Annotated in this window: 58 protein-coding genes and 1 pseudogene (2 of these 59 cut by a window edge); 30 read left to right on the top strand and 29 right to left on the bottom strand. The window is 70.4% G+C overall.

What is annotated here, in order from left to right:
- The 3 genes in view from H0B56_RS23040 to H0B56_RS18665 are tightly spaced (at most 8 nt apart) and all read left to right on the top strand, a layout consistent with a single transcriptional unit that may run on beyond the window.
- Positions 1-218: the final stretch of a cupin domain-containing protein gene (locus H0B56_RS23040; RefSeq protein ID WP_180894385.1), read on the top strand. Its footprint begins 325 nt before the window's first position; 218 of the gene's 543 nt are visible here — the last part of the coding sequence; its start codon lies off the left edge, out of view; the stop codon is at positions 216-218.
- 8 nt (positions 219-226) lie between these two features.
- Complete coding sequence (locus H0B56_RS18670; RefSeq protein ID WP_180894384.1) at positions 227-637, top strand: RidA family protein; 411 nt, start codon at positions 227-229, stop codon at positions 635-637.
- Entirely contained in the window at positions 634-1,530 is an 897-nt protein-coding gene (locus tag H0B56_RS18665) for a fumarylacetoacetate hydrolase family protein (RefSeq protein ID WP_180894383.1), read from the top strand. Before H0B56_RS18670 ends, H0B56_RS18665 begins: the two co-directional genes overlap by 4 nt.
- A gap of 22 nt (positions 1,531-1,552) precedes the next feature.
- Here the strand turns inward: H0B56_RS18665 and H0B56_RS18660 are convergent, their stop codons facing one another.
- Together H0B56_RS18660 and H0B56_RS18655 are read right to left on the bottom strand one after the other, a co-directional pair.
- On the bottom strand, positions 1,553-3,697 hold the full coding sequence (locus tag H0B56_RS18660) for a molybdopterin-dependent oxidoreductase (protein WP_180894382.1): 2,145 nt from the start codon (positions 3,695-3,697) through the stop codon (positions 1,553-1,555).
- 62 nt (positions 3,698-3,759) lie between these two features.
- Positions 3,760-4,449 (bottom strand): DedA family protein, encoded by a 690-nt coding sequence (locus tag H0B56_RS18655; protein WP_343063951.1) that lies wholly within the window; start codon positions 4,447-4,449, stop codon positions 3,760-3,762.
- A 461-nt stretch (positions 4,450-4,910) separates the two neighbouring features.
- On the opposite strand from H0B56_RS18655, the gene H0B56_RS18650 reads away from it, so the two are divergent.
- Positions 4,911-5,402 carry a hypothetical protein gene (locus H0B56_RS18650; protein WP_180894381.1) on the top strand — a complete coding sequence of 164 codons (492 nt, stop codon included), beginning with the start codon at positions 4,911-4,913 and terminating at the stop codon, positions 5,400-5,402.
- A gap of 8 nt (positions 5,403-5,410) precedes the next feature.
- Here the strand turns inward: H0B56_RS18650 and H0B56_RS18645 are convergent, their stop codons facing one another.
- Positions 5,411-7,027: an MDR family MFS transporter gene (locus H0B56_RS18645; protein WP_180894380.1), complete on the bottom strand. Its 1,617-nt coding sequence runs from the start codon at positions 7,025-7,027 to the stop codon at positions 5,411-5,413.
- On the bottom strand, positions 7,024-7,557 hold the full coding sequence (locus tag H0B56_RS18640; protein ID WP_180894379.1) for a MarR family winged helix-turn-helix transcriptional regulator: 534 nt from the start codon (positions 7,555-7,557) through the stop codon (positions 7,024-7,026). The genes H0B56_RS18645 and H0B56_RS18640 overlap by 4 nt, the downstream gene beginning before the upstream one ends.
- Before the next feature lie 197 nt (positions 7,558-7,754).
- Between H0B56_RS18640 and H0B56_RS18635 the strand changes: the two genes are divergently transcribed.
- Both H0B56_RS18635 and H0B56_RS18630 read left to right on the top strand, forming a co-directional pair.
- Entirely contained in the window at positions 7,755-8,681 is a 927-nt protein-coding gene (locus H0B56_RS18635) for an undecaprenyl phosphate translocase family protein (RefSeq protein WP_180894378.1), read from the top strand.
- 129 nt (positions 8,682-8,810) lie between these two features.
- Positions 8,811-10,238, top strand: coding sequence for an FAD-binding oxidoreductase (locus H0B56_RS18630; RefSeq protein WP_180894377.1), 1,428 nt, complete (start codon positions 8,811-8,813; stop codon positions 10,236-10,238).
- A gap of 23 nt (positions 10,239-10,261) precedes the next feature.
- Here H0B56_RS18630 and H0B56_RS18625 read toward each other — a convergent pair whose 3' ends face one another.
- Together H0B56_RS18625 and H0B56_RS18620 are read right to left on the bottom strand one after the other, a co-directional pair.
- The gene (locus H0B56_RS18625; RefSeq protein WP_180894376.1) at positions 10,262-10,465 is read right to left on the bottom strand and encodes a hypothetical protein; all 204 of its coding nucleotides are present in this window, start codon (positions 10,463-10,465) and stop codon (positions 10,262-10,264) included.
- A gap of 17 nt (positions 10,466-10,482) precedes the next feature.
- Positions 10,483-11,049 (bottom strand): SigE family RNA polymerase sigma factor, encoded by a 567-nt coding sequence (locus H0B56_RS18620; protein WP_180894458.1) that lies wholly within the window; start codon positions 11,047-11,049, stop codon positions 10,483-10,485.
- A 146-nt stretch (positions 11,050-11,195) separates the two neighbouring features.
- Here H0B56_RS18620 and H0B56_RS18615 point away from each other — a divergent pair, with 146 nt between their 5' ends.
- Entirely contained in the window at positions 11,196-11,471 is a 276-nt protein-coding gene (locus H0B56_RS18615) for a YciI family protein (RefSeq protein ID WP_180894375.1), read from the top strand.
- A gap of 10 nt (positions 11,472-11,481) precedes the next feature.
- Here H0B56_RS18615 and H0B56_RS18610 read toward each other — a convergent pair whose 3' ends face one another.
- Both H0B56_RS18610 and H0B56_RS18605 read right to left on the bottom strand, forming a co-directional pair.
- Entirely contained in the window at positions 11,482-11,973 is a 492-nt protein-coding gene (locus H0B56_RS18610) for a pyridoxamine 5'-phosphate oxidase family protein (RefSeq protein WP_180894374.1), read from the bottom strand.
- A 59-nt stretch (positions 11,974-12,032) separates the two neighbouring features.
- Positions 12,033-12,962, bottom strand: coding sequence for an SDR family oxidoreductase (locus H0B56_RS18605; protein WP_180894373.1), 930 nt, complete (start codon positions 12,960-12,962; stop codon positions 12,033-12,035).
- Positions 12,963-13,208: 246 nt separating this feature from the next.
- Between H0B56_RS18605 and fbaA the strand changes: the two genes are divergently transcribed.
- Positions 13,209-14,240 carry a class II fructose-bisphosphate aldolase gene (gene fbaA / locus H0B56_RS18600; protein WP_180894372.1) on the top strand — a complete coding sequence of 344 codons (1,032 nt, stop codon included), beginning with the start codon at positions 13,209-13,211 and terminating at the stop codon, positions 14,238-14,240.
- A gap of 81 nt (positions 14,241-14,321) precedes the next feature.
- Here fbaA and H0B56_RS18595 read toward each other — a convergent pair whose 3' ends face one another.
- Positions 14,322-14,510: a hypothetical protein gene (locus H0B56_RS18595; RefSeq protein WP_180894371.1), complete on the bottom strand. Its 189-nt coding sequence runs from the start codon at positions 14,508-14,510 to the stop codon at positions 14,322-14,324.
- On the opposite strand from H0B56_RS18595, the gene H0B56_RS18590 reads away from it, so the two are divergent.
- On the top strand, positions 14,500-14,922 hold the full coding sequence (locus H0B56_RS18590; protein WP_180894370.1) for a DUF3151 domain-containing protein: 423 nt from the start codon (positions 14,500-14,502) through the stop codon (positions 14,920-14,922). The two genes, H0B56_RS18595 and H0B56_RS18590, sit on opposite strands and share 11 nt — an antisense overlap.
- Positions 14,923-14,953: 31 nt before the next feature.
- Here the strand turns inward: H0B56_RS18590 and H0B56_RS18585 are convergent, their stop codons facing one another.
- Entirely contained in the window at positions 14,954-15,655 is a 702-nt protein-coding gene (locus H0B56_RS18585) for a hypothetical protein (RefSeq protein ID WP_180894369.1), read from the bottom strand.
- A gap of 98 nt (positions 15,656-15,753) precedes the next feature.
- Here H0B56_RS18585 and H0B56_RS18580 point away from each other — a divergent pair, with 98 nt between their 5' ends.
- Positions 15,754-17,040, top strand: a complete 1,287-nt coding sequence (locus H0B56_RS18580; protein ID WP_180894368.1) for an adenylosuccinate synthase — start codon at positions 15,754-15,756, stop codon at positions 17,038-17,040.
- A gap of 113 nt (positions 17,041-17,153) precedes the next feature.
- On the opposite strand, the gene H0B56_RS18575 is transcribed toward H0B56_RS18580, so the two are convergent.
- Entirely contained in the window at positions 17,154-18,188 is a 1,035-nt protein-coding gene (locus H0B56_RS18575; RefSeq protein WP_180894367.1) for a glycerophosphodiester phosphodiesterase, read from the bottom strand.
- A 394-nt stretch (positions 18,189-18,582) separates the two neighbouring features.
- Here H0B56_RS18575 and H0B56_RS18570 point away from each other — a divergent pair, with 394 nt between their 5' ends.
- Positions 18,583-19,491 carry an oxygenase MpaB family protein gene (locus H0B56_RS18570; protein ID WP_180894366.1) on the top strand — a complete coding sequence of 303 codons (909 nt, stop codon included), beginning with the start codon at positions 18,583-18,585 and terminating at the stop codon, positions 19,489-19,491.
- Positions 19,492-19,569: 78 nt separating this feature from the next.
- Here the strand turns inward: H0B56_RS18570 and H0B56_RS18565 are convergent, their stop codons facing one another.
- Entirely contained in the window at positions 19,570-20,088 is a 519-nt protein-coding gene (locus H0B56_RS18565) for a hypothetical protein (RefSeq protein WP_180894365.1), read from the bottom strand.
- Positions 20,089-20,205: 117 nt separating this feature from the next.
- Between H0B56_RS18565 and purD the strand changes: the two genes are divergently transcribed.
- The 5 genes from purD (at position 20,206) to H0B56_RS18540 (ending at position 25,439) form a co-directional block, all read left to right on the top strand.
- Complete coding sequence (gene purD / locus H0B56_RS18560) at positions 20,206-21,468, top strand: phosphoribosylamine--glycine ligase (protein ID WP_180894364.1); 1,263 nt, start codon at positions 20,206-20,208, stop codon at positions 21,466-21,468.
- A gap of 158 nt (positions 21,469-21,626) precedes the next feature.
- A complete protein-coding gene (locus H0B56_RS18555; RefSeq protein ID WP_180894363.1) occupies positions 21,627-22,001 on the top strand; it encodes a type VII secretion target in 375 nt (124 codons plus the stop codon).
- A gap of 99 nt (positions 22,002-22,100) precedes the next feature.
- Positions 22,101-23,891 (top strand): PPE domain-containing protein, encoded by a 1,791-nt coding sequence (locus H0B56_RS23315; protein ID WP_180894362.1) that lies wholly within the window; start codon positions 22,101-22,103, stop codon positions 23,889-23,891.
- Positions 23,888-24,667 (top strand): ESX secretion-associated protein EspG, encoded by a 780-nt coding sequence (locus H0B56_RS18545; protein WP_343063949.1) that lies wholly within the window; start codon positions 23,888-23,890, stop codon positions 24,665-24,667. Before H0B56_RS23315 ends, H0B56_RS18545 begins: the two co-directional genes overlap by 4 nt.
- Before the next feature lie 49 nt (positions 24,668-24,716).
- The gene (locus tag H0B56_RS18540; protein ID WP_180894361.1) at positions 24,717-25,439 is read left to right on the top strand and encodes a hypothetical protein; all 723 of its coding nucleotides are present in this window, start codon (positions 24,717-24,719) and stop codon (positions 25,437-25,439) included.
- A gap of 11 nt (positions 25,440-25,450) precedes the next feature.
- Here the strand turns inward: H0B56_RS18540 and H0B56_RS18535 are convergent, their stop codons facing one another.
- Positions 25,451-26,200, bottom strand: coding sequence for a hypothetical protein (locus tag H0B56_RS18535; RefSeq protein ID WP_180894360.1), 750 nt, complete (start codon positions 26,198-26,200; stop codon positions 25,451-25,453).
- A gap of 64 nt (positions 26,201-26,264) precedes the next feature.
- On the opposite strand from H0B56_RS18535, the gene H0B56_RS23030 reads away from it, so the two are divergent.
- The gene (locus tag H0B56_RS23030; protein WP_246361311.1) at positions 26,265-26,711 is read left to right on the top strand and encodes a hypothetical protein; all 447 of its coding nucleotides are present in this window, start codon (positions 26,265-26,267) and stop codon (positions 26,709-26,711) included.
- Between the two features lie 12 nt (positions 26,712-26,723).
- On the opposite strand, the pseudogene H0B56_RS23025 reads toward H0B56_RS23030, so the two are convergent.
- Positions 26,724-27,218, bottom strand: a pseudogene (locus H0B56_RS23025) (ABC transporter ATP-binding protein); the annotation flags it as partial.
- An 83-nt stretch (positions 27,219-27,301) separates the two neighbouring features.
- Between H0B56_RS23025 and H0B56_RS18525 the strand changes: the two are divergent.
- Positions 27,302-28,480 carry an aminotransferase class I/II-fold pyridoxal phosphate-dependent enzyme gene (locus H0B56_RS18525; RefSeq protein ID WP_180894359.1) on the top strand — a complete coding sequence of 393 codons (1,179 nt, stop codon included), beginning with the start codon at positions 27,302-27,304 and terminating at the stop codon, positions 28,478-28,480.
- Positions 28,481-28,709: 229 nt separating this feature from the next.
- On the top strand, positions 28,710-28,895 hold the full coding sequence (locus H0B56_RS18520) for a hypothetical protein (protein ID WP_180894358.1): 186 nt from the start codon (positions 28,710-28,712) through the stop codon (positions 28,893-28,895).
- Positions 28,896-28,979: 84 nt separating this feature from the next.
- Here the strand turns inward: H0B56_RS18520 and H0B56_RS18515 are convergent, their stop codons facing one another.
- Entirely contained in the window at positions 28,980-30,062 is a 1,083-nt protein-coding gene (locus H0B56_RS18515) for a GntG family PLP-dependent aldolase (RefSeq protein ID WP_180894357.1), read from the bottom strand.
- A 476-nt stretch (positions 30,063-30,538) separates the two neighbouring features.
- On the opposite strand from H0B56_RS18515, the gene H0B56_RS18510 reads away from it, so the two are divergent.
- The 3 genes from H0B56_RS18510 (at position 30,539) to H0B56_RS18500 (ending at position 33,582) form a co-directional block, all read left to right on the top strand.
- Entirely contained in the window at positions 30,539-31,144 is a 606-nt protein-coding gene (locus H0B56_RS18510; RefSeq protein WP_180894356.1) for a TetR/AcrR family transcriptional regulator, read from the top strand.
- A 74-nt stretch (positions 31,145-31,218) separates the two neighbouring features.
- A complete protein-coding gene (gene purB, locus H0B56_RS18505) occupies positions 31,219-32,655 on the top strand; it encodes an adenylosuccinate lyase (RefSeq protein ID WP_180894355.1) in 1,437 nt (478 codons plus the stop codon).
- An 81-nt stretch (positions 32,656-32,736) separates the two neighbouring features.
- On the top strand, positions 32,737-33,582 hold the full coding sequence (locus H0B56_RS18500) for an MOSC domain-containing protein (RefSeq protein WP_180894354.1): 846 nt from the start codon (positions 32,737-32,739) through the stop codon (positions 33,580-33,582).
- On the opposite strand, the gene H0B56_RS18495 is transcribed toward H0B56_RS18500, so the two are convergent.
- Positions 33,492-34,340 (bottom strand): SAM hydrolase/SAM-dependent halogenase family protein, encoded by an 849-nt coding sequence (locus H0B56_RS18495; protein ID WP_180894353.1) that lies wholly within the window; start codon positions 34,338-34,340, stop codon positions 33,492-33,494. The genes H0B56_RS18500 and H0B56_RS18495 overlap by 91 nt on opposite strands.
- A gap of 157 nt (positions 34,341-34,497) precedes the next feature.
- Between H0B56_RS18495 and H0B56_RS23310 the strand changes: the two genes are divergently transcribed.
- From H0B56_RS23310 to H0B56_RS18485, 3 genes are all read left to right on the top strand, one after another.
- Entirely contained in the window at positions 34,498-34,626 is a 129-nt protein-coding gene (locus H0B56_RS23310; protein ID WP_281373692.1) for a putative leader peptide, read from the top strand.
- Between the two features lie 108 nt (positions 34,627-34,734).
- On the top strand, positions 34,735-35,697 hold the full coding sequence (locus H0B56_RS18490; RefSeq protein ID WP_180894352.1) for a sulfite exporter TauE/SafE family protein: 963 nt from the start codon (positions 34,735-34,737) through the stop codon (positions 35,695-35,697).
- Positions 35,698-35,769: 72 nt separating this feature from the next.
- A complete protein-coding gene (locus H0B56_RS18485; protein WP_180894351.1) occupies positions 35,770-36,654 on the top strand; it encodes a phosphoribosylaminoimidazolesuccinocarboxamide synthase in 885 nt (294 codons plus the stop codon).
- Positions 36,655-36,695: 41 nt separating this feature from the next.
- Here the strand turns inward: H0B56_RS18485 and H0B56_RS18480 are convergent, their stop codons facing one another.
- Complete coding sequence (locus H0B56_RS18480; protein ID WP_180894350.1) at positions 36,696-37,331, bottom strand: MBL fold metallo-hydrolase; 636 nt, start codon at positions 37,329-37,331, stop codon at positions 36,696-36,698.
- Positions 37,332-37,543: 212 nt separating this feature from the next.
- On the opposite strand from H0B56_RS18480, the gene H0B56_RS18475 reads away from it, so the two are divergent.
- Positions 37,544-39,040 carry an aldehyde dehydrogenase family protein gene (locus tag H0B56_RS18475; protein ID WP_180894349.1) on the top strand — a complete coding sequence of 499 codons (1,497 nt, stop codon included), beginning with the start codon at positions 37,544-37,546 and terminating at the stop codon, positions 39,038-39,040.
- Between the two features lie 188 nt (positions 39,041-39,228).
- On the opposite strand, the gene H0B56_RS18470 is transcribed toward H0B56_RS18475, so the two are convergent.
- The 6 genes from H0B56_RS18470 to H0B56_RS18445 all read right to left on the bottom strand — a co-directional run bounded on the left by H0B56_RS18470 (position 39,229) and on the right by H0B56_RS18445 (position 46,120).
- Positions 39,229-40,821, bottom strand: coding sequence for a GMC family oxidoreductase N-terminal domain-containing protein (locus H0B56_RS18470; RefSeq protein ID WP_180894348.1), 1,593 nt, complete (start codon positions 40,819-40,821; stop codon positions 39,229-39,231).
- Complete coding sequence (locus tag H0B56_RS18465) at positions 40,808-42,640, bottom strand: ABC transporter ATP-binding protein (protein WP_180894347.1); 1,833 nt, start codon at positions 42,638-42,640, stop codon at positions 40,808-40,810. Before H0B56_RS18465 ends, H0B56_RS18470 begins: the two co-directional genes overlap by 14 nt.
- Positions 42,637-44,214 (bottom strand): ABC transporter transmembrane domain-containing protein, encoded by a 1,578-nt coding sequence (locus H0B56_RS18460; RefSeq protein ID WP_219632890.1) that lies wholly within the window; start codon positions 44,212-44,214, stop codon positions 42,637-42,639. Before H0B56_RS18460 ends, H0B56_RS18465 begins: the two co-directional genes overlap by 4 nt.
- 131 nt (positions 44,215-44,345) lie before the next feature.
- Positions 44,346-44,594, bottom strand: coding sequence for a DUF397 domain-containing protein (locus tag H0B56_RS23710; RefSeq protein ID WP_180894346.1), 249 nt, complete (start codon positions 44,592-44,594; stop codon positions 44,346-44,348).
- Positions 44,595-44,606: 12 nt separating this feature from the next.
- Positions 44,607-45,092, bottom strand: coding sequence for an NUDIX domain-containing protein (locus H0B56_RS18450; protein WP_180894345.1), 486 nt, complete (start codon positions 45,090-45,092; stop codon positions 44,607-44,609).
- A 26-nt stretch (positions 45,093-45,118) separates the two neighbouring features.
- Entirely contained in the window at positions 45,119-46,120 is a 1,002-nt protein-coding gene (locus H0B56_RS18445) for an NAD-dependent epimerase/dehydratase family protein (protein ID WP_180894344.1), read from the bottom strand.
- 131 nt (positions 46,121-46,251) lie between these two features.
- On the opposite strand from H0B56_RS18445, the gene purS reads away from it, so the two are divergent.
- Genes purS through purL form a run of 3 tightly spaced genes read left to right on the top strand, consistent with a single transcriptional unit; the run spans position 46,252 to position 49,468 of the window.
- On the top strand, positions 46,252-46,491 hold the full coding sequence (purS, locus tag H0B56_RS18440) for a phosphoribosylformylglycinamidine synthase subunit PurS (RefSeq protein ID WP_089302185.1): 240 nt from the start codon (positions 46,252-46,254) through the stop codon (positions 46,489-46,491).
- Positions 46,488-47,165 carry a phosphoribosylformylglycinamidine synthase subunit PurQ gene (gene purQ / locus H0B56_RS18435; RefSeq protein ID WP_180894343.1) on the top strand — a complete coding sequence of 226 codons (678 nt, stop codon included), beginning with the start codon at positions 46,488-46,490 and terminating at the stop codon, positions 47,163-47,165. The genes purS and purQ overlap by 4 nt, the downstream gene beginning before the upstream one ends.
- Positions 47,162-49,468 (top strand): phosphoribosylformylglycinamidine synthase subunit PurL, encoded by a 2,307-nt coding sequence (purL, locus tag H0B56_RS18430; RefSeq protein WP_180894342.1) that lies wholly within the window; start codon positions 47,162-47,164, stop codon positions 49,466-49,468. Before purQ ends, purL begins: the two co-directional genes overlap by 4 nt.
- A 22-nt stretch (positions 49,469-49,490) precedes the next feature.
- Here purL and mgtE read toward each other — a convergent pair whose 3' ends face one another.
- The 5 genes from mgtE to H0B56_RS18405 all read right to left on the bottom strand — a co-directional run bounded on the left by mgtE (position 49,491) and on the right by H0B56_RS18405 (position 54,858).
- Positions 49,491-50,828, bottom strand: a complete 1,338-nt coding sequence (gene mgtE, locus H0B56_RS18425) for a magnesium transporter (protein WP_180894341.1) — start codon at positions 50,826-50,828, stop codon at positions 49,491-49,493.
- A gap of 132 nt (positions 50,829-50,960) precedes the next feature.
- Positions 50,961-51,668 (bottom strand): hypothetical protein, encoded by a 708-nt coding sequence (locus tag H0B56_RS18420; RefSeq protein WP_180894340.1) that lies wholly within the window; start codon positions 51,666-51,668, stop codon positions 50,961-50,963.
- A 73-nt stretch (positions 51,669-51,741) separates the two neighbouring features.
- Positions 51,742-52,965, bottom strand: a complete 1,224-nt coding sequence (locus H0B56_RS18415; protein WP_180894339.1) for a hypothetical protein — start codon at positions 52,963-52,965, stop codon at positions 51,742-51,744.
- Between the two features lie 203 nt (positions 52,966-53,168).
- Positions 53,169-53,996, bottom strand: coding sequence for a lysozyme (locus H0B56_RS18410; protein ID WP_425484549.1), 828 nt, complete (start codon positions 53,994-53,996; stop codon positions 53,169-53,171).
- 259 nt (positions 53,997-54,255) lie between these two features.
- Positions 54,256-54,858, bottom strand: coding sequence for a type VII secretion system-associated protein (locus tag H0B56_RS18405; RefSeq protein ID WP_246361310.1), 603 nt, complete (start codon positions 54,856-54,858; stop codon positions 54,256-54,258).
- A gap of 228 nt (positions 54,859-55,086) precedes the next feature.
- On the opposite strand from H0B56_RS18405, the gene H0B56_RS18400 reads away from it, so the two are divergent.
- The gene (locus H0B56_RS18400; RefSeq protein WP_180894453.1) at positions 55,087-55,413 is read left to right on the top strand and encodes a sterol carrier family protein; all 327 of its coding nucleotides are present in this window, start codon (positions 55,087-55,089) and stop codon (positions 55,411-55,413) included.
- A gap of 16 nt (positions 55,414-55,429) precedes the next feature.
- On the opposite strand, the gene H0B56_RS18395 is transcribed toward H0B56_RS18400, so the two are convergent.
- Positions 55,430-55,872 carry the 3' portion of an SAM-dependent methyltransferase gene (locus H0B56_RS18395; RefSeq protein ID WP_180894338.1) on the bottom strand. 394 nt of this gene lie beyond the right edge of the window, so only the last 443 of its 837 coding nucleotides appear in the window; the start codon falls outside the window, past its right edge; it ends in the stop codon at positions 55,430-55,432.

Genomic DNA, 55,872 nt, shown 5'->3' with positions numbered 1-55,872 from the left:
CGCACGCCTCGAACCAGTTCATGTTCTGCATGAAAGGCCGTTACACCTACGTCCCCACCGGCCTCACGCTCACCGAAGGCAGCTTCTACTGGAACCCCAAGGGCAGCATGCACGGACCGACTCTCGCCGAGGAGGAGTCGATCCTGCTCGAGGTCTACGACGGCCCGCACTACCCGACCCAGCCCGACTGGTACTCCAGTCCTGAAGACGCCCGATAGGAGGACGCATGCCCAAGCACGAGGTCATCTCGCCCGACCTGGCCGTCCCGAACGGACACTTCGCGCAGGCCACTACCGTGCCCGCACAGGGGCGCCTGCTGTTCATCTCCGGAATGACTGCCCGCGACGCCACCGGTGATGTCACAGGCGTCGGTGACATCACCGCACAGACACACCAGGTCTGCCAGAATCTCGAAGCGGCCGTGAAAGCCGCCGGTGGCACGGTGGACGATATCGCTCGTGTCGACGTCTACGTGCGCAACATGGCGGACTTCGCCGCCATCCACGCCGTGCGCAGGCAGTACTTCACGGGCGTCGCGCCTGCCTCGACGATGGTCGAGGTGTCCGGGTTCGTGCACGAGGACTACCTGATCGAGATCAACGCGATCGCCCTGCTGCCAGAGGAGGAGCGGACGTGAAGCTCGCTACTGTCCGCGTCGGCGGCAAGGATCGGCTCGCCGCGGTGGCGGAGGACGATACCGTCGCCGTGCTATCAGCCGCCACACCCACGCTCGACGACATTGTCCGAGGCGGAGCAACGGTGCTCGACTCACTCCGGAAGGATCTCGCGTACGCGGAGCGCCACTCCCTCGACGCGGTGCGCTTGAGCGCACCCCTTCGCTGGTTCAACCGAGACATCCTGTGTACCGGCTGGAACTACTGGGATCATTTCGAGGAGTCCAGTGGCAGGCGGGAGGGACAGGACCCGGCGGAGCGACCGCAGCACCCCACGTTCTTCACCAAAGGACCGGGTACCGTCGTCGGCCCTGAGGGTGACCTCGCGCACGACCCGGAGATCTCGACAAAATGGGACTACGAAGCCGAGGTCGCGCTCGTGATCGGCAGGACCGGCCGCTCCATCCCCGAGAAGCGCGCGTGGGAGCACGTTTTCGGGCTATGTGTAGCCAACGACGTGTCCCAACGCGACCTGCAACGCAGGCACGGTGGTCAGTGGCTCAAGGGCAAGAGCGTCGACGGCACCATGCCGCTCGGCCCATGGATCACCACGACCGACGAGATCGCGGACCCGTACGACCTGACCGTTCGTTGCGCGGTCAACGGCGTCACGTTACAGGAGGCCTCGACCCGGCAGGTCGCGTTCGGATTCGAGCGCATCATCGCCGAGCTGAGCTGGGGGATGACCCTGCACGCCGGCGACGTGGTCCTCACTGGCACGCCGAGCGGGGTCGGCAATGCCCGCGATCCGCAGGTATTCCTGCGTCAGGGTGATGAGGTGGTTACCGAGATCAGCGGGCTCGGCAGGCTGCGTAACCGCGTCGTGCCCCGCGACCTCAGCAGCTATCACGGGTAGGGCGTGACTGTCCTGCGCGTCCTCACCCGGCGGGGGCCACCTCGATCGGGATGCCGTTGAGCACCGCCGTGCCGGACAGCGCGTCGAGTAGCTGCTCGTCGGTGAGGAAGTTGGAGTTCACCCCGGGGTGCTCGGTTGCCACCGAGGCGCGCACGCCGTCCACGTCGTGCCCCCAGCCATGCGGGATGCTGACCACCCCCGGCGAGAGCTCCGTGGCGACCTCCACGCGGACGTCGACCGTCCCCGCGCGGGAGCTGATCGTCGCCAGCCCGCCGTCCCGCAGGCCCAGCCTGCCCGCGTCGTCCGGGTGCACCTGCGCCGTGCACCGGTTGCTGCCGCGCACCAGCGGTTCCAGGTTGTGCATCCACGAGTTGTTCGAGCTCAGGTGCCGCCTGCCGATCAGCACCATCTCCCCGTTGCGCGGCCGGGTCAGCTCGGCGGCCAGCCGGGGGACATCGCTGGTGATCTCCTCCGGAGCGAGCTCGATGCGCCCCGAGGCCGTGTTCAGCACCCCGGGGACGCGGGGCCGCAGCGGACCCAGATCGACACCGTGCGGGGCGGCTTCCAGATCGGCCAGCGTCAGGTCGTACGGGCCCGATCGCAGCATGATGTCCAGCATCCGTTCCGGACCCGTCCGGTCGGCGACGGCTGACGGGTCCACGCCCTTGCGCTTGGCCGTGTCGCCTGCCACGAACTCGTCCAGGGCGTCCACGTCGGCGTCCGGTCCCTGCCCGGTAACGATGCCCGTCAGCCGCAGCATGGTGCGCCACTCCTGCGGCAGGTCCGACTCGAGCGCGGCAGGCGTCCAGTTGGCCACGTTGCGCACCGCGAGCTGGTACAGCGCGATGTCGTAGTGCGGGCGCTCCAGTGGCGTCGGGCCCGGCAGGATCACGTCGGCGTGCCGGGAGGTCTCGTTGACGTAGATGTCCAGCGACACCATGAAGTCCAGCTCACCGAGCGCCTCGGTGAGCTTGCCGGCGTTCGGGCTGCTCACGGCCGGGTTGCCGCAGACGGTCAGCAGGGCGCGCACCTGCCCCTCGCCGGGGGTGCGGATCTCGTCAGCCAGCGTGGCCACCGGCGCCTCGCCGAACACCTCCGGCAAGCCGCGCACCCGGGTGTGCCAGCGGCCGTGCCGGAACGGGCGGCTGCTCGCCGGGGGTGCCGCCGCCGGCTGCGGGAACATCGCCCCGCCAGGGCGGTCCAGGTTGCCGGTGAGCACGTTGAGCACGTCCACAAGCCAGCTGGCCAGGGTCCCGAACGACTGGGTGGTGGTGCCGATCCTGCCGTAGACGGCAGCGCACTCGGCCCCGGCGAGCTCGACGGCCATCCTGCGGATCTCCCCGGCGGCGATGCCGGTCGGCCCGGCGACCGCCTCCGGGGTGAACGGCTGGGCCAGCTCGCGCACGTCGGTGACCCCGTTGACGTGTTCAGCGAGCCCGCCCGGGTCGGCGAGCCCTTCGGCGAACAGCACGTTGACCATCGCGAACAGCAGCAGCGCGTCGGTTCCCGGCCGGATGGCGTGGTGCTCGTCGGCGATCTCGGTGGTGCGGGTGTGCCGCGGATCGACCACGACGAGCTTGCCGCCCCGCTTGCCGAGCGCGCGGAGACGCTTGCGGATGTTCGGTGCCGTCATCAGGCTGCCGTTGGACACGAGCGGGTTCGCGCCGAGCACGAGCAGGTGCTGGGTACGGTCCACATCGGGCACCGGGATGCTGAACGGGTGGCCGAAGAGGTAGCCGGAGGAGAAGTGCTTCGGGATCTGGTCCACAGTGCCCGCGGTGTAGAAGTTCTTCGTCCCGATCGCCCTGTACAGCGCAGGCCCGTACAGCGCCGTGGACAGGTTGTGCACGGCGGGGTTCCCGGCGTACACGGCCACCGAGTCCGGTCCGTGCTCGGCGAGGATCGGGCGCAGCCGTGCGTCGATCTCGGCGAACGCCTCCTCCCAGCTGGCCTCGACGAGGGAACCGCCGCGGCGGACCAGGGGTGTGCGCAGCCGGTCCGGGTCGTGGTGCAGCGCCGGCAGGGACGCGCCCTTCGGGCACACGTAGCCGTGCGAGAACACGTCCTCGGGATCGCCCCGCGCCTCGGTGACCCGGTCGCCCTCGACCGTGACCCGCAGTCCGCAGGTCGCTTCGCACAAGGGGCAGGTGACGGTGGCGGAAGGCATGGCTCACCTCGAGGGCTCGGCGGCAGGGTGAAACCAGGGTATGTGGCCCTACTGACAATCCGTCAAGAATGCTGCTGGCTTACCTGCTCGGGACCGGGCGTGGGGTCGATCGGTTTGCGTATCTCGCCGACGTAGCGCCAGACGCCGTAGACGGTGCTCGCGACGACCAGCCCGATCAGGACCCACACGACCGTTGTTTCCAGCCACTGGGGAACCAGGGTGAGCAGCCCCGCCGCGTAGAAACCCGCGAACAGCACCACCGGCACCCACAGGATCGCGCCGAGCGTGCTGCCCCACGCGTATCGCCTGCGATCCATCCCTGCCGCGCCCGCGATGAGCGGCGTGAGCGTGCCTGCCCACGGGATCCACCGGGCCGCGACGACCGCGAGGACCCCGTGCCTGTTCAGGAACGTCCGTGCACGGTCCACCTTCTCCCTGCTCAGCAGCGTCCCGCCCTTCCTGGCAGCCACGACGGTCCCCGCCTTGTGGCCGATCACGTAACCGGTGAGGTTGCCCGCGATGGCGGCGATGGTGGCCGCGACCGCCATCAGCCATACCTGCAGGTCGGCGCCCTGCTGGGCGAGCATGATCCCGACAGGGAAGAGCAGGGTTCCACCGGGCAGTACCAGTCCGATGATCAGACCGCACTGGGCGAAGATGAAGCTCAGCACGACCAGCCAGAGCATCACCGGGCCCGCGCCGGTGAGCAGATCGAGACCGACGTCAGCTGCGCCGGCATATTCGGTGACCACTATCAAGAGCCTAACTGGATTCGCGCGGCACTCGCTCGCTGCCGGAGTCGGCGAGCAGGGACCTTACGCATGGCGTCTGCTTCGCAGTTGGCGAGTCGGCCGGGACCGATGCGGTGGACACGCCTGTGTCGCGGCGCGCACCCGCGTTCTGTGCCGTGCTGATCAAGGCTTGTATGCACCCCCGTCGCCGGAACTTATCACCGTCATCGCCGTCAGCGGGTACCACGGCGGGCCGCCCAAGGACACTCGCGCGAGCGGCAACGCGAGTGCGGGGCCGCGCGGTGAATCACGCCGGGGAGCTCGGGCGGTAACACGAATTCACGAGAACTCCGGTCGCTACCCACGTTGGTTGCTAGGCTGCGCGCGATGAGTCGCAGATGGGGATCCGTAGCGTCCGGTGACGGCGAGTCGCAGCGGGACCCTCGATGACGGCGGCTCGTGCGGGAAACGCATCGTGCTGGGTGCCGGCTCCCCAGCCGGCGACCGAGAAGATCACCCGTAGGTGCACGTGGCTCGGCCTCGGCGTGGTCGTACCCGCACCGATCGGATTGGTCGCGGCCATCGTGTCGCGACAGGTGGTGGTCGCCGACGGCGAACGCCTCCGGGTCTGGCTGATCTATCCCGCATCCATTCCGTTCATGTGCGCCTTCGTGGCCGGTGGGGTTGCGCTCGCGGTGCGAACCTGGGTCCAGCCGGGCCGTGTTGATGTGGCTTCCGTTCGGTCCCTGCGTAACGTGTGCACCGGAGCGTGCGTGATCGCCTCGCTGAGTGCGGCGGTGGCGATCGGACTGCTTGCCGGTATGTCCCCGGCGATCGAGTCCGGCGCGGCCGCCGTGCTGTACGGGGCGATGATCCTGCTCGGCGTCGCGCTGACCGTCACGTGCCTCGTCGTGCAGCGACCTCTGCTGTGGCGGTCGCCCTACTGCGATCCGGATAGTGCTCGTCACGATTGATGCGCGGGTCAGCGTTCGTGGGGCGCCTCGGACCGGTGATCGTCACTACTCCCGCTGCCGGAGTCGGCGAGAGGGAGCTCCCGCATGAACAGCAGCAGTACGAACGCGGTGACGGCGACACCTGCGGCGACGTAGAACACCAGGCTCACCGACTCGGAGAAGCCCATCAGGAATGGCTGGGCTTGTTCGACCGGCAGGTCCTTGAGGAAGGACGAGTCCCGCATGATGTCCACATCGCCGTTGGCGAGTTCGCCGGGGCCCATGCCCAGGCGGGCGGCGGCGTTGTGGATGTTGTGGGTCAGCGTGCTGAACAGGATGGACAGGAACACGGCGACGCCGAGTGTCCCGCCGATCTGGCGGAAGAACGTGGCCGATGCGGTGGATACGCCCATGTCGCGGCGCGGTCCGGCGTTCTGTGCGGTGATGACCAACGTCTGCATGCATCCACCGAGGCCGAAACCTATCACCGCCATCGCCGTCAGCGGGTGCCACAGCGGGCTGTCCCAGGACACCTGCGCGAACAGCAACGACCCGAGCGCGATGCAGGCCGTGCCGGTCACCGGCAGGATCTTGTAGCGCCCCGTCGCGGCGATCACGCGGCCGGTGATGGTCGTCCCGGTCATGATCCCCAGCATCATCGGCACGGTGAGCAGGCCGGCCTGGGTGGGTGAGTACCCGTGCACGATCTGCAGGTACTGCGGGATCAGCGTCACCGAGCCGAACAAGCCCACACCGATGAGGATGCTCGCCGCGATGGCCACGCTGAACGTGGAGCTGCGGAACAGCCGCATGGGGATCAGCGCGGCATCACCCATCCGGTGCTCCACCCAGAGGAACAGGGTGATCCCGATGGCGACCATCGCGTAGCAGGCCAGCGCGGGGATCGAACCCCACCCCCACTCGCGGCCCTGCTCGGCGACGAGCAGCAGCGGGAACACGCTGCAGGCCAGGAACACCGCACCGCGCCAGTCGATGCGGTGCCGCTGCCGCTCGTGCGGCACGTTGAGCACCTTGAACACGACGAACAGCGCCGCGATGCCGATGGGCACGTTGATGCCGAAGACCCAGCGCCAGCCCGCGATGCCGGCGAAGGTGTCCATGCCGGCGAACAGCCCGCCTATGACCGGGCCGAGCACGCTGGCCAGCGCGAACATGGCCACGATGTAGCCCTGGTACTTGGCTCGCTTGCGGGGCGCGACGATGTCGCCGATGATCGTGATCGCCAGCGACATCAGGCCGCCACCGCCGAGCCCCTGCAACGCGCGGAACGCCGCAAGGCTGTACATCGACTGGGCGAGCGTGCAGGCCAGCGACCCCACCAGGAAGACCGTGATCGCGGTCAGGAAGAGCGGTTTGCGCCCGTAGATGTCGGAGAGCTTGCCGTAGATGGGCGTGGCGATGGTCGCCGTGATCAGGTAGGCGGTCGTCGCCCACGCCTGCATGCTCAGGCCCTGGAGATCGTCGGCGATGGTGCGGATCGCGGTGGACAGGATGGTGTTGTCCAGCGCCGCGAGGAACATTCCCATCAGCAGTCCGGACAGGATGGACAGGATCTGCTTGTGGGTCAGCGGCGAGTACCACTCGTCCTGCGGGGCCGGCTGGGTGCGAGGGGGTGTTGTTGTCACTGGCCGTCGCTCCCGCCACTCGGGTGCTCATCGGTCCCGACCAGCGGCACGGCGGCGAGGTCGTTGTCGAGCAGGTCGGAGTTCAGCCGCCCGAGCAGTGTGATCAGGTGCTCGACGTCCTCCGGGTCCCAGTCGCGCACGGTCGCGGCGAGCCACCTGTTGCGGGCGGCTCGGGCACCTTCGTACACCCGCATCCCTTCCTCGGTGGGCGCGAGCAGGCAGGCGCGGCCGTCATCGGGGTCGGCCTGGCGTTCGAGCAGGCCGTGATGCACCAGCGTGCTGGTCTGCCTGCTGACCGTGGAGATCTCGGTGTGCAGCAGCTCCGCCAGGGCGGAGGTGCGCAGGGGCCCGCCGTGGACCAGGTTGCCGAGGATCGCGAAGGTGCCCTGCTCGATGCCGTGCGGCTGGGCCTTGGCCAGCCGTGCGGTTGCCTTGTTGAGCAACCGGACGAACCGGATGAGCTCGGTGCCGAGTGCGTCGGCCGAGTCGACGACGTCGCCGGGGGCGGCGTGCTGCGCTGAAGGCGGCATGCGGTGATCGGGCTCCTTGATCGCTTCTTGTGCTCACCAACTAGTTGCTCGATACAAATATATTGGCACACCCCGCCGCGAATCCATCGTGTGTGGGCTACGCCGCTCTGTGCCGTGCGCTGAACGACGCTTTCAGCCCGTCTCGTGGACGGAAAGCGTCATTCAGCGTCCGGATCGGGGGGTCGTAGGGTGGGCGCGTGGCGAAGTCAGCGGGTACTCACCTGTTCAACGCGTTCCGTGGCGGGCTGATCGGCACCGCCGAGGTCATTCCCGGCATCAGCGGCGGCACCGTGGCCCTGATCGTCGGCATCTACGACCGGTTGATCATCTCGGCGGGACACGTCGTCGGCGGGCTCAGGCGCGGCGTGACGGATCCGCCACGTGGCAGGGGGCTCGGGGAGGCGCGAGCCGAGTTCCGCAAGGCGGACTGGCCGCTGGTGCTGGCGGCCGTAGCCGGGATGGTGGTGACGATCGTGCTCGCCGCCAAACTGGTCGCCCCCCTCGTGGAGGACCACCCGCAGCGCACCCACGCGCTGTTCTTCGGGCTCGTCCTCGCGGGGCTGTGGGTGCCGTACCGCGCTTCCGGCAAGCGGTGGAGCCCTGCGCACTACGTGCTCGCCCTTGCCGCGGCAGCCGTCGCGTTCGTGCTGACCGGGCTGCCGCCGACCGAGGTCACGCCGCACCCGCTGGTCGTGCTGCTCGCGGCCGGTGTCGCGATCTGCGCGCTGGTGCTACCCGGGCTGTCCGGCTCGTTCCTGCTGCTGACGTTCGGGCTGTACACGGTCACCTTGGATGCGGTCAACGAGCGCGACCTCGGCTACCTGGCCACGTTCGCGCTCGGCGCTTTCGCGGGCCTCGCCCTGTTCGTGAAGCTGCTGCAGTGGCTGCTCGTGCACCATCACCACCTCACGATGGTGGTGATGACCGGGCTGATGGCCGGAGCGCTGCGCGCCCTGTGGCCGTGGCAGCCCTGGGAGGACGAGCAACGCACCCTGCTCGCCCCGAGCTGCGACATCGCCGTCACGACCGGCCTGATCGCGCTCGGCGTGGCCGTGGTCGCGGGCGCGCTGCTCATCGAGCGGCGCGTGGCGTCCCGTTCACGGCACGGGTACGCCTACCGGTGACCGGGTGGACGCCCGTAGGCCCGTAGCCCTGTCCGCCCGGGACGGCGTCCGGGCCGGTTCGCCGCCCGGCACGACCGGCGACGGTGCCGACCATCGCCCGATACCCGGGATTCGCACTACCGTGGGGACATGAGCTCCGAGCTGTTGAACCGCCTGCGCGCCGAGGTCGGCGGCGACGCCGTGGTCACCGACGAGGACATCATGGGCAGCTACTCGCGGGACATGATGCCGATCGCGCCCTACGGCAAACCGCTGGCCGTGGTGATGCCCGGCGACGTCGACGGAGTCCAGGCGTGCGTGCGGGCGTGTGCGGATGCGGGGGTACCGATCGTGCCGCGTGGCGCCGGTAGCGGCCTGACCGGCGCCGCCAACGCCATCGACGGCTGTGTCGTGCTGGTGACCACGAAACTCGACGAGATCGTGGAGATCGACGCGGCGAACCGCCTCGCTGTGGTGCAGCCGGGTGTGGTGAACCTGGACTTCCGGGACGCGGTCAGCAAACACGGCCTGTTCTATCCCCCGGACCCCTCCAGCTACGACTGGTGCACGATCGGCGGCAACCTCGCCACCAACGCGGGCGGCCTGTGCTGCGTGAAGTACGGCGTGACCACCGACTCGGTGCTCGGCCTCGAGGTGGTGCTCGCAGACGGGTCGCTGCTGCGGACCGGCCGCCGTACGGTCAAGGGCGTCGCGGGGTACGACCTGGCCAAGCTGTTCATCGGCAGCGAGGGCACGCTCGGCGTGATCACCCAGGCGACGGTGAGCCTGCGCCCGCTGCCGCAGGCGCCGGCCACGCTCGTCGCCGGGTTCCCCACCACGGCCGCCGCGGGTGACGCGGTGGCCAGGATCGTCGGCGAGGGCCTCGTGCCCTCGCTGATGGAGATCATGGACGCCAGCTCGATCCGGGCCTCGGAGGACTACCTGCGTACCGATCTCGGCACCGGGGACGACACGCAGGCACTGCTGCTGTGCCAGTCGGACTCCGGCGGTGAGGTCGCGCGCCGCGAGATGGACGCGCTCGAGCAGATGTGCCGCGACGCGGGCGCGGGCATGACCTACTCGACCGACGATCTCGCCGAGGGCAACATGCTGCTGCAGGCGCGCAGGGTGGTGCTGACCGCGCTGGAGCTCTACGGCACCTGGCTCACCGATGACGTCGCCGTGCCCCGCACCAGGATCGCGGAGCTGATGACCGGCTGCGCGCGCATCGGCGAGGAGGTCGGCCTGCGCGTCGCGGTCGTCGGGCACGCAGGGGACGGCAACATGCACCCGACCATCGTGTACGACCCCTCGTCGGAGGACGAGACCGCGCGGGCGCACCGCGCGTTCGACGACATCCTGTCCGTCGGCCTGTCCCTCGGTGGCACCGTCACCGGTGAGCACGGCATCGGCAAGATCAAGCAGGCCTGGCTGGAGCGCGAGATCGGCCCGGTCGGCATGCGGGTGCACCGGCAGATCAAAGGGGCGCTCGACCCGCACAACCTGTTCAACCCGAACTCCATGTTCGCCGTGCACGGCGAACCCGACGCCGCAGGGGGCAGCACAGCCGAGCAGTGACCCGGCCGGTGCTGCCGTGACGCTCACAGCAGCGTGAGCACCCCGAGCCCGATCCCCGTGACGAGGCCGAGCGCGCAGGACAGCAGTAGTACGCGCCGCGCCCTGATTCCGCGTGGGCGGCGCTCGCTCGCCCCGGATCCCGTCGCGGCGGCCTCCACGCCGCGCTCGGCGTGCGCCTGCAGTGCCCGGGCGAGCTCGTGCTCGTGCTGGACAGGTGGTTCGTGCATGGTCTTGGCAGCGGAGCCTACTGCTGCATGGCACGGTGCAGCGACTCGAGCGCGCGGCTCGCCGTGGATTTGACGGTGCCTTTGGAGATCCCGGTCGCGTCCGAGATCTCCGCCTCGCTGAGCCCGCCGTAGTAGCGCAGCACGAGCACTTCCCGCTGCCGGTGCGGCAGGGTGCTCAGGGCGTCCACGACCGCCTGGTGCTCGCTGCTGAGCATGGCGACGCTCTCCGCGGACCGTGCGTTGACCCCGTGCGGCGGGACGTAGTCGCGGGCGGTCTTGCGGCGGCGCAGCACGCTGCGGGCGCGGTTGACGACGGCGGCGCGGAGGTAACCGAGTGCGGCCGAGGAGTCCCGCAGCTCAGCCCACTTGCGGTACAGCCCCGCGAAGGAATCCTGCACCACGTCCTCCGCGGTGGCGGCGTCGTCCACAAGCAGCACGGCGAGCCTGATCAGCTGCATCCGGTGTCGCCGGTACAGGTCCTCCAGGGTGAGCGGCTCGTCCTGCTCGTGCGGTTCGGGGGCATCGATGGTGCGCAGATGGCCGAGCGTGCGCTCGACCGTTCGCTCAGCACTGGAATCGGACACGGACACGGACCAAGCGTATCTGTGTGCGTGGTCATTCGCCTACGCGCCGTGAACCCCGGCGACCGGGCGCCGCCCCGGTACCCGCATCGCCGCCGGTGCCGTGACGGTACGGTCACAGCGCACACCGATTCGGTTGGGAGACGTTCGTGGCCTGGTTCCTGGTAGAGATCGAGTACGTGCAGGACAAGCTCGCCGAGGTGCGCCCGAGGCACCGCGAGTTCCTCAGCGACCTGGCCGAGCGCGGCCGGGTCGCCGTAGCGGGCCCGCTCGCCGACGACACCGGCGGCATCATGCTGGTGCAGGCCGAGGATCTCGACGACCTGCACACGGTGATCGACGCCGACCCCTACCACGTGGAGGGCGCGATCGCGCGGCGCTCGGTGCGCGAGTACAAGCCGGTGCTGGGTGCCTGGGTGCCGTGACGGCGCCGGTTCAGTACGTCCCGCCCAGCTTGCTGTGATCCCAGGTGACGATCTTCGTCGGGGTGAAGACCAGCCCGACGCGCTTGGTCGCCTGGGCGCGTAGCGCGTCGACGGCCTCGTCGGGGATCTCGGCGCCGTCGAAGGTGTACCGGCGCATCAGGTCCGTGCCGATGGCAAGCGTCCGCTCGGTGTCGTCGATGATCTCGACGTCGGTCTCCATCGAGACCCCGCGCAGCTCCTCGTAGGCCTCGCCGGACTCGACGAGCAGCGTCGCCTGCGCGAGCCTGCGCAGGTTGGCGACCTTCTGCGAGCGCCCGTACGTCCACGTCTCCAGACGCAGCGTCCCGCCGTCCGTGTCACCACCCCCGTGCGGGACGTACCACAGTGGCGCCAGATGCGGCCTGCCGTTCGGCCCCATCGTGGCGACGTTGATCACGCGCTGCTCGGCAAGGTAATCGCGGATCTCGCGGTCGGTCATCTTGATCTGGTCGCGCCGGGACATGCGGCCTCCTGCGTCATCGACGAACCGATGTTGATCTCGCCGGCCAGCTTAGCCGTAGCCTACGTGTCCGCGTCGCGCTGCGTCGCCGCACGCCCGCCGTGCCCGGTGACCGCGGACTCCCGCGCGCCGCGCCGTTCGATGTCGGCCAGCGCGTCGCGGTCGGCCTCGGGCACGCCGGTCATCCGCCCGCCGATCTCGATGACCGGTGGGAGGAATGCCCTGAGCAGCTTCAACCCACCCACCCAGCGGGGCACGTGGATGGTGCGGGCCCTGCGCACGATGCCTTGCTCGAGGCAGTCGAGCGCGACGGGCAGCGGGTAGGTCTTGCCGAGCAGCCCGGGCATGCCGGTACGCAGCTTGCCGAAGACGGGGTGCGCGTCGGCGGACTCCACCAGGTCGGTCCTGATCCACGTGGGGTGGGCTACCCCGACGCGGACGCCGAGGTGCTTCAGCTCGGCACGCATGCTGTTGGACAGCGCCTCGACACCTGCCTTCGCTGCCGTGTAGCTCGCCATGCCCGGCGCGTGGCAGATCGCGGCCAGCGAGGACACGGTCAGCAGGTACCCCTTGCGTTCGAGCACGTGCGGCAGGGTGACCCGGAAGGTGCGCCATACCCCGAGGAGGTCCACCTCGATCACCTTCTCGAAGGCGTGTATGTCGACCGAGCGGGTGAAGCCGGTGGAGGCGATGCCCGCGTTGGCCACGACGATGTCGATCCCGCCGAAGTGCTCGACGACACCCGCCGTGGCCTGCTCCAGGTCGTCCCAGCTCGTGACGTCGGCGGTCCAGGAGCGCGCGTTCGGCCCGATGCGGTCGGCGACCGCGCGCTGCTCGTCGGGCTCGAGTCCCACGAGCGCGACCTTGGCCCCGCGGGCGGCCAGCCGCTCCGCGAGGCCCGCGCCGATGCCTCTGGCGGCTCCGGTGATCAGCACGACCTTGCCCTCGACGGTCTCCGTCCTCGTCAGGGCTGACAGCGGGTTGAGCGGCATGGGTGCCTCCAGGTCCTGAGCGGTGTGATGAGTAGCAGGATAACTTACTCGTAGTAAGATAATCACGGGTAACCGTTACCGGCATCCGCGCCGTCTTGTCCTCGGGTGCGGCCGCGTCGGACGCTGCGCGGTGTTCGTACGATGAGGGTGAGCCCGTCGGTAGTCGAACCCGACAACGTCTGGCGCACCCAACCACCGTTCCAGCCGGTGCCGCAATCAGGACGGCAGCTGCGAGGAGGAGCAACGATGCCCATCGCCACACCCGAGGTTTACAACGAGATGCTCGACCGCGCGAAGGCGGGCGAGTTCGCGTATCCGGCCATCAACGTGACCTCGTCGGAAACGCTGAACGCGGCGATCAGAGGCTTCGCCGAGGCGGAGAGCGACGGGATCATCCAGTTCTCCACCGGCGGCTCGGAGTTCGCCTCCGGGCAGAAGGTCAAGGACATGGTCACGGGAGCGACGGCCCTGGCCGAGTACGCCCACGTCGTCGCGGACAAGTACCCGGTGAACATCGCGCTGCACACCGACCACTGCCCGGAGGACAAGCTGGACCGGTTCGTCCGCCCGCTGCTCGACATCAGCCAGGAGCGGGTCAGCCGGGGGCAGAACCCGCTGTTCCAGTCGCACATGTGGGACGGCTCGGCCATCGACCTCGAGGAGAACCTGCGGATCGGTGCCGAGCTGCTGGAGCGTGCCAAGGCAGCGAAGATCGTCCTCGAGGTCGAGATCGGTGTCGTCGGCGGGGAGGAAGACGGCGTCTCCAACGACATCAACGAGAAGCTGTACACGGCCGAGGGTGACTTCGTCCGCACCGTCGAGGAGCTGGGCGCCGGCGAGAAGGGCCGCTACATGCTGGCGGCCACGTTCGGCAACGTGCACGGTGTCTACAAGCCGGGCAACGTCAAGCTCCGGCCCGAGATCCTCAAGCGCGGCCAGGATGTGGCCGCCGAGAAGCTCGGCCAGCCCGCCGGTTCCCGCCCGTTCGACCTGGTCTTCCACGGTGGCTCCGGCTCGCTGGACTCGGAGATCCACGAGGCCGTCTCCTACGGCGTGGTGAAGATGAACGTGGACACCGACACGCAGTACGCGTTCACCCGTGCCGTGGCCGACCACTTCTTCCGCAACTACGACGGGGTGCTCAAGATCGACGGCGAGGTGGGCGACAAGAAGGCCTACGACCCGCGCAGCTACCTCAAGCAGGCCGAGGGGGCGATGGCCGAGCGAGTCGTGCGTGCGACCGAGGACCTCAAGTCCGCGGGTAAGAAGCTCGGCTGAGCACCGTGGGGTGCTCGCGTGCCCGGCGGTGCGTGTGCCCTGTGGTCCGGGTGCACGGAGTACGCACGGGTACGCGAGCCCTCACCGGCCCGATGGGAGAATCTTCACGATGATGCCGAAGCGACTGATCGCGACAGTGCTGGCCGCCGCGCTGGTGCTTTCCACGGCCAGCGTGGCTGTGACCTTGCTCTTGTGAGCGAGCGGCAGCTTGCGCAGCAGCGTCGCTTTCGTATCCACCTGCCTCGACAAGGAAGGCACCATGAACAGCACCGACTTGCTCGGCCCCGAACCCACCCTGCTTCCCGACCGCACCGACGCGCAGGCCGCGATGGACGCCGAGACCACACCGTCCGAGGTCGCCGCCGAACACCCGGACTTCAGCGAGGCCTGGGCGGCACTGGCGGAGAAGGCGCTGGCCGCGGGCGAGCCCGTCGCCGCGTACGCCTACGCCCGGACCGGCTACCACCGGGGGCTCGACCAGCTCCGCAAGTCCGGCTGGAAGGGCTACGGCCCCGTACCGTGGCGGCACCGGCCGAACCAGGGCTTCCTGCGTTCCGTCGCGGCACTGGCGAGCGCGGCGCAACGGATCGGCGAGACCCCCGAGTACGAGCGCTGCGTGCAGCTGCTGAACGACTCCGACCCGGAAGCCGTCGCCGCGACCGGCCTGCAGGACGGCTCCTGAGCCGTCGCCCCGGTGGGGTGGTCTGCGACGCTCAGCCGACCACTCCCCGGGCCAGGCGCAGGTCCTCGGTGTGCCGGTACCAGCTCAGCCGGGTGACCTCGCGCGGGTGCGCGACCCCGTCGACCACGGGCACCGTCGGGTCGCAGCCCAGCTGGAAGGCCCGGCCGGTGAAGGTCTTCCGGCGCCTGCCGAGCAGGCCACCGATCACGTGCAGCACCAGGCCGGGACCACCGGTGTTGTCCGGCTCGGCGTGGATGCGGCGCGCGGGGCCGCGCAGCGCCGTGGTGTCGTCGCAGTAGCCGACCCCGCGCACCTTCGTCAGCACGCCACTACCGACAAGTACCCCTCCGGCGTCGTCCCGGATCAACGGGACCCGGTCGATCTCGGCCCGCGTGGCGACGTCGAACGCGCGGGCGGGGTCGGTCGGCAGTCGCCATACCGCCGCGACGGCGGATTCCCGCTCGACCGGCACGTACCCCACCGACAGCGTGGCCAGGCGGTCGGTGCGCAGCAGGCGGAGGACGACGGCGGCCAGGTCGCCGTCGGTTCCGGCGACGACGACATCCGCGCCGCTCGCCGCCCCGGCGGGGTCGCCGGTCAGCTCGGCTGCCCTGGCGAGCACGGGGTCGATCTCGTCCTTGCCGGGCCGGTGGCCGACGTGCGCGACGTGATCATCGGTTACGCCCGGTAGTGGTGGGATCCGTCTCCCGCATGCGATCACTGCTCCCCGCACGGCACCTACCTCCGTTACCCTCGTGCATCGGCCGTGGCTGGCCCCGCGTGCCATATGCTCGTCCGAGAAACCTGCTGTCGATCAACCTGGAGTGTCACATGTCGGCCATCGTGCTCATCGGAGCCCAGTGGGGTGACGAAGGTAAGGGCAAGGCCACCGATCTGCTGGGCGACCGGGTGCAGTGGGTTGTGCGGTACCAGGGCGGAAACAACGCCGGTCATACCGTGGTGCTGCCGGATGGCCAGAACTTCGCCTTGCACCTGATCCCCTCGGGCATTCTCACCCCCGGGGTGACCAACGTGATCGGTAACGGGGTGGTCGTCGATCCCGGGGTGCTGCTCGACGAGCTCGCCGGTCTCGACGAGCGCGGTGTGGACACCTCCGGGCTGTTGATCTCGGCGGACGCGCACTTGATCATGCCGTACCACGTCGCCATCGACAAGGTCGCCGAGCGCTACCTGGGTTCCCGCAAGATCGGGACGACCGGTCGCGGTATCGGGCCGTGCTACCAGGACAAGGTCGCCCGCGTCGGCGTGCGGGTGCAGGACCTGCTGGACGAGAAGATCCTGCGGCAGAAGGTCGAGGCCGCTCTGGAGGTCAAGAACCAGATCCTGGTCAAGGTCTACAACCGCAAGGCGCTGGATCCCGAGCAGGTGGTCGACGAGGTCCTGGAAGCGGGCGAGAAGTTCGCGCACCGCATCGCGGACACGCGCCTCGAGCTGGACCGCGCGCTCGGCAGGGGCGAGACGGTCCTGCTGGAGGGCTCCCAGGGCACGCTGCTCGACGTCGATCACGGCACCTACCCGTTCGTCACCTCGTCCAACCCCACCTCCGGCGGGGCCTGTGTCGGTGCCGGTATCGGCCCGGGCAAGCTCAACACGGTGCTGGGCATCATCAAGGCCTACACCACGCGGGTCGGTTCGGGACCGTTCCCCACCGAGCTGTACGACGAGATGGGTGAACACCTGCGTGCCAAGGGGGGCGAGCACGGTGTCACGACCGGCCGGTCCCGCCGCACCGGCTGGTACGACGCGGTGATCGCCCGTTACTCCGCGCGGCTGAACGGGATCACCGACTACTTCCTGACGAAGCTGGACGTACTGTCCGGGCTGGAGCGCATCCCGGTGTGTGTCGGCTACGAGATCGACGGCTTCCGGCACGACGAGATGCCGATGACGCAGACGGACGTGCACCATGCCGTGCCGATCTACGAGGAGCTGCCCGGCTGGGAGGAGGACATCAGCTCCTGCCGGTCCTTCGACGACCTCCCCGCCAACGCGCGCTCCTATGTCGAGCGCCTCGAGGAGCTCTCCGGCGCGCGGATCTCGGCCGTCGGCGTCGGCCCCGGCCGCGAGGCAACCATCGTCCGCCACGACATCCGCTAACCCCACCGGAGGTGGGAGCCGAATGTTGCATTCGGCTCCTTCTATGGAACCGAGGTCACCTTCGGCTCCCCGCACCGAGCCGGTAGATCGTGACATGTCGGCCGCTGGCGCGGTCAGCTGCGATTCTTCATCACCTCGACGGCGATGTCCGGGTGGTCGATGAACAGCCCGTCGATGCCGGCGTCGAGGAAGACCTCGAGCGAGCGGAACAGGTCGCCGAGGTCGGCGGGCTGATCCGAGGAACGGTAGTCCGTGGGCAGGAACGCGTTCTCCGCCCGCCAGATGTAGGGGTGCACCTCGAGCCCGGCGGCGTGCGCGTCGTCCACCAGCGGTGTCGGCTCACCGAGTGACCCGTCGGGGTTGCGCGGGATCACGCTGCCCTTGGTCGGCCCGATGCCCTGCGCGTAGGTGGCGATCTCGGCGAGGCCCTCCGGCGTCATCATGTCGCGGTAGGTGTGCGCGTGACCGGCGGTGATCCAGTCGTACGGCGCGCCGTGGCTGTCGGTGAGCTGGACGAACGGCACCCACAGGTGATCGCGCAGCATCCGGAGGTTGGCGACCTCGAACGACTGCACGTAGATGTTGGCGCCCGACCGGTTCAGCCCGTTGCGGTCCAGGATGTCGATCAGCGCGGGCTCCAGTGGCGTGCCCAGGCCCTGGAAGTACGTGGGGTGCTTGGTCTCCGGGTATACCCCGATGTCGATGCCCAGCTGCCCGGACAGCCGCTTGGTGAGGTCGATGACCTCCTGGAACGTGGGGATCTCGAACCGGCCGTCGTAGATCGTGTTCTGCTGGCGCAGCTCGGGCATGGGCTCGCGGGCCCGCAGCGTCTTGATCTCGTCGATGGTGAAGTCCTCCGCGAACCACTGGTCCCGGATGACCTCGCCGTCGATCGTCTTGGTGGTCCGCCGGTCGGCGAACTCCGGATGGTCGGACACATCGGTGGAGTCGCCGAGGTACGGCTCGTGCCGTGCGATGAGAACGCCGTCGCTGGTGATGACCAGGTCCGGTTCGAGGTAGTCGGCCCCCATGCGCGCGGCGAGCTCGAACGCCGCGAGGGTCTGCTCGGGCCGGTAGCCGGAAGCGCCCCGGTGGCTGATGATGTGCGGCACGCCGCGATCGTTGTGGGGTTTTCGTGTGCCTCGCATGGGGTCAGGCCTTCTGTTCTGTGTCGGGTACGGCGCACCCGGCCCTGCCACGGCACGTGCTACGGGAACGGGTGACCCGACGGGGGTCGCACAACGGGGTGCGCTCGTGCCGCTCCGCGCCTCGTGCGTTCGATGGGCAGCTTCTCATGCCGGGTACGTCGGGGGCGCGTGCCGTGTGATCCTTCCGACTCCGTGTCGCCGCCGAATGAGACCGACCGCACACCTGCGCAGACGTCACGGAACGATCGAGCCTCCTCCTCCGTTCGCGAGAATCGCACGGACCTGGCGGGGCCGGCAATCTCGACAACACGCGTTACGGACGTTTACTGTGCAGGTCACGGGTGCCGGTTGCGCGTCCGGCATGTATCGACCGTGGACTGGAGGCTGGCGCGACATGACGCGAGCACGGCTGACCACCGAGGAGGCGAGGGCGCTGACGCTCGGACCCGACTCGGTGTCCTGGCAACACGCCAGCGACATCCGTGGATTCCTCGGTGCCGGGTACGCCCTGCTGCTACAAACCGCCCACCCCACGGTCAGTTCGGGTGTGCGCGACCATTCCGACTTCCGGGCCGAGCCGTGGCAGCGGCTCTACGGCACGCTGGACTACGTCAACCTCACCGTGTACGGCGGCGAGGACGCGGTGGAGGTCACCCGCAGGCTGCGCGAGATGCACAAGCGCATCAAGGGGGTCAACCCGGACGGCAGCAGGTACCACGCCCTCGAACCGGAGACCTACGCCTGGGTGCAGGCCACGCTGGTCCGGGCCGTGATCGATGTGAACCGGTGGTTCGTGGGGTCCATGACGGAGCGGGACCACGAGCTCCTGTACCAGGAGTGGCTGGGGCTGGCCCGGCTGCTCGGCATCGGTGCAGCGGACCTGCCGCCGAGCTGGGCGGAGTTCGACGGCTACTTCGACGAGATGGTGGCAGGCAAGCTGACGCGTACCACCTCGGCAGTGGATGTGCTGGACAGCCTCACCCGGCCTGCTCGACCGCCGGTCCTGCCGCGCTGGACCGAGCCGCTGTGGCGGGTGCTCAGCTTTCCCGCCTCCTACGTGCTGCGCCTGACCACGACCGGGCTGTTGCCTCCCGTGCTGCGGGAACGGCTGGGCCTGCGCTGGGGACCGGTGCGGGAACGCCAGCTGCGGGCCCTTGCCGCGCTGTCCCGCGCGTGCACACCCGTCCTGCCCGGATTCCTCCGCGTGACCGGCCCCAACTACCTGCGTGCGCGCCGCCGGTACATCGCCGCCGACGAGTTCGCACCCGCCACCTACCGCCACCACAGTGGGAGCCCAGGCTGACCCGGGTGGCGAGCCGAGGGGCTCCTTCGGTGCACATGATGTACCCGAGGGGTCCTTCGGCTCGCCTCCCCGGCGCTGTCAGCTGACGTAGGAGATCAGCCAGCCGTCGTCCTCGCGGACGAACTCGAAGCCGTCCACCGAATCGCGGTCCGTGTCGTTGGCCTCGGCGATGTCCTCGGCGCTGAGGGTGGCGCTGTCGCCGGAGACGACCACGTCCTCCGCGTCCAGCCGGATGATGGACATGCGCTTGTCGCCGAGGTTGTCGTGGATGTCCTCGATGGCCGTCGGGCAGTCCGCGGCCTGCTCGGCGTAGAACGACTGCATGGTGTCGACGAGCAGCCCGCACGCCCGGTCCCCGTCGCCCTCGTCGATCGCGAGGTAGAACTCCTGCACGACGGCCACGACGGCTGCTTGCTCCTCGGTGTGCGCCGGTTCGGGGCTGGTGTCGTCCGCGCCGCCCTGCTCGGCAGCGGGTTCGTCCTGCTGCGTGTCCTCCTGGGTGTCCTCGTCCCCGCCGCAGGCCGCCGCGAACGAGACGGCCCCGGCGGCGACGATCGCGCCCCATACCCTGCGTCGTGACTTCCAGGTCTCGCCCACTGCTACCTCCACCGGCTCCGGTCGACCGCTGTCCAGTATGCCTGTTACGCCGACGCACACGGGTGTGGACACATCCCCTCGCGTCGCCGGAGCCCGGGTACGGCTACCCTGCTGAACGTGCGCGTCCTGGTTATCGGCTCCGGAGCCCGTGAACACGCCCTGCTGACCGCGGCGTCGAACGACCCCGCGGTGACGGCCCTTGCCTGCGCCCCCGGCAACGCGGGCACGGCCGCGGTCGCCGAGCAGCTCCCTGTCAACGCCGTCGACTCCACGGACGTCGTCGCGCGCGCCCGCGAGTGGCTCGCCGACCTGGTGGTGATCGGCCCGGAGGCACCGCTGGTCGCCGGTGTGGCCGATGCCGTGCGGGCGGCAGGGATCCCGTGCTTCGGCCCGTCCGCCGCGGCCGCCCGCATCGAGGGGTCGAAGGCCTTCGCCAAGGAGGTCATGCTCGCCGCAGGCGTGCCGACCGCCGCCAGCGAGGTTGTGGACAATCCCGCTCACCTCGACGCGGCCCTGTCCCGCTTCGGGCCTGTCTGGGTGGTCAAGGACGACGGGCTCGCCGCGGGTAAGGGCGTGGTGGTCACCGGCGACTACGACGAGGCCCGCAAGCACGCGCTGACGCTGCTGGAGAACGGGCATCCGGTACTGCTGGAGACGTACCTGGACGGGCCGGAGGCGTCGCTGTTCTGCCTGGTCGACGGGCACACGGTACGGCCGTTGCTGCCTGCCCAGGACTTCAAGCGCGTCGGCGACGGCGAGACCGGCCCGAACACCGGCGGGATGGGGGCCTACGCCCCGCTGCCGTGGGCCCCGGACGGGCTCGTGGACGAGATCGTCGGGCGGGTCGTGCAGCCCGTGGTCGACGAGCTGGCCGGACGCGGCACGCCCTACTCCGGGCTGCTGTACGCGGGCCTGGCGCTGACCTCGGACGGCCCGCGCGTCATCGAGTTCAACTGCCGTTTCGGCGACCCGGAGACCCAATCCGTGCTCGCCCTGCTGAACACGCCGATCGCGGGGGTGCTGCACGCCACCGCGACCGGCGTGCTCGACGAGCAACCGCCGCTCGACTGGCGGGACGGCGCTGCCGTGACCGTCGTACTCGCGGCGGACGGCTACCCGGGGCCGCCGCATACCGGGGACACCATCACCGGCGCGGACGGTCCCGGTGTGCTGCACGCCGGGACCAAGCGCACCGAGGACGGCACGGTCGTGTCCTCGTCCGGCCGGGTGCTGTCTGTGGTCGGGGTCGGCGATGACCTCGCGGCGGCGCGCGAGCAGGCGTACGAGCGTCTCGCCGGGGTGCACCTTCCCGGCTCGCACTACCGCACCGACATCGCGATGCAGGCGGTGCGCGGCGAGGTCGCGGTACCCGCGCACTGACTCTCGTGGCCGCTGATTCCACGAAACCCGGGGCGTCCTGGCGCCGGCATTGGTAGCCTCCGGAGAGGCCCTCCGGCCAGGAACGGTATGGCTACCGTGCGTACCGGAGATCCGGGCCGCGCCTGCGGTGGGACGCTCGAGCAGAAGCGGTGGTGGTGATGCACGAGGATCCGGCGGACGCGGCCGTACCGTACGGCGCGCGCGCCACGTCGATCGAGGTCGAACCGGACAAGCTGGTCGAGGCCGCGGAGATCGTCGAGGAGGAGGTCTACGCGCTGGACTCGGTGCTCTACGAGGCGGAGGGCGCGTCCCGGATGGACCCACCGGCGAACGACATCGTCAGCGAGCACGCGATTCCGACCTGGAACTCGTTGCTGACCGAGCTCGGGCACTCGCACCTGGCGCGCGTGCGGGACTACGTCCAGGAGCTGAACGGCTTCGCGCACCAGCTGCGACTGGCGGCCGAGGAGTACGAGTACGCCGATGACGAGGCCGCCGCGACGTTGCACGAGCGTGGCGGCGGTCCCGGCTAGCGGTCGCGCCAACCGCCGGCCGGGCCACTCCCATGGCGGTCGGACCGGAGCCCGAGGTACAGCAGCCGTTCGTGAGTACGGGCGTGAAGGAGGCACCACATGAGCGTCCCCGAGGCCGGTCGGACGATCCAGCGCATCAACGACCAGCGGTTCGACGGCTACACCGAGAACATGCTCGCCGAGCAGATCGACAAGTTCCGCAGCGGCCCGGGTACCGGCGATATCGGCGCGGCTGTGCACGCGCTGCGGCGGCTCGCGGACGCGTTGCGCTCCGCCGAGCAGACGCTGCGTACCGAGATGGGCAAGCTCGGCGTGCACTGGTCGGGCGACGCCGCCGAGCAGGCGCGCCAGGTACTGACCGAGCACGCGGACTTCACGACCGAGGCGAGCGAGAAGATCGCACGGGCGGCCGAGCTGCTGTTCGCACAGAGTGAGTCGTTCAACCGTGCGCTGCACAAGCTGCCGGACGCCGAGACGCTGCGCGCCGGATCCGGCGGTACGGGTGTCGGTGACTTCCTCGGCAGCCTGATCGGGTACGAGACGGATCAGGCCAAGCGTGCGCGCGAGGCCGAGGCGGCCAGGCAGCAGGCGGTCGACGTGCTGAACACCTACGCCGCGGAGACCGGGGAACACCTCGACGGGGTCGACACGGTGCCGCACCCTGGCCACCTGGTGCTGTCCCACCCGACCGAGCGCACAGGGGAGGCCGAGCCGTCGCCGGACGAGCCAGGGACCGGCACATGGGACCGCGGGGGGCCGGGAGTGACCCCGCTGCATCCGGGCCCGGCGAAGGGGCCGAGCGACACCACAGCGTCGGCACACGGCGACGTCGGGGGCCCGGCCGGACACGACCGTTCGCCCGGTCAGCCGGGAGGCGAGCGCTCCGTCCCCGGTGCCGGGCAGGCACCGCCCGCCTCCGGTGGCGCCCCGTCGCCTGCGCAGGGATCAGGTCCCGTCCCCGGCGGAAGCGCGTCCTTCTCGGCGGTGGGCGGCGGCCCTGCCGGTGCCGCTTGCCCGCCCGGCGCGCCCGGCGCGGCGGCGCCGGGCGACCAGCAGCCCGGGGCCAAGCAGCCGAACGGCGGCGGGACCGCGGGTCAGTCCGCGCCAGCAGGCACGGTGCACGGCACCGAGCAGCAACCGGTCAGGTCGGCGAGCCCGCACGCCATGTCGAGCGCAGCCGGTGGGCCCGGTGGGCAGCCCGGCCCCGGCCAGGGACCCGGCCAGGGGCAGGGCGGCGTGCTGGCCGGTTCCGGCCAGCAGCACGGGCATCCGGCGCGCCCGCTGCCCGGCGGTGGCGCGCCCGGCCAGGGCGGCCCCGATGCCTCGCCCGGCAAGGGCAGGGTCGCCGCCCCGGAACCGCTGGCGGAGGGGAAGCTGTCCGGCTCGGAGCAGCTGGAGCAGGCCGGCGAGGTGCAAGCGGGAAGCGGTGGCGAGACGGGGTCCGGGGCGCGCCCCTCGGTCAACACCATCGGAGCCACGGCCACCGCGCTCGGCGCGGCCGGTGTAGCCGGGGCGCTCAGCGGTGAACCCGACAGGAAGCCCCGGGGTGAGCGCGCGGCGAGCCGGGTGCCGCGGGACTACCCGTTCGACGACGCGGACGGCGCGGAGGACCCGGTGACGATCGCGGCCGACGAGGATCCGCGGGAGCACCTGCGCCCCGCTCCGGGCATCCTCGAACCCGCAGCTTCCGAGGGCGGCCAGGACGCCACCGGCGAGGGCGACCGGGTTCGGCACCGGCCCGTCGAGGGGACCGATGTCTTCACCGACCAGCGGCCCGTCGTCCCCGAGGTGATCGACGGCGCACAGCCGGACGTGCCGGGACACCCCCACGACACCGGTGCCGGGCATGAGCCCGGTGAGTACGACGGCGGGGACGGTTCGACGCGGTGAGCGCGGCTTCCTCCGCGGGCAGCGTGGTGCTGTCTGCGCTCGAGTTCGACGTGCTGTGGGAGGCCGAGCAACTCGGGTCGCGGCATCCGGCGCTGTCGGTGCCCAGCCCCGGCACGACGCACACGGAGCGCGCCGGGCTGGTGGAAGCGACGTGGCCCGCGCTGGAACGCCGCGGGCTGGCGCGCGGGCGCCGTGCAGGCGGTGAGCTGTTGGACATGCTCGCCGTGCTGGCGCGTCCCACGGTGACGTTCGACGTGTGGGTGTGGGCCGATCGCGGCATCTCGGGGCTGGCTGCCAGCACGGGAGACCACGCGATGCTCGGGGTGGTCGACGCAGGCGAGGTCTGGTTGATCCCGACCACCGACCCGTCGCTGGCGAGCGTGGCGATCTCGGTTGCCGGTGACGTCCCGCAGGGTGGCGGGCAGTCCGTGACGCTGCCGTACGAGACGCTTGTCGACGCGGATGCCCGCGCCGAGGGCGATCCGCACGCGCTGGTCACGGCACTGGAGGACGCGGGCGTGCGGTTGTGGGAAGCCCAGGAGGTCGCGGGCATGTTCCTCGGTACCACCTGCCGGGGCCAGGTCGGTGCCCAGCGCCGCGACAAGCAGGGGCTGACGCGGCGGGCCCCCCGCGTCGTGGCCTTCCACGACACCGATGCCGGCCGGTACCTGTTCCAGGTGGAACACATGTCCGACGGGTCGAGCTGGGCCACGCTGGCGCCCGCGGACAACCGCCTGCTGGCCGACCGGGCCTGGGAATTGCTCGCGGAGGTGTGATGTGCTGAACCGGCAGCACAGGGATACCACGTGTGGTGGAATGTGGCGCGTGGACGGACGAGTAGCGCGCATCGCAGGAGTCGCCGCCGTGGGGCTGGCACTGACGTCGTGTTCCGACCCGCCCGGTCCGGCACCGGCGATGCCCGCGCCGGACATACCGGAGGACGCGATCGCCTACGACGAGCTCCGGTCGACCGCGCAGCGCCCGTTCCCGTTCACCGATGACTGCGCGCAGATCAGCCCTGAGGTGGCGCAACAGGCCGGACTGGCCGGTGAGATGGAGACGCTCGACGACGCGCTGCTCGACGGGTGCGTCCTCGATGCCGGTGCGGACCAGCCGTTCGGCTGGCTGGGCGTGCACGGTGTCCGGCCCAGCAACGACCCCGATGACGACACCGCCGGCGAGTCGGCTTTCGAGGGTGAGTGGCGTGGCGGTAGCTGGACACAGGGCCACTTCGAGCGGTCCATCCTTCTCGACCGGTACTACGCCGTGACGACCTTCGACGGTGAGAACGGCAGCGCCAGCTGCAACGTCGTCGTCGACACCGGCTCGCAACGGGCCCTGGAGTTCATCGGCTACCTGGAAGAGGAAGCCGGCCGTGCGAAGCATGCCGAGATCTTCGACGATCAGTACAGCAGCGAGCCGAGCGACCGGGACGCGCTGGAGACGTTCGTCAGCGAGCACTGCCCCGCGGTCCGGGAAGCCGCCGAGGTGTTGCTGACCGAGGCCATCGATCCCGGCGGCGGGTCGCTGGCCACCGAGCTGAAGTAGTGCCCAGAGGCTCAGGCGAGGTCGCGCCGGGACACGCGCCACGTCGCGAGCACGAAAAGGCTCAGCCACAGCGCGAGCGACGTGATCACCGGAGCCGGGTTGTCGACAGCCGACAACCCCGCGAGCTCGAAGGCGGCCGCGGCCGGCTCGACCCAGATGACGGACTCGGGTAGGGCGCCCATGAAGATGAGCAGGGCCGGTACGAAGGCGCAGTAGACGGCCAGCGCTCCCGCCGCGTTCGGTATCAGCATCCCGACGACCAGGGCGGTGAGGAAGGTCAGGAACGTTCCGAGAGCGATGACCCCGATCACCCAGGCGACGCGGTGCCCGAGCAGGTAACCGCTGCCCGCGTTGCCGACCGCTATGGGCATGGCTACGAACATGGTGGCGATCTGCAGCACTGTGGTGACGAGCCAGACCAGCAGGACCACGGTCGCCTGTGCGAGGAAGTAGCGGGCGCGTGACGGCTGCACCAGCAGCGTGGGCTGGGCGCTGCGGTACTGCCACTCGCCCGCGATCAGCTTGATCACCGCGGCGTGCATCACGATCGCCGAGATCTTGATCACCCATACGGTCGGCTCGATCTGCGAGCTCGCGGTGTAGTACCCGGCCGATCCCAGGAAGGCCCCGAACGCCCCGATCCCGATGACCACCAGGGGGCCGAGGACCAGCAGGATCCGGTCGCTGATCGTCCCGGCGAGCTTGCGGAGCTCCACCCCGACCAGCGTGACGAACGGGGTCCGCGAGGTTGCCCGCTGCATCCAGGGAGCCTCGGAGCGCGGTGGCGGTGCGGGTGCTCCGGCCTGCGCGGGCGCGGCATGAGGTGTGGCATACGGTGCGGCCTGGCCGGGCATCGGCGCGTGCTGGGCGGGTGGTGCCCCGTGGCCGGGTACGGGCTGGTTCATCGTTGGGTTCCCCGGTGATCTGGAAGAAGAGGTCCTCCAGGCTGAGCTGGTGCTCGGTGATGGTGTGGACCCGCACGCCCGCACGGAACGCGATGTCCGACACGCGGTCGGTCGTCGCGCCGGCGAGGATCTCGCCTGCCGGAGTGGGCTGGACGGGCACGCCCGCGTGTTGGAGCGCGCCTGCCAGTGCGTGCATGTCCGGGCCGCTGACAACGGACTGCTGGGACGTGACCAGTTCCCGCAACGTTCCGTCGGCGAGGATCCGGCCCTGCCCGATCACGAGAAGGCGGTCGGCGGTCTGGTCCACTTCGGAGAGCACGTGGCTGGACAGCAGCACCGTTCCGCCCTGGGCGGCATGGTTGCGTAGCAGCGTGCGGATGGCACGGATGCCGTCGGGGTCCAGCCCGTTGATCGGTTCGTCCAGGATGAGCACGGGTGGCCGAGCCAGCAGGGCCTGGGCGAGGCCGAGGCGCTGCCGCATCCCCAGGCTGTACTTGCCGATCCTCTTGCCCGCCGCGTCGGCGAGCCCCACCTCGGCCAGCACGGCGTCCGCGCGTTCCCGCGGCACGCGCGCCAACGCGGCCGCGTAGCGCAGATGGGACCGCCCGGTACGCCCCGGGTGGACCGCGGATGCGTCGAGTATCACGCCTGCTACGTGCGCGGGGTTGGGCCATTTCACGAACGGCCGTCCGGCGAGCCACGATGCACCCGCGCTCGGCGGCGTGAGGCCGCTGATCATGCGCAGCGTGGTCGACTTGCCGGCGCCGTTGGGCCCGAGGAACGCCGTAACCGTACCGGGCTGCAGGTCGAACGAGACGTTGTCGACGGCTCGTACCCCGCCGTAGACCTTCGTCAGCTCTCGGACGCTCAACACGGAGCTGATCGTATCTGCCGTGCCGTCTCGCCGTGGGCACACAGACGAGATCGGTGGACGGGTGTGTCAACTATCCTGGCGCCATGGTCGAAGCCGCCCCGTTTCCCGGCCCCTCCACACGTTCCGATGTCGCACCGTTCCACGTGATGGAGGTGCTCTCCGCGGCCCAGGCGCGGCAGCGTACGCACGGGGACGTCGTCTCGCTGTGCGCAGGCCAGCCCACGTCCGGAGCGCCGAAGCCCGTCAGGGACGCGGCCGTCTCGCTGCTCACCGAGGGCGACATCGGGTACACCAGCCAGCTCGGTGTCGTCGAGCTGCGGGAAGCGATCGCGGGCCACTACGCGCGCCGCTACGGCATGCCGGTCGACCCGGCTGACGTGGTCGTCACCACCGGGTCCTCCGGTGGTTTCCAGCTGGCCTTCCTCGCTGCGTTCGATCACGGCGCCCGGGTGGCCATGCCCCGTCCGGGCTACCCGGCTTACCGGAACCTGCTGTCCGCGCTGGGGTGTGAGGTGGTCGAGTTCGGGGTGGGCGCGGAGACGCGTTTCCAGCCGACCACCGAGCAGCTCGACCAGCTGGGCCCGATCGACGGGCTGGTGATCGCGAGCCCGAACAACCCGACCGGGACGATCCTGGACCCGGACGAGCTCTCCGCGATCGCGCTGTGGTGCGCGGAGCGCGGCGTGCAGCTGGTCAGCGACGAGATCTATCACGGGGTGAGCTTCGGAAGCACCTCAGGCGGAGTGCGGGAAGCAAGCGCATGGGGGTCCAGCACCGAGGCGATCGTGCTCGGGTCGTTCTCCAAGTACTTCGGCATGACCGGATGGCGGCTGGGCTGGATGCTGGTGCCCCCGCGGCTTCGCCGTGCCGTGGACGTGCTGAGCGGCAACCTCGCCATCTGTGCTCCCGCGCTGGCCCAGTACGCGGCCGTCGCGGCGTTCACGGAGGAGTCCTACGCGGAGCTGGACGAGCACGTGCTCCGGTACCGCGCCAACCGGGACACGCTGCTGGCGGGCCTCGCCGAGCTGGGCATCGACCGGGTGGCGCCGGCCGACGGGGCGTTCTACGCGTATGCCGACGTCTCGGAGTTCACCGGCGACAGCCTCGGCTGGTGCCAGCGTTTGCTGGCCGACACGGGGTTGGCCATCACGCCCGGCATCGACTTCGACCCCGTCGATGGTGGCGGGTTCGTGCGGTTCTCGCTTGCGGGCTCGGCTTCCGACATCACCGCGTGCCTGGAGCGGCTCGGCCGCTGGCTGTGACACCCAGGGGTCCTGCGCGTTCGCCGGGCCTCGCGATCCGGGCCGGGGCGTAGCCAGGGATACCCGGAGAAAACCCTGACTTCCCTGCCGAACACGAGCCATCCGGCCGGTGGGCTGGCAGGCTGGTGGAGAAGCAGGAATCCGAAAGGCGCGATCGTTCTCCCCGCGTGGCTCGGCACGGCCGTTGCCACCGTCCGGTTGGCGGCCTTACCGGGTAGAAAGGTTGACCATGTTCTGGAAGATCATTGGTGCGCTCCTCGTGATCTGGCTGGCGTTCACCATCCTCGGGCCGGTGCTGACAGGCTTGTTCTGGCTCGCGGTCATCGGCGTGGTGTTGCTGGGTGCGACGGCGGCGTACGGAGCCATCAAGAGCAAGAGCCAGCCCAAGCGCATCGGCGGACAGCGGCTTCGCTGAGGCCGATGGTGCGGCCGGGCGCCGGGGCGGTCCCCGTGGCGTTCGGCGGAGGGGTCGCCTGCCACGAGCCGGCGTGCGGTGCGGTCAGAGGTGCAGCCGCATGCCGGCCTGGGAGGTGCCGTGCACCGCGCTGGAGGGCAGCTCGGAACTGATGCGCTCGAGGGCCTCGTCGATGACCGAGGAGGTGGTCTCCCTGTGGACCACGAACCGCACCCGCCCGGCCATCGGCATCGCGAGGATGTCCAGCTCCCGCAGTGAGTGCAGGGTCCTTTCCACATCGGCCACCGCGCCGAGCACGATGTTCGTCTGCGGCGTCCGGACGTCCCAGCCGAGGTCGCTGAGCCCGGACGCCAGCCGGGCGGCGTTGGCGTGATCGATGGCCAGCTCGCCCATCCGGTCGAGCGCCTTCATGCAGGACGCGGCGAGGACGCCGCCCTGCCGGACACCGCCACCGAGCATCTGGCGCGTGCGGCGCGCGCTCTCGATGAACTCGGCACTGCCTGCCAGTGCGGAACCGACCGGTGCGCCGAGGCCCTTGCTGAAACACACCGACACGCTGTCGGTGCCCACGGTCAGGGCGGCCGGTGGCACGTTGAGCGCTACGGCGGCGTTCCACAGCCTGGCGCCGTCGAGGTGTACGGAGAGCCCGCCGTCGCGGGCGGTGGCGACCAGCTGGGCGTGCTCGTCGGCGGGGATCACCGCGCCGCCGGCCGCGTTGTGGGTGTTCTCCAGGCAGAGCAGGCTCGTGCGGAGGGCGTAGTACGGGGCGTTCCGTCCGGCGCTTGTGATGCGTTCGAGCGTGCGCGGGGACGGGCGACCGGGACCGAGGTCGGTCTCGATGGCTTCCGGCATGCCGCCTGCCAGCCAGGCGGCAGAGCCGAGCTCGTTGAGCAGCACGTGCGCATCGCGCGGGGCGAGGAACCGGTCACCGCGCTGCAGGTGCTGGCACAGCGCGATCACGTTCGCCATGGTGCCGCTCGGGGTCCACAACGCGGCCGGTTTGCCGAGCAGCTCGGCCGTGCGCTGCTCGAGTGCCCGTACCGTCGGATCGCCGTCCAGTACGTTGTCGCCGACCTCAGCTCCGGCCATCGCGGCACGCATGGGCTCGTCGGGGACGGTCAGCGTGTCCGACCGGAGGTCGATCTGGGCGCGTCGTACTGAGGTCACGGTTCGATCACATCACACACCGTCATCGTTATCAACGCTCAGAACAATTCCACAGAATGAATTTGTCTCGGAGCGCCACGGAATTCCGGTAATCAGCGACGGCCGGCACGTACTGCGCGTAGTACGGCAAATCGCGCCCACCTTCGCGAACGGGTGGTGGGAGCCGGATGTCACCACGGGCTCCTTCTACGGCACCAAGGTCACATCCGGCTCCCACCACTTCGGTGTGGAGGGCGACGCAACCTGCCCCCCGCCCCGCGCGTCTACTCAATGTCGGCACTTCCACAGCCGGTCACGTGGTCCAAGCAGGGGGGCGGCGTGACAACCCGGCGCCGGATGGTCGGCGGCACCTCCCTGGTGCGGTCTGGGTGCTGGGGAGTTCGCCATCACCCTCGCTGGCGAGCTCCCCAGCTCCGTACCCGTCCCGGCGCGGCCGTACGACGGCGCGACGGGTTCTGCTGGCAAGATGTCCGACCATGACCGCTGGGAGCACCCCCAAGGGCGAACGTCGCCGGGCGGCCCTGCTCGATGCCGGGGTGGCGCTTCTCGTCGAAGGCGGGTTCGGCGCGGTACGCCATCGCGCCGTTGCCGAGCGAGCCGGACTCCCCCTCGCCTCGACGACCTACTACTTCAGCTCTCTCGACGAGCTCGTGGCCGCGGTGGTCGAACGGCACGCGCGCGCCGACCTGGAGCGCGGCAGGCAGCGCCTCGCCGAGCTCGACACCAGGGAGCGGCAGATCGACACCCTGATCGATCTCGTGCTCGACATGCTGCTCGGCCCCCGGCAGGACAGCGGGGAGGCCGACGCCGAAGCCGTACTCGTGCGCTACGAACGGCTCGTGGCCACCGGGCGCAGGCCGCACCTGCGGCCGCTGATGCGCACCCTCGCCGGTGAGCTGCGGGAGCTTTTGGCCGAGATCTTCGCGCGATCGGGAAGGCCGACGTCGGCCGACGAGCTCGAGCGCCTCATCGCGCTCGTCGACGGGGCCGTGGTGAACGCGCTCATCGAGATCGACCCGGACCCGCGGGGGGCCGCTGTACGGATGTTGCGCGCGGCACTCGCCGACGAGCCGGAGCGGTGACCGGCGCCACGCCGGTCCGCAGGCAGCTCGGCCGCCGCGCGGGCGCGACAGGCGGGGCAGTACGCTGAGCAGGCGTGACCGCAGCTGACACGCCCCGCATCCCGAACGTTCTCGCGAACCGTTACGCCTCGCGTGAGCTCGCCACCCTCTGGTCTCCCGAGCACAAGGTGGTGCTGGAACGGGAGTTGTGGCTGGCCGTGCTGCGCGCGCAGTCCGAGCTGGGCGTATCCGTGCCTTCCGGGGTGATCGACGACTACGAGCGCGTGCTGCGCACTGTCGACCTCGACTCGATCGCCGAGCGCGAGCGTGTGACCAGGCACGACGTCAAGGCGCGCATCGAGGAGTTCAACGCGCTCGCCGGTCACGAGCACGTGCACAAGGGGATGACCTCCCGCGACCTCACCGAGAACGTCGAGCAGCTGCAGGTGCGCCGCTCGCTCGAGCTGATCCGGGACAAGCTGGTGGCCGTGCTGTCCAGGCTGGCCGCGCTGGCAGGCGAGCACGACGACCTGGTGCTGGCAGGCCGCTCGCACAACGTCGCGGCGCAGGCCACCACACTCGGCAAGCGCTTCGCCACCGCCGCCGATGAGCTGTTGGTGAGTTTCGGGCGCCTCGAAGAACTCCTGGAGCGGTACCCGTTGCGGGGGATCAAGGGCCCGGTGGGGACCGCACAGGACATGCTGGACCTCGTCGGGGACCCCGCCACGATGAGCGCCCTGGAAGGCGCGGTCGCTCGCCACCTGGGCTTCGAACACGTGCTCACCAGCGTGGGCCAGATCTACCCGCGCTCGATGGACTTCGAGGTGGTCTCCACGCTGGTGCAGCTCGCGGCGGCGCCCTCGAGCCTGGCCACCACCATCCGCCTGATGGCCGGGCACGAGCTGGCGACCGAAGGGTTCCAGCCGGGCCAGGTCGGTTCCTCGGCGATGCCGCACAAGATGAACACCCGTTCCTGCGAGCGGGTCAACGGGTTCGCCGTCGTGCTGCGCGGCTACTCGTCGATGCTCGCCGAGCTCGCCGGTCACCAGTGGAACGAGGGCGACGTATCGGATTCGGTGGTGCGCAGGGTCGCGCTGCCCGACGCGTTCTTCGCGCTGGACGGCCTGCTGGAGACGTTCGTGACCGTGCTCGACGAGCTCGGCCCCTTCCCCGCGGTCATCGACGCCGAGCTCGCCCGCTACCTGCCGTTCCTTGCCACGACCAAGGTGCTCATGGCGTCGGTGCGTGCCGGTATGGGACGCGAGGTCGCGCACGAGGCGATCAAGGAGAACGCCGTCGCGGCGGCCCTTGCCATGCGGGAGCAGGGCATCCCGGGCAACGACCTGCTCGACCGGCTCGCCGCCGACGAGCGCATCCCGCTCGACCGGGCCGGGCTCGGCGAGCTCCTTGCCGACCCGGTCGCGTTCACCGGCCTCGCCACCGCGCAGGTGGCCGATGTGGCGCGCAAGGTGGGCGAGGTCGTCAGCCGGTATCCGGGTGCGGAGTCGTACCGGCCCGACCCCATCCTCTGACCGCTCCGGGCCGCCGCCGACCGCGCGGTGACCGGGAAACAAGCTCGTTGTGCCCGCGCGAGCCCTGCTAACGTGCGGGTCATGGCCCCTCGCGTTACCGGGTTGATCCACTACCCGGTGAAAGGCTGTGCCGGCGTGACCCTCGAGCGCGCCACGGTGGCGCCCACCGGCATCGAGCACGACCGCAGGTTCCTCATCGTCTCCGCAGCGGACGGGAGGTTCCTCAGCCAGCGCGGGAACCCGGCGATGGCACTGATCCGGCCCGCGGTCCTGGACGGCGGCGCGCGGCTCTCGCTTGCGCTGCCCGGCAGGGACGAGCTCGTTGTCGACGTCGACCCGGACGGCCCGCCCCGAACCGTCACCGTGCACTCCTGGGAGGGCACGGGCATCGATCAGGGCGACAGCGCGGCGAGCCGGCTCAGCGAGGCACTCGGGGAGGATGTGCGGCTGTGTTACGCACCGGAGAGCATGGACCGGAGCCGTACGGGCCGGTTCACCAGCACCACCCACTTCGCCGATGCCTACCCGATCCTGCTCGCCTCGCAGGCATCGCTGGACACGCTGACCGCGCGACTCGGTGAGCGCGGCAGCGACGGCGTGCCGATGAACCGGTTCCGCCCGAACATCGTCGTCGACGGGTGGGACGAACCGCACACCGAGGACCGCGTCGACCGGCTCGGCATGTCCGGTGTCGAGCTGGGCTTCGAGCAGGAGTGCACGCGGTGCACCATCCCGCTCGTCGATCAGGAGACCGGGCGCAAGGACGGGCCGGAGCCGATCCGGACGCTGGCCGACTACCGGCGTGGCCCGGAAGGCGGTGTGATCTTCGCGGCCAACTACGCGGTGCTCACCCCTGGCGCTGTCTCCGTCGGCGACACCGTGACCGTGCACTCCTGGCTCGCCCACGCGGAGTCGAGTCCCAGCTGAGCGGCCGCGGAACCGCCGTTGACCGCCAGCGCGGCGTGACCGGCCGAGTCGCTGAGCAGCACGAGGTCACCGACCGGGGCGTCGGCGAACGTACCGCCACGGACGGCGGAATGGCGGCTGCCGTGCACGGTGACCGCCACCGGCTCACCCGCCCGCACGCCCAGCTCGGCCAGCTGCGCACCGGTTGCCGCCAGCTGCACGTTGCCGAACCCGTCCACGGTGAGCGGCTCGGTGCGCAATGTGCCGCCGTCCAGCCGCGCGACCGGCTCGTCGATACGTTCCAGCCGGTCGAGAGGGACCTCCGGCCCGAACCGCGCCGGTTCGATGCCGGTGGCCAGGTGTGCGGCGGCAGGCGCGAAGATGTCCCTGCCGTGGAACGTGGCGGACACCTCGGGCAACCGGTAGGCGCTGGAGGCGAGCTCGAAGGCGGTCTCGGCGCCGCCCAGCGCGGTCGCGGCAGGCAGCAGCAGGCCGTTGTCCGGCCCGACCAGCAGTCCCTGCGCAGCCACGACGACGATGCCCCTGCGAGCCGTGCCGACGCCCGGATCCACCACCGCGCAGTGCACCGCGCCTGGCAGGTACGGCACCGCCTGGGCCAGCGTGTGCGCACCCTGCCGGATCGCGCCCGCGGGAATGCCGTGGGTGACATCCATCACCCGAGCCTCCGGCGCGACGCGGGCGATCACCCCGTGGCACGTGCCGACGAACGCGTCAGCGAGGCCGTAGTCCGTGGTGAAGGAGATCCACTCGTACCGCATACCCTCCCCTGCCGCGTACTTCGCTGTGTTGCCGCGCGCTGCCTCCGCCTGTTGCGTACTTCGCTGTGTTAGCCGCGCGCCGCGTGCGCCTGTTGCATACTTCTCAATATATAAGAGCGGGTGGATCATCCGGTCGGGTTCTGTCAGGATCTTAGGCGTGGCATTGGACGAGTTGTACTCAGCATCGACCGCGGCGAGCGCCGCGGCGGTAGCTGAGGCTCTCGCGCTCGTGCAGCGGCGCCACATCGATCTGCTCCGCGTGAACTCCGCACTCTGCCGCATGTGACACCTGGCGAGTAGTGCCGTGATAATCGGCGCTACCCAGCCACTGCGAGCCCAGTGCACGGACTCGGCCGCGACCACAACCGCGGCCGGCAGATACGCGAAGGTCGTCATGGAATCTCTGTTGCTGTTCGTCGTTGCCGGTTTCCTGGCTCAACTGGTCAACGGCAGCCTGGGCATGGGATATGGCGCTCTGTCCACCACCGGGCTGCTCGCACTCGGAGTGCCGCCCGCGCCGGCCTCGGCCGCGGTGCACTACTCGCAGATGGGCATCGCGCTCGCCTCCGGCGTCTCGCACTGGAAGTTCCGCAACATCGACTGGCGAACCGTGGGCATCCTGGCGCTGGCCGGAGCCGGGGGTGCCGTGGCAGGCGCCTACGCGCTCGTGGCGCTGTCGGAGTTCTCGATGGACGCCGCGAAGGTGTGGATCGCCTCGATCCTGCTGCTGCTCGGGCTGTACGTGCTGATCCGGTTCTCCTTCCTGAAGCTGGGCAAGCTGATCACCGAGAAGCGCCCGGACGCACGGTTCTTCGCGCCGCTGGGGCTCGTCGCCGGCTTCACGAACGCCACAGGTGGCGGGGGCTGGGGCCCCATGGCGACATCGACCCTGCTCTCCAGCGGGAGGCTCGAACCGCGCAAGGTGGTGGGCTCGGTCAGCGCCGCCGAGCTGTCCGTGGCCGTCGCAGGCAGCGCGGCCTTCCTGGTCATACTCGGCGCGGGCGGGATCGACTACCGCTCCGTGATCGGGCTGTTGATCGGTGGCGTCATCGCCGCCCCGCCCGCTGCCTGGCTCACCCAGCGGATCCCCCCACGGCTGCTCGGCGCGATCGCCGGGGGGCTCATCGTGCTGACGAACGTGTGGATCCTCCTGGGCGCGCTCGAGGCCTCGCCCGCGTTGGCGGTGCTCGCCTACCTCGTCGCGGTCGCGCTGTGGGTCGCGGCGATCGCCGCTGCCATGCGCTCGATGCGCGAGGAGCGCAAGCTGCGCGCCGCCATCGAGGCCGACATCGCCAGGGACCGCGCCCGCAGGGTCGCAGCCGCCGACGACGACGGCGAGCACGCCGCGATGTGCTGAGCACGTACGACCGTGCTCAGCCCCGCGCGGGGTCGCCGGCCGGTGCCGCGGGTCGCGACGTAAGGTCGGATCGTGACCACGCTGACCGACTACCCCAAGCTCGCCGAGGGCAAGGTGCGCTCGCTGTACGCGGTGGACAGCGAGCACCTGCTGTTCGTGGCCTCCGACCGCGTCTCGGCCTACGACTACGTGCTGGACACCCCGATCCCGGACAAGGGTCGCGTGCTCACCGCGATGAGCGTGTTCTGGTTCGAGCTGCTTGCCGGTGAGATCGCCGGCCACCTGGTGGCCTGGGACGACCCGCGGATCCCCGCGGAGGTGCGCGGGCGGGCCCTGCTGGTGCGCAGGCTGGAGATGGTTCCGGTGGAGTGCGTCGCGCGCGGGTACCTCACCGGCTCCGGGCTCGCCGACTACCGGGCAGGCGGCGCGGTGTGCGGCGTCGCGCTACCGGGTGGCCTCGGTGAGGCCTCGCGGCTGCCGGAGCCGATCTTCACCCCGGCGACGAAGGCGGAGATCGGCTCGCACGACGAGAACATCAGCTTCGACGCGGTGGTGCGGGAGGTGGGACCGCGCCGCGCGGAGCAGCTGCGGGAGGCGACACTGCGGGTCTACGCGCGGGCTGCCGAGTACGCGGCGACGCGGGGGATCATTCTCGCCGATACCAAGTTCGAGTTCGGCGTGGACGCGGCGGGCGAGCTCGTGCTCGCCGACGAGGTCCTCACCCCGGACTCGTCCCGGTACTGGGATGCCACGATCTATCAGGAGGGCGTTCCCCAGGAGCCGTTCGACAAGCAGTACGTGCGGAACTGGCTGGTCAGCGGGGAGTCCGGCTGGTCGCGGGGTGCCGGTACGCCCCCACCGCCACTGCCCGAGCATGTCGTCGCGGCGACGCGGCAGCGCTACATCGACGCCTACGAGCGGGTCACGGGCCGCTCACTGGACGACTGGCCGGGGTGACGCGCGGCGCCTGCTGAGCCACTACCGGGTGCCGGTGTGGCTCACACGGTGGTGGGCTTGCCGTGTTCGAGGACGCGTACCTCGGTGCCGTCCGGGGCGAGGTTGGTGAACAGGCCGTAGTGCATGGCCGGGTAGGCCAGCACGGCCTCGTGGATGGGGACGGCGACGCGCGGGCCGACGGCACGCAGGAAGTCCACGGCCTCGGATGCCTTCAGCCAGGGAGCACCGGTTGGCAGGCCGAGCACGTCCACCCGCTGCGACGGTACGTGGAAGGCGTCGCCCGGGTGGTAGAAGGCCCCGCCGCCGATGAGGTAGCCGACGTTGGCGATGCCCGGGATATCCGGGTGGATGATGGCGTGCTCGCCCCCAGTGACCTGCACCGACGTGTCGCCGATCTCCAGCCGTTCGCCCGGGTAGGTGGTGTGCGCGGTCAGTCCCAGTTTGTCCACGGTGTCCCGGGTGCCGGGGTCGGTGATCAGCCGGGCATCCGGGTTGGCCTCGAGCAGGGGCGGCAACGCCTCGCTGTCGATGTGGTCGTGGTGCTGGTGGGTGATCATCACCGCGTCGAGATCCTGCTCCTGTTCGTACCCGCTCGAGAACGCGCCCGGGTCGATCAGGAGTCGCGTTATCCCGGTGTCGACAAGTACACATGCGTGTCCATAGTGGACGATTCGCATCGGCTCTCCTCTCGTACGCACCGGGCGCTGGGCGGCCACCAGCCTACGGGTGTGGTCGCTCGCAACCAAGCGGGCCGCGCCGTGTTCGCGGCGGCGCCCGGGCGCGCCCGCGGGTATGATGCACCGCACCGGCATCCTGTGGCGGAGCAGCTATTGGCGTAGTGCCAGTAACGGCGTAACCTTGGTACCAGCCGAGTCGACGGAGGCAAGAGATGACCAGCGTGCTCCCCGAGCAGTCCACGGTGCGCGAATCCTTCGAGTCGCTGAACCCGGCGACGGACGAGGTGGTGGGTACCCACCCCGTGCACTCCCGCGAGGATGTCGAAGCGACGGTGGCCAAGGCGCACGAGGCCGCGGTCTGGTGGGAGGCGCTGGGCTACGCCGGCCGGGCCGAACGGCTGCGTCGCTGGAAGGGCGTGCTCACCCGCCGGCTGGCACAGCTGGCGGAGGTCGTGCGCGCCGAGACCGGCAAACCGACCGGGGATGCCCAGCTGGAGGCGGTCCTGGCGATCGAGCACGTCGACTGGGCGGCGCGTAACGCGCGCAAGGTCCTCGGCCGCAAGCACCGGGCGCCCGGGCTGCTGCTGTCCAACAACGACGCGACCGTGGAATACCAGCCCTACGGCGTGGTCGGCGTGATCGGCCCGTGGAACTACCCGGTGTACACCCCGCTCGGCTCGGTGACCTACGCGCTCGCGGCGGGCAACGCCGTGGTGTTCAAGCCGAGCGAGTACACCCCTGGTGTCGGGCAGTGGCTGGTCGACGCGTTCGCCGAGGTCGTGCCGGAGTACCCGGTCCTGCAGCAGGTGACCGGTTTCGGCGCCACCGGCGACGCGCTGGTGCGCAGTGACGTCAACAAGGTCGCGTTCACCGGGTCCACGGCCACCGGAAAGAAGATCATGGCCGCGGCATCCGAGAAGCTCACTCCGGTTGTGATCGAGGCGGGCGGCAAGGACCCGATGCTGGTCGACGCCGACGCCGACCTGGATGCGGCGGCCGATGCCACGGTGTGGGGCGCCTTCTCCAACGCCGGGCAGACCTGCATCGGCGTGGAGCGGGTGTACGTGCACGAGCGGGTGTACGACGACTTCGTCGCGAAGGTGCTCGACAAGACCAAGGGCATCCGCGGGGGCGCCGACTCGCGGGCGCAGTACGGCCCGATGACCATGCGCTCGCAGATCGAGGTCGTGCGGTCGCACATCACGGACGCGCTGGCCCGGGGTGGCCGTGCGCTGGCAGGCGGCCTCGAGGCCGTCGGCGACCGGTGCGTGCAGCCGACCGTGCTGGTCGACGTTCCGGAAGATTCCAGCGCGGTGCGTGAGGAGACGTTCGGGCCGACCGTGACCATCGCGAAGGTGCGGGACATGGAGGAGGCCATCGTCAAGGCCAACGACACCGTCTACGGGCTCGGCTCGACGGTGTTCTCCCGGTCGCGCGGCACCGAGATCGCGCGCAGGTTGCGTACCGGGGCCACGGCGATCAACGCGCCGCTGGCGTTCGCCGGGATCGCCTCGCTGCCCTTCGGTGGCGTCGGTGACTCGGGCTTCGGCCGTATCCACGGGCCGGAGGGGCTACGCGAGTTCGCAAGGCCCAAGGCGATCGCCCGCCAGCGCTTCCCCGCGCCGGTGGCGCTGACCTCGTTCACCCGTAACGACAAGACCGAGCAGCTCGTCTCCAAGGCCATGGCCATCCTGCACGGCCGCAAGTAGCCGCCCGCCGTGTCTGCTGCCTGGGCACCCCGTGTCGGGCAGCCAGACACACCATGTTGGGTGTCCGGACACAGCGCGTTGACCACTTCGCCGCATCCATGCCCAACTCGGGGTGTCCTGAGGCCCAATTCGGGGAGTTCAGGCAGCCGACGCGGGGTGCTCGTGGGCCCGACACGGTGGGTCGCTGGTCAGCGCACGCCACGGATGTGGTCGGCGGCTTTCTCGGCGATCATGATGGTGGGGGCGTTCGTGTTGCCGCGCGGGATACGCGGCATCACCGAGGCGTCGACCACCCGTAGCCCGTCCACCCCGCGTACCCGCAACCGCGGGTCGACGACCGACTCCTCGGTCTCGCCCATCGCGCAGGTACCGACGGGGTGGTACAGCGTCTGGGTCGAGCGGCGTGCGTGCTCGGCGAGCTCCGCGTCATCCATAGTGGCCAATTCCGTGCGGTCCGGGAGGAAGGGCCGATCCAGGTACCCGGCAAGCGGACCGTGCCTGCCGATCTCGATCAGGGTGCGTAGCCCGGCGAGCACGGCGTCGAGATCGGACGGTTCGGCGTAGTAGTCGGGGTCGATCTCCGGTCGCCACAGCGGGTGCGCCGAGCGCAGTCGCAGCCGGCCCCTGCTCGCCACGTCCACGAGCGTCGCGGCGGAGGTGAAGCCGGGCACCGTCGCCTCCCGGAGGCCGTGCTCGTAGAACAACGTCGGCGCCACGTGGAACTGCATGTCCGGAGCCGGTTGCCCGTCTGCGGTGGACACGAACCCGCCGCCCTCGCCGATGTTCGACGTCAGTGGCCCGCGTCCGGTCAGCTGCCAGCGCGCCAGGCCCGCCGGGTTCGCCGAGTCGGCGACGTCCGTCGTGGACCGGGTGGACCAGATGATCGGTGCGGCGGGATGGTCGTGCAGGTTCTCGCCGACGCCGGGCAGGGCGACGGCGACGTCGATGCCCAGCTCGGTCAGGTGCCCGGCGGGGCCGATCCCGGACAGCATCAGCAGTTGCGGCGAGTTGACAGCCCCGCCCGCCAGTAGCACCTCGCCGTCGGTATGCGCGGTGTGCTCCTGCCCGTCGCGCAGGTAGCGCACACCCACCGCGCGGGTGCCGGACAGCACGACCCCCGTGGCGTGCGCTTCGGTGAGCACGACCAGGTTCGGTCTGTCCAGCGCGGGGCGCAGGTAGGCATCCGCGGCCGACCAGCGCCTGCCACCGTGGCAGGTGACCTGGTAGGTACCGACCCCGTACTGGCTCGTGCCGTTGAAGTCCTCGGTGCGCTTGATTCCGCAGGACACCGCCGCGTCCACCCACGCGTGGGTCAGCTCGTGGGTGAACCGCCGGTCCTGCACCCGCATCGGCCCGGTCGTGCCGTGCAGCGGGCCCGCGAACCGGGTGTTGCCCTCCGAACGCACGAAGTAGCGCAGCACGTCCCGGTAGCCCCACCCGGTGGCACCGAACTCGTCCCGCCACCGGTCGTAGTCGGCACGGTTGCCACGGATGTAGATCATCGCGTTCATCGACGAGCTCCCGCCGAGCATCTTGCCGCGCGGCCAGTAGAGCGAGTCGTGGAGGTGCTTCTGCGTCGTCGTCCGGTAGTTCCAGTCCCGGTTGGTCTTGAACATCGACGCGAAGGCCGCGGGGATGTGGGCTTCGTCGATGTCGTCGGCCGGTCCGGCCTCCAGGAGCAGGACCCGGGCAGCCGGGTCGGCTGTGAGCCGGTTGGCCAGCACGCAGCCCGCGCTGCCCGCGCCGACGATGATGTAGTCGAAGGATTCAGTCCCGCCCACGTTGCCTCCCGCTTTCCGGTGTCGTCCGCCCGGCCGGAACGGCCCGGGTCGTGGTGAGTGCGGCCCCGCCGGTCGTGCCTGCCGCGCGCGCCAGCCGTGCGTACGAGCCTCCCGCCGCGATCAGCTCGTCATGGCTACCGAGCTCTGTGATCCCGCCGCCTTCCAGAACCACGATCCGGTCGGCCTCGCGTGCGGCGTCGAGCCGGTGCGTGATGGAGATGATCGTGCGACCGGACAGGGCGGCGGACAGCGCTGCGGAGGTCGATCGCTGCAGGTCCCGCATCGCGCCATCGTCGAGGGCGGACATCGCCTCGTCAAGCACCACGACGGGTGGATCGGCCAGCACCACGCGCGCGAGCGCGATCTGCTGGGCCCGCCCGGGCGTGACGGGATGCTCGCCCGGCCCGAGCCGGGTGTCCAGCCCGTGCGGCAGCGACTCGAACCACTCCCGCGCGCCCACCACACCGAGCGCGTCGGCCAGCTGCGCGTCCGTGCACGGCCGCTCGGCCAGGGCGAGGTTCTCGCGCAATGTCGTGGCGAACACGTGGTGCTCCTGAGTGAGCAGGATCAGCTCGCGGCGCAGCTCCTCCGGCGGCAGGTGCTCGATGTCCACGCCTCCGATGCGCAGCGTGCCGGAGTCGGGTCCGGACAGCCCCGCGAGCAGCCGCGCCAGCGTGGACTTGCCGGAACCGGATGGCCCGACGATCGCGAGCCGCTCGCCCTGCCGCACGGTCAGGGTGATGCCGTGCAGCACCTCGCTGCCGGGCAGGTAGGAGAACCGCACGCCGTCGAGCCGCAGGTCGTGTGCGCCAGGACGCTCGGGCGGCGTGTCGTGTCCTGCCGGCACGTGCCGCACGCCGAGGATCCTGCGCAGGGCCGTGTTGCCGATCTGCAGCTCCTCCACCCACAGCAGCAGCTCGTTCAGCGGACCGCCCATCGCGAGCAGGTAGAGCACCACCGTGGTGATCGTGCCGAGGCTGACGTGCCCGGCACTGTATGCCCACCCGCCGAGCGGCAGGATCACCACGACCGGAAGCAGGTAGGACAGCTCCAGGCAGGACAGCCAGCGGGTGAGCAGACCCCTGTGGGCGAGTTCCTCTTCGCGCGCCGCGCCGACGGCGCGCCGGTTGAGCTCGACCCGTCGCGACGCCTGTCCCAGCGTCTCGATGGTGCGCGCACCGTGCACCGACTCGGTGGTACCGGCCTGCACAGCGCCCCAGCCGGACAGGATGCGTTCGACGACGGGCAGCGCGCGCGGCAGGTACCAGCGGGTGCTCAGCACGATGAGCGGGATCGTGACCAGCATTCCCGACGCGAGCAGCGGGGAGGTCACGACTACGGCACCGGCGGTCAACCCGACGGTGACGGTGGAGGTGAGGATCTGCGGCGCCGCGTACCGCGCGGCGTACTCGATGCGGTCCACGTCGGTTGTCGCCCTGCTGAGCAGGTCGCCGGTGCCCGCGGCCTCGATCGTGCCGACCGGCATGGCCAGCGCGTGGCCGACGAACTCCTCGCGGGCGGTCGCGAGCACGTGCTCGCCGAAGGCCGCCGCCCGCATGTGGGCCATCTTGCTCAGCACGGCGTGGCAGGCCAGGATGCCGAGGAAGGCGAGAGCGAGCGCGTCGACGGGAAGGTCGGTCTCTCCTGCGACGGTGTCAACGATCAGCCCGAGTATCCGGGGGCCGGCCAGCCCGCAGGTGGCGGCGAGGAGGAACAGGGCAAGCATGCCGGCGAACAGTCGCCGGTGGCTGCCCGCGACGCCGCGCAGCCAGCGCCGCACGTCCCGGGTGCCTGCCAGCGGCAGCGGTGCCGGGGTCATCGGGTCACCTCCTGGCCGGTGTCGTTTCCGTGTTCTCCCGGGGCGGCTTCCGGGGCCGATTCCGCCTCCCGCCGCCACAGCTCGCTCCCGGTGAGCACCACGGTGGTGCGCCCGGCCCGCAGGCGTGCGACCCGGTGGGCGATGCGCGCCTCGCTGTGCGCGTCCACGGCGGAGGTGGGGTCGTCGAGGATGAGCACGTCCGGGTCGAGCGTGAGGGCGCGAGCCAGGAGCAGGCGCTGACGCTGGCCCCCGGAGACCGACCGGCCGCGCTCGCTGACGGTCTCGGCGTAGCCGTCCGGGAACGCGTCGATGATGTCGGTCGCGTCGGCGGCCTGCACGGCGCGTGGCACGTCCACCCGGTCGCCTGCCGCCAGCTCGGTACCGACCTGCCCGGAGAACCACAGGTCGTCGCCGAGCACCAGCACCACGCGGCGCCGCAGCTCGCCGTGGCGGACACGTGCCGTCCCGACCCCACCGACACGGACCGCGCCCGGCTCGACGCCAGCCAGCCGTTCGGCGCGGGCGCGGTCGGGCGGCAGCACGCTCAGCAGGCCCGCGGGCAGGTGGGCGCGCTCGTCGGTCACCGACAGCGGCCCCGGGGGCAGCGGCAGCTGGTCGGCGGGATCGCCGGGTCTGTCGTGCGAGCGGCGGCGCCGGACGAGGCTGTCGACCTTGCGGACCGCCACGATCGCCGAGGCGAACTCCTCGGCCGCTTCCGTCGCGACCTTCACCGGCACGACCAGGAACGCCGACGCCCCGTAGAAGGCGATCAGCTCGCCGGTGGAGATGGTGCCGTCCAGCGCGAGCCGCGCACCCAGCCAGGTCACCGCGACGGTGACCAGCCCGGGCAGCGCTACCTCGGCCGAGGCCAGCCAGGACTGCACCGTGCCGACCCGCAGCCCGGCGCGGAGCACCTCGCGGCTGGTGCGGACGAACCGTTCCCGGAACCGTCCTTCCCCGCCGATCCCACGCAGGATGCGCAGCCCGGACACGATGTCCGCGCCCATGGCGTTGACGTCGGATGCTCGCTCGCGCTGGGCCTCCTTCCTGCGCACCAGTGGCCGCATCAGCGGGCCGATACCGGCGACCGCGAGCGGGACGCCCACCATCGCGACGGTGCCGAGCAGCGGGGAGATCGTGATGAGCGTCGCACCCAGCACGCAGAAGGTGACCAACGCTCCCGCCGCGCGGCCGAACAGCTCCAGGGCATTGCCGGTCTGGTAGACGTCTTCGGACCCCATCGCGACGACGTCACCGGTCGGTACCTGACGGGGAAGGTCGGCCCCCAGCTCGGTCACCGCCGTGACCAGCGCGTGCTGCGCGCTGGTGGACCCGTGCACCCACATGGTGTGCGAGGTCCATGCGGACAGCCCGGCGGCGCAGGCCTGCAGTAGCGCGAGGGCGAGTACGGCAGCGACCCAGAACCCCAGTGTCGCTGCCTCCCCGGCGGCGATGCCGTCGTCGATGGCCGCACCGACCACGAAGGGCAGGGCCGCGCCGGGTAACAGGGTGAACGCGCCTGCGATCGCCGAGGCTGTGGCCAGCCACGGCCGGGTGCGTAACGGGGTGCGCAACCGGAAGCGACGGCTGTTGTCCGCGGCCGTGCTCCTGGCGGCGCGGCGTATAGGTCAAACGAACCCGGAAGTGCTCATGCCCGGAAGCTACTCGTGGTGGCCCTGCCCTTCAACGGAATTTTCGTGTGTGCCTACCGGTGGTCCGGCAACTGACGGCGTGTGATCCTCCGGGGCTCGTCAGGTGACGTCGCCGTCGCGCATGCCCGCCAGCAGGGCGTCCCACTGCTCGGCGGCGACGTGGTGAACGCGCCGTGAGGGTCCTCGGTTTCCCGGAGCCGGCGCCTGCCGTCCGCCGCGAACGCCACCTCGACAAAGCCCAGCGCGCCTTCGATGCGACGGGACTTTCGCCAGTCGCGAGTCTCCGATACCACGAGAGGCATCCCGCTACGCTGCTACGCCGTGTGCTCACCGTCTTCGCACAGCGCGAGACCGCCGGTAGCGGCCATGGACACTGCCACGGACAGCCGCCTGGCGAGGGACGGCTTCACTTTCGTAGCGACCTGTTCGATGGGAACGAGGTCGACCGACAGGATCTCTGGGTCCGTGAGGTTGAGGGCATCCACGTCAGCTTGCTCGATCGGCCCTCCGTCGAAGATGAACGCGATACCTTCGGGCATGCGTGGATCGGACGGGATGTGGTCGATCACGAGCGGTGGGCCGAGTGCCCTGACGATCCCGAGCTCCTCGTGCAGTTCGCGAGCGGCGGTGGTCCACGGAGCTTCCTCCGCATCGGCCGCGCCGCCGGGGATGTCCCAGTGCGGTTTGTACGACGGCTGGATCAGCAGGACGCTCCGGTCGTCGTCACGCAGAAGCACCCCGGCAGACATGCGCTTGCGGTTGAGCGAGCGCACGTACTCGTCGAACGGCAGGAGATCCACGGCCGCGAGAGTACCCGCCGCGGTGGTCACGAACTCCGTTCCAGCATCTCCAGCACCGCGCGCTCCTCCTCGGGTGACAGGCCTGCCTGGCGTGGCCGGTCCAGGCCGAGCGCGCGTTCGTGTTCGAGCGCACCGAGTGCCGCGTCGTGCAGTGAGCGTGGTCGCAGTCCTGCCTCGAGCGAGGGTCGCGCGTCGTGCGAGGCCAGGCCGTAGTGGCTGGGTGGCAGCCACAGCGGCAGCGAGTGCGGGCCACTCCACGGGTCGACCCCGGCCCGTTCCAGGTCCTCTGCCGGTACGGCGACCATCTCGACCGGCTCGCCCACCGCGGCGGCGATCCCTTCGAGAAGGTCGCGCAGCGCCATGGACTGCCCGATGCCGTCGAACGTCCCGGTCCGCCCGGTGGTGGCGGCGTCGACGATCCACGCGGCGAGGTCGCGGACATCGATGTACTGGATGGGCTGCTCCGGGGTGTCGGGGACGAGGACCCGCCCGCCCCGCGCGAAGCGCGCGGGCCAGTAACCGAACCGGTCCATCGTGTCCCCTGGCCCGGTGATCAGGCCCGGCCGGACGACGAAGGCGCGGTCCCCGAGCTTGTCGCGCACCTCGTCCTCGGAAGCGACGTTCACCCGGCCGTAGGCGCCGGGGTCGCCGTCGGAGGTGTTCGCCGTGTCGTACAACGGCGTGCGCAGCTCGGACCCGGGTGACTGTCCCGGTGTCGCGGTGTCCGCGTAGACGTTGATGGTGGAGACGTAGGTCCAGTGGCCCGCGCGCGGGCCGAGCGTGCGCACGGCCTCGGCGACCCACGGGTGCGAGCCGGTGGCGACGTCGACGACCGCGTCGAACTCCGCTCCGGCCAGCGGCTCCAGCGCGCCGGGGGCGTCGCGGTCGATCCGGACGAGGCGTACCCCGCCGGGAGGTGACCCGGTGACCCCGCGTGCTGTGCAGGTTACGTCGTGCCCTCGTTGCACCGCCTCACGCGCGACCGTCCCGCCGACGAATCCCGTCCCACCCAGTACAAGTAGCCGCATGGACCCATCCTGCCGTGACCCAGCTCGCCACCACCACTCCTCTCGCCGAGTGCGAACGCGCAGGTTGGGTAGGCTGTCGCTGGTACACCGCCGCTCGCTGGCGACCCCGATTCACGACACGGAGAGAGCACGTGGCCAGAGTCGTCGTAGACGTCATGCCCAAGCCGGAAATCCTCGACCCGCAGGGCCAGGCCGTCGCGGGGGCGTTACCCCGCCTGGGTTTCCACGGCGTGCGTGACGTTCGCCAGGGTAAGCACTTCGAGCTCGACGTCGACGACTCCGTCGACGACGACACGCTCGACAAGATCGCCGAGGGGTTCCTGTCCAACCCGGTGATCGAGGACTTCGTCGTGCGGCGGGTGGACCAGTGAGGATCGGCGCGGTCACCTTCCCGGGCACCCTGGACGACGTGGACACGGTGCGCGCGATCGAGCGCGCCGGCGCCGAGGCCGTCGCGCTCTGGCACGGCGACGCCGACCTGCGCGGGGTGGACGCGGTGGTGCTCCCCGGCGGGTTCTCCTACGGCGACTACCTGCGGGCCGGGGCGATCGCCCGGTTCGCGCCCGTGATGGAACCCGTCATCGACGCCGCCCGCAAGGGCATGCCGGTGCTCGGCATCTGCAACGGGTTCCAGATCCTGTGCGAGGCGGGCCTGCTGCCCGGTGCGCTGGTGCGCAACCACAAGCTGCGGTTCGTCTGCCGGGACCAGTGGCTGCGGGTGGAGAGCACGACCACGGCGTGGACCACGCGCTACGAGCCGGGCGCCGAGATCCTGGTGCCGGTCAAGAGCGGTGAGGGCGCGTACATGGCCGACGAGCGTGAGCTCGACACGCTCGAAGGAGAGGGCCGCGTGGTCTTCCGCTACGTCGAGGACAACCCGAACGGCTCGCGCCGCGACATCGCGGGAGTCTCGGACGGCTCGGGGCGGATCGTCGGGCTCATGCCCCACCCTGAGCATGCCACCGACCCGCTGACCGGCCCGACCGACGACGGGCTCGGCATATTCCTTTCCGCGATGGACAACGTCAAGCAGGGAGCGGCATGAGCCAGGCCCAACCCCAGACCCAGCCGCACGTGGAGACGGTCGCGCACGCCGAGGCCACCCCGGAGGAGCCGCAGCCCTACACCGAACTGGGGCTCAAAGACGACGAGTACGCCCGGATCAGGTCGATCCTCGGGCGCAGGCCCACCGAGGCCGAGCTGGCGATGTACTCGGTGATGTGGAGCGAGCACTGCTCTTACAAGTCCTCCAAGGTGCACTGGCGGCACTGGAAGGAGAACACCACCGAGGAGATGCGAGCCAAGATGCTCGCGGGGATCGGTGAGAACGCCGGGGTCGTCGACATCGGGGACGGCTGGGCCGTCACGTTCAAGATCGAGTCCCACAACCACCCGTCCTATGTGGAGCCCTACCAGGGCGCGGCTACCGGCGTCGGCGGCATCGTGCGGGACATCATCGCGATGGGCGCGCGGCCGCTCGCGCTGCTGGACTCGCTGCGGTTCGGTGCGGCGGAGGCCATCGACACCAAGCGGGTGCTGCCGGGAGTGGCCGCGGGCATCAGCGGCTACGGCAACTGCCTCGGCCTGCCGAACATCGGCGGCGAGGTCGTCTTCGACACCACTTACCAGGGCAACCCGCTGGTCAACGCCATGTGTGTCGGGGCGATGCGTGCCGAGGACCTGCACCTGGCGCACGCCTCCGGCACGGGCAACAAGGTCATCCTGTTCGGCGCCCGCACGGGGCTGGACGGGATCGGCGGGGTGTCCGTGCTCGCCTCGGAGACGTTCACGGGCGAGGAGTCCGGTAGCGGCCGCAAGAAGCTGCCCTCGGTCCAGGTCGGGGACCCGTTCACCGAGAAGGTGCTGATCGAGTGCTGCCTCGAGCTGTTCCGCGAGGAGCTGGTCGTGGGCATCCAGGACCTCGGGGGTGCGGGCCTGTCCTGCGCCACCAGCGAGCTGGCCTCCGCGGGTGACGGGGGTATGCGGGTCGAGCTGGACCGGGTGCCGCTGCGCGCGGAGGGCATGACACCCGCCGAGGTGCTCTCCAGCGAGTCCCAGGAGCGGATGTGCGCGGTGGTGCGCCCGGAGGATCTGGACGCGTTCCTGCGCGTGTGCGCCAAGTGGGACGTGCTGGCCACCGAGATCGGTGAGGTCACGGAGGGGGAGCGGCTGGAGATCAGCTGGCACGGCGAGACGGTCGTGGATGTGCCGCCGCGCTCGCTGGCGCACGAGGGCCCGGAGTACCACCGCCCGATCCAGCGGCCCGCCGCCCAGGACGCGCTGCAGGCGGACAGCCCCGGCCGGTTGCCGCGCCCCTCGGGGGCCACGGAGCTGCGGGAGACCGTGCTGCGGATGGCGGCCTCGCCGAACCTCTGCTCGCGTAGCTGGGTCACCGACCAGTACGACCGCTACGTGCGGGGCGGGACCGTGCTCGCCCAGCCTGCCGACACCGGCATGATCATGGTCGACGAGCGGACCGGCCGGGGTGTGGCCGCCGCGACCGACTGCAACGGCAGGTACGTCAAGCTCGACCCGTACACCGGCACGCAGCTGGCCCTTGCCGAGGCCTACCGCAACGTGGCGACAGGCGGAGCGACCCCGCTGGCGGTGACCAACTGCCTGAACTTCGGGTCCGCGGAGGACCCCGGCGTGATGTGGCAGTTCGAGCAGGCCGTCCGCGGTCTCGCGGAGGGCTGCGCCGAGCTGGGCATCCCGGTGACGGGCGGCAACGTCAGCTTCTACAACCAGACCGGGGACACCGCCGTGCTGCCCACCCCGGTCGTCGGCGTGCTCGGCGTGCTCGACGACGTACGTCGCCGCATCCCGACCGGCATCGGCGGTGAGCCCGGTGAGACGCTGTTGCTGCTCGGCGACACCCGCGAGGAGTTCGGCGGTTCCGACTGGGCGGACGTGGTGCACGGGCACCTGGGCGGGTTGCCCCCGGCCGTCGACCTGCTGCGGGAGAAGCTGCTCGCGGAGATCCTGGTCGCGGGTTCCCGGGACGGCATGATCTCGGCGGCGCACGACCTCTCCGGGGGTGGGCTGGCCCAGACGCTGGTGGAGACCGTGCTCATCGGGCAGACCGGAGCGCGGGTGGTACTCGCCGACGACCAGGACCCGTTCGTGCAGCTGTTCTCCGAGTCCGCTGGCCGGGTGCTGGTCGCGGTGCCGCGTACCGAGGAGCTGCGGTTCACCGAGCTGTGCACCGCGCGCGGGCTGCCGTGGCGCAGGACCGGCGTGGTCGACCCCGACTCGGACGCGCTGGAGATCCAGGACGTCGCCACCTTCCCCATCGGTGAGCTGCGCGAGGCGTGGGAGTCGACGCTGCCCGGGCTGTACGGGGCGTGAGCGGGGGTGCGGCCCGCAGGGCCTACAGCGCCGGGTGCACGGCCAGCGCGATGAGGAAGTAGAACACCAGCCCCGTGGCGTCCACGAAGGTCGTGACCAGGGGAGCCGACACCACGGCTGGATCGATGCCGACGCGCTTGGCCAGCAGCGGCATGGTGCCGCCGATGATCGCCGCCCACACGCAGATCAGCACCAGCGACAGCGACACGGCGATGCCCACGTTGAGGTCGCCGACGAGGATCATGCCGAGCACGAAGGTGACCGCGGCCAGCGTAAGGCCGAGCAGCAGGCCCACGCGGGACTCCCGGAACGCCACGCGTAACACGTCGCCGGTGCGCAGCTCGCCGACGGCGAGCGCGCGGACAGCGGCCGTCGCTGCCTGGGCGCCGGCGTTACCCCCGGTCCCGACCAGCATCGGGATGAAGATCGCCAGCTGCACGACGGTCTCGAGCTCGTCCTCGAAGAAGTCGAGCACGCCGATCGTCAGGCTCGCGGCGAGCAGCAGCAGCATCAGCCAGATCACCCGGGACCAGGCGAGCTGGAGCACGCTGACGGCCATGTAGTGCCCGGTCCACGGTGCGGTGGCGGACTGGCGGGCGACGTCCTCGGTGTCGGCTGCCTCGATGACCTCCACGGCGTCGTCGATGGTGAGCAGCCCGATCACGCGGTCCTCGCTGTCCACGACGGTGAGGTCGAGCAGGTTGGCTTCCTGCATCAGGCGCGCCGCGGCCTCGGAGTCGTCCGTGGCCTTCGCCGTCGGGACCTCGCTGTCGGCGAGCTCGGCAACCGTGGTGTTCTCGTCGCTGATGACGAGGTCGCGCAGCGCCACGACGCCCTGGAAACGCCTGCTGTTGTCCACGACGGGGAGGGTGTAGACGGTCTCGGCGTCGATGCCCTTGGCGCGCACCGTCGCCAGTGCCTGCTGGGCGGTCAGCGAGCCACGCAGCAGGACTGCCTTGGGGCTCATATGGCGGCCGACCGTGCCCTCGTCGTAGCCGAGCAGCCGCGCGGTCATCGCGCGCTCGCCCTCGCTCAGCCCGGAGAGGACTCGCTGGGCGAACTTCGCGGGCGCCTCGCCGAGCAACCGCGCCCGGTCGTCGGGATCCATCGCCTCGACGAGCTCGCCGAATGCCTTGTCACGCAGGCCGTAGAGGATCTTCTGCTGATCGACCGGATCCAGCTCCTCGAACACGTCGATGGCGCGGTCCTTGTCGAGCAACCGGAACAGCAGGACGGCCGTGAGCGAGTCGTTGCGGCCGAGCTCGTCCGCGATCTCGTACGGCGCGTGCTCGCCGAGCCATTGCTGCATGCCGGGTACGTCGTTCGCCTCAACCAGCTCACTCAGCGTATCGGTCGCCATGGCTCCTCCGGTCTGGTCGCTGGGGTACCCGGTGGGTTGTGACGGGAAGGCCGGAACGGGACCGCGTCGTCCGTTCCCGGTGTGACTCTACGGGCCGGGAGAACGACGGGTAACCGGCACCGGTGCTGTTGGTCACTCTATGTTGTCGACGCACCAGTCGCCGCCCTCGGTGCCCAGCACCAGGGTGGCGGCGACATCGGGGTTGTCGGTAGCCACGTCGGTGGCGATCTCCATCGGCACGGTGGCACGCGAGTCCGACTCCTCGGTGACCTCGCCGGTGAGCGTGACCCGCTCCTGCATCATCTCGGAGGTGTCGAGCAGCTCCTGCGTGGGTTCCATGCCCCGCTGCACGAGCATGCCCTGCTGGCAGATCACCGCGTTCATCGGTTCCGGGTCCCGGTCGTTCCAGCCCTCGACGAAGGTCGTGGCGACCTCGTCGGGGTCGTTGCCGCCGAGGAAGAATCCTGGTGCGACGAACCCGGTGATCAGCAGGGCGGCGATGACGGCCACGCCGAGCCCGCCCGCGCCGAGCCCGACCCACAGGCCGGTGCGTTTCTTGGGAGGTGGTGCCCCGTAGCCGGGGCCGTAACCGCCACCGGGCGGCATCCAGCCCGGAGGCTGGTTACCGGGATGCGGGTAGCCGGCCCGGTTGTAGGGGTCGGGCTGCTGCGGGTATGCGCCGTGCCGGGGGTGTCCGCCGGTCGGTGGCTGCGGAGGTTGCTGTGGCTGCGTCCCCTGGTCGTACGGGCTCGCCGGTGGCCAACCCTGCTGCGGTGGCGGGCCGTGTCGTGGGTCCTGCCCGTAGGGCCATGGCTGTCCGGCCTGTGGTGGATGTGTCATGCGGATCGTTCCCTTCGTGTCGGCGGCGGGGTACGCGCCACCGTCCCGTGTACCCCGCAGGAACGCGCTCCCGTCAGAACAGGCCGAAGCTGCTCACGCACCACGAGTCGCCGGCGCCGTCGACCATGAGGTTGCCTTCCGCGTCGCGCCCGCCGCGGGACCCGGTGAGGTTGACGCTGATCCAACCCTCGAGGGCCATGTCCGGTTCGGTGTCGGAGATGGTCGCGTCCTCGTCGACCGCCCGCTCGACGGCGTCCTCGGTCACGTCGGCGACGTCGTCGCAGAGCATGTCGACCGCCGCGCCGTCGTCGCCGTCGTTGATCGCGTCGACGAAATCCCCGATCGCGGCCATGCCTTCCTCATCGGCCTCGATGTTCGTGTCGCCACCTGGCGCACCGTCCCCCGGCACGTCGTCGCCGGGAGCATCGCCGGGACCGTCGCTCGGCGTGCCTGCCGCGTCCGCGGTAACGACGTCATCGACGCACCAGCCGTCCTCGTCGACGAGCACGAGTTGCAGGTCCACCGAGGACTCGCCGGTATCCGGGTCGGCAGCGACGTCGGAGTCCAGCGTGATGGGCACGGTAGCCCCGTTGTCGGAGGTCTCGGCCGGTCCGGTGACGCTGATGCGCTCGTTGTTCGATGCCGATTCGTCGATCAGTTCCTGGTCGATCTCCTGGCGCTGCTCGTAGCTCGAGTCGGCGCACATGACCGCGCGGGTGGCTTCGAGGTCGCGGTCGTTGACGGCGGTGGCGAACGACTCGGCGATCTCGTCGGGGTCGTCGCCGCTGAGGAAGAACCCTGGTGCGACGAACCCGGTGATCAGCAAGGCGGCGATCGCGAGCACGCCGAGCCCGCCTGCCCCGAGGCCGACCCACAGGCCGGTGCGTTTCTCGGGGGGTGGTCCCCCGAACCCGGGACCGTAGCCACCCCCGGGAGGCATACCACCCGGGGGCTGGCCACCCGGGGGATAACCGCCGGGCGGCGGGTAGCCACCCGGACCGTACGGGTCGCCGTGCTGGGGATAGCCACCGTGCTGGCCGAACCCGCCGCCCGGCGGCTGCCCGGGTTGCTGCGGGTGACCCCACTGCCCGTAGTGATCGGGCTGCTGGGGATAGCCGCCCTGGCCGTAGGGGTACGGCTGCTGGCCGGGCCCGCCCGGTTGTGCCGGCCCGGGTTGTTGTGGCTGCCCCGGGTAACCACCGTGTTGGGGAGGACCCCCGTGCTGGCCGGGGTCGCCACCGGCAGGTGCCCCGTGATCGTGCGGATCGGGCTGCCCCGGCTGCGGTGGATACGTCATACGAGTCCTCCCCAAGAAGTCGTGTCGCTGCCGTGCTCATCCAGTGGGATGCGCCACGACGAGGTGACGTTCCATCGCCCGGGCCCGAGCACGCATCATGCCGCAGCCTATTCGACGTGTGCGACACACCTGACCCGGTGTCGGCGCCGCGGGGTGTTCACCGGTAATCCCGTGGCGACCGTCGCCGGCCGGGGGCCGGGCGGCTACCCCGTCGCGACGGCGCGGAGCTGGCTGCGCGTGCCGTTGAACTCGTTCTTGTCGATCGGGTCGTCGGTGTACTGCCAGAAGGAGTAGTAGTGCCAACCGGAAGGGAGCTCGCCGACCCGGCTGGAGTAGCGCGCGATCCACAGTGGCGCTGTCTCGCCGAAGTCGTGCGAGTCGCCGACGCACTTCTCCCACCAGCTCGTCGAGGTGTAGAAGATCGGGTAGCGCCCGGTGCGGTCGGCGTAGGTGTCGTGGAAGTCCTGGATCCAGTCGACCATCTCCGACTCGGACTTGTCGTAGCAGTCCTCGCCGTACGGGTTGTACTCCAGATCGGCCGCCCCGGGAAGGGTCTTCCCGTCACCACTCCACATCCCGCCGTTGTCGACGAAGAAGTTCGCCTGGGCCGCGCCGCTGGAACGGTCCGGACGGGCGAAGTGGTACGCGCCGCGGATCATCCCGACGTCGTACGACCCGTTGTACTGCTGGGGGAAGTACGGGTTCGTGTACCCGGTCCCCTCGGTGGCCTTCACGAAGGCGAACCGCTTGCCCTCATCCCACCAGTGCTGCCAGTCGACGTCCTGCTGCCAACCGCTGACGTCGATCCCCCGGACGTCCGAGTCCCGTGAGGCGTCGGCCTTGCCCTTGTCGCCCTTGTCGTCCTTGGCGTCCTTGGCGGAGTCGCGCTCGGAGCCCTCCACCCGCTCGATCTGCGAGCCCATCGGAGTGCTGTGCGCGCGCACCTGCGTGTCCTTGTCGTCAGCGGCGTGCGCGGCCTGGTGGGTTGTCGAGCTGATCAGCAGGGCACTCGTCGCCAGCACGCTCGCCAACCTGCGTGGGCCGTGTCTTGGTAACGTACCGGATCTCACGCTGATGCCCTCCCGAATGCCGCGGTCTGGTTGGTCCGGAACTCCGGGTCGTCGTGCTGGTCTCACGAGGAGCAGGGGGTAGCAGACGACCCGAGATCCATTCTTCGCACAGCATCGCGGCTCGATCAGGCCGGTTCGATCTATCGAGTGTCACCCGACCGAGGGGTGCTTGCGGCGCGGCGACCGGCACCGCGCCGCAAGAGAGGTGCCGCCCGCCCGTTCAGCGCTGCTGTTCCGCGGACTGCAGCTGCCGTGCCGGTATCACGGCGGTGACCGCTTCGTGCGGGTTGATCGCCAGCGGATGCCCGGCGAGGAACGGCAGCAGCTGCCGGCCCGTGACCATCCGCGCTCCCGGCCAGTCGGCGGGAATCATCTCGCGGCTGGTGTAGGCAGGCACGACCACCCGGCCGGTGCGGTCGTAGAAGCCGGTGAGGTGATCCTGCTGCGGAGCCATGGCGTAGACGTACAGCGTCGACCGCAGTACGAGCGGCGGCAGCTCGGACGCGGAACGGTGCTGCGCGTCCACCAGCTGCATGAGCTCTTCCAGCTCGCTCTGCGGTTCCGGGTAGCCCAGCGCCTTCGGCGACGGGCGGTAGCTCTCGTTGGGGTGGAAGGTCTGTCCTACCTCGCCGTCGCTGTCCACCGGGTACGAGCCCACCACAGCCCAGGACGGCACCGCGTCGTCCGGGTCGAAGGCCTCGTCGATCACGTTCAACCAGGTATTCGGGTTGGCGCGGGCATGCGCGCGCATGGCTTCGGTGATGGGGGGTGTCGCCGGGGTGCGGCGTCGTGTGGTTCGCCCCGGCTCGTGTGACTGCGCCAAGTTCGCTCCCCGGTTCCGGCGTGACGTCGGTTACTCGGTCATCGTAGAGGGTTGGTGGCGGCCGGACGTATCCGGCGATCGCATGTCACGCCCGCCGTCCGGCCACGAAGGACCCGCTGCGGGCGAGTGCCTGTGCGGTCATCACTGCACCGGCATCACTAGGCTGGGGGCGTGACGTCCACGAAGGGTGCCCCGGACCCCCGCGCGGTGCGCGATGCGCTCGCCGGGATGTCCGGCTGGCTCGATGGCACAGCGGACCGGCCGGCACGGGCAGAGCTCGGCGAGGCCGTCCGGCTGAGCCTGCGCTCGCTGGAACACCGCGCCCCCGGACGTAGCGTCGAGGTCCGGGTTCCCCCGTTCGCGGCGGTCCAGTGCCTCGACGGGCCACGGCACACCAGGGGAACCCCGCCCAATGTGGTCGAGACCGACCCGCGGACGTGGCTGGAGCTGGCCGCGGGCCGGCTGGTGTGGGACGAGGCCGTACGCGATGGCCGGGTCAGTGTTTCCGGCAACCGCGCCGACCTGTCCACCCTGCTGCCCGTTGAGCCTGCCTGAGCGAGCGTCCGGCGCATCAGGGCTTGCGCGCGACCCCGCCCGCGATGCAGTGCGAAACCTGGCTCGGCTCCCCGAGCATCGGCCCGTCCGGCCACCACTCGAAGCACTTGGCGACTCCGGGTTCGACCATTTCCAGGCCGTTGAACAGCTCCTCGATCTGGCGCTTGGTGCGGAACGTTCCGGAGCCCATCGGGCTGTGCCGGAAGACCTCCTCCATCTTGCGGGCCACCTCGCTGTGCTCGTTCTCCGGGTCGAGGAAGTGGCTGATCGCCACGTACGAACCGGACGGCAGCGCGTCGATGTACTCCCGCATGATCTCGGCAGGGCGGTGCTCCGGTCCCTCGAAGTGGTGCAACGTGCCGAGCTGGAGGAAGGCGAGCGGCTCGGTGAAGTCGATGTGCTTGCGGACGACCTCGTCCTCGAGGACGGACTGCGGGTCGAAGATGTCCGCGGGAGAGA

This window comes from Haloechinothrix aidingensis, from assembly GCF_013450155.1.
GTDB classification, from domain to species: Bacteria; Actinomycetota; Actinomycetes; order Mycobacteriales; family Pseudonocardiaceae; genus Haloechinothrix; species Haloechinothrix aidingensis.
The sequence above is the reverse complement of the archived record's forward strand: the minus strand, read 5'-3'. Positions and strand labels throughout refer to the sequence as shown.

Bases quoted from the DNA above. Each gene is read 5' to 3' on its own strand.
- H0B56_RS18580 (WP_180894368.1), top strand. From the start codon at position 15,754: ATGTCGGCCATCGTGCTCATCGGAGCCCAGTGGGGTGACGAAGGTAAG.
- H0B56_RS18510 (WP_180894356.1), top strand. From the start codon at position 30,539: ATGACCGCTGGGAGCACCCCCAAGGGCGAACGTCGCCGGGCGGCCCTG.
- H0B56_RS18495 (WP_180894353.1), bottom strand. From the start codon at position 34,340: ATGCGGTACGAGTGGATCTCCTTCACCACGGACTACGGCCTCGCTGAC.
- H0B56_RS18415 (WP_180894339.1), bottom strand. From the start codon at position 52,965: ATGACGTATCCACCGCAGCCGGGGCAGCCCGATCCGCACGATCACGGG.
- H0B56_RS23315 (WP_180894362.1), top strand. From the start codon at position 22,101: ATGAGCGTCCCCGAGGCCGGTCGGACGATCCAGCGCATCAACGACCAG.
- H0B56_RS18570 (WP_180894366.1), top strand. From the start codon at position 18,583: ATGACGCGAGCACGGCTGACCACCGAGGAGGCGAGGGCGCTGACGCTC.
- purL (WP_180894342.1), top strand. From the start codon at position 47,162: ATGAGCCAGGCCCAACCCCAGACCCAGCCGCACGTGGAGACGGTCGCG.
- H0B56_RS18490 (WP_180894352.1), top strand. From the start codon at position 34,735: ATGGAATCTCTGTTGCTGTTCGTCGTTGCCGGTTTCCTGGCTCAACTG.
- H0B56_RS18670 (WP_180894384.1), top strand. From the start codon at position 227: ATGCCCAAGCACGAGGTCATCTCGCCCGACCTGGCCGTCCCGAACGGA.
- H0B56_RS18480 (WP_180894350.1), bottom strand. From the start codon at position 37,331: ATGCGAATCGTCCACTATGGACACGCATGTGTACTTGTCGACACCGGG.
- H0B56_RS18555 (WP_180894363.1), top strand. From the start codon at position 21,627: ATGCACGAGGATCCGGCGGACGCGGCCGTACCGTACGGCGCGCGCGCC.
- H0B56_RS18575 (WP_180894367.1), bottom strand. From the start codon at position 18,188: ATGCGAGGCACACGAAAACCCCACAACGATCGCGGCGTGCCGCACATC.
- H0B56_RS23710 (WP_180894346.1), bottom strand. From the start codon at position 44,594: ATGCCTCTCGTGGTATCGGAGACTCGCGACTGGCGAAAGTCCCGTCGC.
- fbaA (WP_180894372.1), top strand. From the start codon at position 13,209: ATGCCCATCGCCACACCCGAGGTTTACAACGAGATGCTCGACCGCGCG.
- H0B56_RS18465 (WP_180894347.1), bottom strand. From the start codon at position 42,640: ATGACCCCGGCACCGCTGCCGCTGGCAGGCACCCGGGACGTGCGGCGC.
- H0B56_RS18520 (WP_180894358.1), top strand. From the start codon at position 28,710: ATGTTCTGGAAGATCATTGGTGCGCTCCTCGTGATCTGGCTGGCGTTC.
- H0B56_RS18640 (WP_180894379.1), bottom strand. From the start codon at position 7,557: ATGCCGCCTTCAGCGCAGCACGCCGCCCCCGGCGACGTCGTCGACTCG.
- H0B56_RS18590 (WP_180894370.1), top strand. From the start codon at position 14,500: ATGAACAGCACCGACTTGCTCGGCCCCGAACCCACCCTGCTTCCCGAC.
- H0B56_RS18400 (WP_180894453.1), top strand. From the start codon at position 55,087: ATGTCCGGCTGGCTCGATGGCACAGCGGACCGGCCGGCACGGGCAGAG.
- mgtE (WP_180894341.1), bottom strand. From the start codon at position 50,828: ATGGCGACCGATACGCTGAGTGAGCTGGTTGAGGCGAACGACGTACCC.
- H0B56_RS18445 (WP_180894344.1), bottom strand. From the start codon at position 46,120: ATGCGGCTACTTGTACTGGGTGGGACGGGATTCGTCGGCGGGACGGTC.
- H0B56_RS18630 (WP_180894377.1), top strand. From the start codon at position 8,811: ATGAGCTCCGAGCTGTTGAACCGCCTGCGCGCCGAGGTCGGCGGCGAC.
- H0B56_RS18500 (WP_180894354.1), top strand. From the start codon at position 32,737: ATGGCCCCTCGCGTTACCGGGTTGATCCACTACCCGGTGAAAGGCTGT.
- H0B56_RS18535 (WP_180894360.1), bottom strand. From the start codon at position 26,200: ATGCAGCGGGCAACCTCGCGGACCCCGTTCGTCACGCTGGTCGGGGTG.
- H0B56_RS18660 (WP_180894382.1), bottom strand. From the start codon at position 3,697: ATGCCTTCCGCCACCGTCACCTGCCCCTTGTGCGAAGCGACCTGCGGA.
- H0B56_RS18610 (WP_180894374.1), bottom strand. From the start codon at position 11,973: ATGTCCCGGCGCGACCAGATCAAGATGACCGACCGCGAGATCCGCGAT.
- H0B56_RS18625 (WP_180894376.1), bottom strand. From the start codon at position 10,465: ATGCACGAACCACCTGTCCAGCACGAGCACGAGCTCGCCCGGGCACTG.
- H0B56_RS18525 (WP_180894359.1), top strand. From the start codon at position 27,302: ATGGTCGAAGCCGCCCCGTTTCCCGGCCCCTCCACACGTTCCGATGTC.
- H0B56_RS18605 (WP_180894373.1), bottom strand. From the start codon at position 12,962: ATGCCGCTCAACCCGCTGTCAGCCCTGACGAGGACGGAGACCGTCGAG.
- H0B56_RS18475 (WP_180894349.1), top strand. From the start codon at position 37,544: ATGACCAGCGTGCTCCCCGAGCAGTCCACGGTGCGCGAATCCTTCGAG.
- H0B56_RS18420 (WP_180894340.1), bottom strand. From the start codon at position 51,668: ATGACACATCCACCACAGGCCGGACAGCCATGGCCCTACGGGCAGGAC.